Raw genomic sequence first — 57,671 nt, 5'->3', positions numbered from 1 at the left:
GGTAGGAGCCGATTTCCTCGGACTCCGGGACGCCCTCCTCGTGCATGAAGCCGGGTACGCCGGAAACGAGCGCGTTCACCCACCACGCGAGCGCCAGGTTGAACAGGGCGAGGGAGATCCAGTACGCGACCCGCACGCTCCTCGCCGGGCCCGCCACCTCGCCCAGCAGCAGCAGGCGCCGCAGCGAGACGGGACCCGTCCGCTGGTGGCCGCCCGCGTCGTCCTGGGCCCGGCGCACCGACGCGTAGCAGTCGTCCAACCAGCGCCCCGGCGCCGGATCGGGGTCCGGGCCGTCGGCCGGAACCAGTTCCTTGGCCTGGATCCAGCCGGTGATGAACTGGACCTCCAGCTGGGCCTTCTCCAGCCGCTTGCGGTACTTGTGGTCGGCGCTGCGCGCCTCTCGGCGGTCCCGGAGGAGGAGGCTGGCCCCGCCCACCAGGCCGCTGATCACGGGCACGAAGAACGGGGCGAACGACACCAGGGAGTCCATGACAGCCACCGTGCGCGCCTCCTCACTCCCCCAGCGTCGCACCGCAGCGGCCCGCGGCCCCGCCCTGCGGGGCCGATCGGGTGCGCCGCCGCGTCACGGCGTCGGCAGCCAGCCCACCTTGCCCGCGAGCAGGGCGTACCCGCCGAAGGCGACGATGTCGAGCAGCGCGTGGGCCACCACAAGAGGTCCGACCCGTCCCCAGCGGCGGTAGGCCAGCACGAAGACGACGCCCATCACCATGTTGCCGATGAACCCGCCGATGCCCTGGTAGAGGTGGTAGGAGCCGCGCAGCACCGCACTGGCCGCCAGCGCCGCCATCGGCGACCAGCCGAGCTGGTCGAGCCTGCGCAGCAGGTAGGCCAGGACGATGACCTCCTCCACCACGGAGTTCTGGATCGCGGAGAGGATCAGCACGGGGAACTTCCACCACACGTCGGGCAGGGCCTCCGGCACCACCGTGAGGTTGAAGCCGGCGGCCCGTGACCCCAGGTAGAAGGCCAGCCCGGCGCTCCCGATCCCGGCCGCGACGAGGACGCCCCGGCCCAGGTCCTGCAGGGGCCGGGTGAGGTCGAAGCCCAGCACCCGCAGCCCGGGGGCGCCCTCGCGCGTCAGGAAGTGCGCCACCAGCAGTACGGGGACCAGCGCGCTCGCGATGCCGAACAGCTGCCAGGCCAGGTCCAGCCAGGGCCGGCCGGGGGCGTAGGAGCCGTTGAGCGTGGCGGCCTGGTCCTTCAGCCCGCCCGGCTTGGTCAGCGAGCCGATGAAGCTGATCAGCGCCGAGACCCCGCTCGCCCCCAGCGACAAGGCCAGGACGAGCAGGGTCTCGGTGCGCAGGAGGTCCCGACGCCCCTCCTCGCCCAGCTCCACGAACACCGGCTCCGGCTCAGCCCGCACGCCCGACTCCCGTCCTGCCATCCCGTTGCGACCACCCCATACTGCCTCGTCGGCCGGACGGGGGATCACCGAGGGAGGGTCGCAGGAGAGGGCCGGGCCCGGCGCGCCGCCTCAGCGCACGACCGGCACCGCCGCGCCCACCTCCTCCGTCAGCCCCACGGGCCAGGTGTGCACGGGGTCGCCCTTGTGCATGAGCTCGCTGTAGCGCCGGGTGGTCGCGGCCAGCGCCTCGTCCCGCTCCAGCCCCGCCGCCAGGGCCCGGTGGTAGGTGTCCACCTGCCACGTCGCACCGTTCACCCGCCGCCGGCAGCGCTCCTCGATGATGCCGAGGTAGTGGTCCCGGTCCGCGGGCTCGATGCCCCAGGCGTCCAGGCCCGCCGCCGCCATCGGCAGCAGCTCGTCCAGGACCAGCCGTACCGCCGGCACGCTGACGAGGCCGCCGGCCCGGCCCCGGCGCGGCCACCGCAGCCGGGCTTCGATCCCGTACCGGCAGGCGGCGTCGAAGTTCGCCTCCGCCTCGGCGAAGGGCAGCCGGGTCCACACCGGGCGCGGCTCGTCCGCGAGGGTGCGTACGAGTCCGTAGTAGAAGGCGGCGTTGGCGACGACGTCGGTGACCGTCGGCCCGGCCGGCAGCACCCGGTTCTCCACCCTCAGGTGCGGCACCCCGTCCGCCACCCCGTACACGGGCCGGTTCCAGCGGTAGACGGTGCCGTTGTGCAGGACCAGCTCCTGCAGGCTCGGCACCCCGCCCTCGGCCAGCACCCGCAGGGGCTCCTCCTCGTCGCATATCGGCAGCAGGGAGGGGAAGTAGCGGACGTTCTCGGCGAAGAGCTCGTACGCCGAGTCCACCCACCGCTCGCCGAACCAGGTGCGCGGCCGCACTCCCTGCGCCTGGAGTTCCGGCGGCCGGGTGTCGGTGGCCTGCGTGAACAGCGGCGGCCGCGACTCCCGCCACAGCTCCCGCCCGAACAGGAAGGGCGAGTTGGCGCCGACGGCTATCTGCGCCGCGGTCGCCGCCTGCGCCGCGTTCCACACGGCCGAGAACCGGGCCGGCGTCACCTGCAGGTGCAGCTGTACGGAGGTGCAGGCGGCCTCAGGCACGATGGACCCGGAGGTCCAGATCAGCCGCTCGACGCCGTCGATGTCGAGCGTGAAGTCCTCCCCGCGCATCATCAGGATCTGCTCGTTCAGCAGGGAGTAGCGGTCCACCGCCGAGAGGTTCGCGGTGACCAGGTCCGTGCGGGAGATCGTCGGCAGGATGCCGATCATCACGACTCCGGCGTCGATCTCCGCGGCCTGCCGGTGGGCGTATCCCAGCCCCGCGCTGAGTTCCTCGGCGAGTTGGTCGAATACCCGGCCGCCGAGCCGGTGCGGCAGAACGTTCACCTCCAGGTTGAACATTCCCAGTTCGGTCTGGAAATCAGGACTGGCAATCCGCTCCAGCACCTGGGCATTCACCATTCGCGGCAACCCGTCGGTTCCCGCGAGATTCAACTCGATCTCCAGCCCCATCATGTTCTTGGGGCGATCGAACCTCTTCTCCGCCAGAAGTCGCTCCAGTCCCTCCAGACACTCGTGGAGTTTCCTTCGATACCGCTGCCGATCGGACAGGTCGAATCCGCCCGCCACGACCTTCTCCCCCATCGAAGCGTCCCTCCTCGAGTGGGCCTGGCCCGGGGCACCCAGGCGCGCGTTACGGTCGATGATGCCCCGGCATCGTGATCCATAACGCGGAGGGGGCGTGCGTGGCGAGGAGCGCGCGCCGGGTTGGCCGAAGGGCGCTTCGGCACATTCACCTGGCAAGTCGCCTCATGCAAATTCATCTTGACATTTGCCCGCTCCTGAAAACAGGTGCTTTCCAGCCGAGCCCCCTTCCGGTAACCTCCGAGGTCAGCGCGGCACGTTCGCGCGCATCCGGCATGAATGCCATGTCAGCGGGACCGGTAAGCGCCTTGTCGGCAATAGGCGGGACGGCTAGCCGAAACACTGCGTGAACACATGTCGTATAAACTCCGCAAACGAGGCAGAGAGTTGGCGCGCGGCCATTGCCCCTCGGCCCCCCTCTGGCCCCAGAATGCGACAGCGCCGTCCCGCACCTGCCCCCGTTCCACAGGTCTCCCAAGTGAGAGGCGACCCACCATGCCGCTGCATGTCCCCCCGGCTCCCGCACCCGCCCTGCGCAGCGTCCTCGCGGCACTCGGTTCCCCCACCGCCGTCCACGAGGCGCACACTCCGGCCCTGCGCGCCATCCAGGGGCCGCTGACCGCCGAACTCCCCCTTCCGGTCCACGTCCTGGACCGGCTGAACCTCTCGGACCTCGCGTCCGCCGGCCGGCCGCCCCGCACCCGGCTCGTCGGCTGGCGGTTCCTGATCCGCAGCGGGGACCGCCACGTCGCGGCGGCCGACACGCGGCTGACGCCCGACGGCTGGACCTTCTCCCATTTCTTCGAGGGCCCCTACGTCGCGGCCACCGAGCGCGCCCTGCGCCAGGCCGAGCTGCTCGGCACCAGCTACCAGCCCCGGCTGCTCTCCGTACCGGAGCTCTACATGCTGACGCTGTGGCTGCACGGGGCGGTGGGCGCGGACGCCGCCGCCGGACTGCCCGCCGGCGAGGACCTGCTGGTGCCCCTGGCCCCGGCCCCGCCCGGGATCGCCGCGTACCGGCCGCATCCGGTGTCCGAACTCCTGCCCGTGCTGACCCACCGGCTCACCCCCGCGACGGCGCCGGTCCCGCCGTCGCTGGCCGCGCCCGCCGCCTGACCCGATTCGCCCATTCGGCCTAGTCCGCCCGGGCCACCCGCGAACCATCCGAAATGACAGGGGAGTTGGCCTGAACCGCCCGCACGAGTGATGCGTCATCAATCCATGAGGACAGCTGCCGGGAAATCCCTGCGAAGCGGCTGTCGTGGGGGAACACTGATGGCAAGCGCCCCGCGGCTGCGGGGATGACCCAGGGGGACGGCCATGAACCAGGTATCGAGCCGTAGCACACAGACCACACCGCAGCGAAAGAACGCATCCATGTGCCAGCACCAGCCAGCCTGCCCGTCTGCCGAATCCGCCGACCGGGAGGCCGCTCGCCCGGTGGCCAACCACCCGGAACAGGGCTGGAGCCTGCTGTGCAACGGCGTCCTGCTCTTCGAGGACACCGGTGAGCTGCTGCCCGACGGGCAGATCATCGCCCCGCACCGCCCGCTCGCGGCGGCGTAGACGGCGGCGGACGACGAAGGGGCCGGCCGGGAGAGTCTCCCGGGCCGGCCCCTTCGTCATGTCATACGACTGCCGTCAGAGGCGGACGCCTCAGTTGTCGTACTCGTCCAGCGGCGGGCAGGAGCACACCAGGTTCCGGTCGCCGAACGCACCGTCGATGCGGCGCACCGGCGGCCAGTACTTCTCGGCGGCCGTGACCCCGCCCGGGAAGACGGCCTCGTCCCTGGTGTACGCGTGGTCCCACTCGCCGCCCAGCGAAGCCGCCGTGTGCGGGGCGTTGGCCAGCGGGTTGTCGTCCGCCGGCCACTCGCCGCCCGCGACCCGCTCGATCTCGGCGCGGATGGCGATCATCGCGTCGCAGAAGCGGTCGATCTCGGCGAGGTCCTCGGACTCCGTCGGCTCGATCATGAGCGTTCCGGCGACCGGGAAGGACATCGTCGGCGCGTGGAAGCCGTAGTCGATCAGACGCTTGGCGATGTCGTCCACGCTGACGCCCGTGGCCTTCGACAGCGGGCGCAGGTCGATGATGCACTCGTGCGCGACCAGGTTGCCCGGGCCGGTGTAGAGCACCGGGTAGTGCGGCTCCAGGCGCTTGGCGATGTAGTTGGCGCCGAGCACCGCCACCTGGGTGGCGCGCTTGAGGCCCTCGCCGCCCATGAGGCGCACGTACGACCAGGAGATCGGCAGGATGCCGGCCGAGCCCCACGGAGCGGCCGAGATCGGGCCCACGCCCGTCTCCGGGCCGGCCGTCGGCTGCAGCGGGTGGTTCGGCAGGTACGGGGCCAGGTGCGCCCGGACACCGACCGGGCCGACGCCCGGACCGCCGCCGCCGTGCGGGATGCAGAAGGTCTTGTGCAGGTTCAGGTGCGAGACGTCGCCGCCGAAGTGACCCGGCTTGGCCAGGCCCACCAGGGCGTTCAGGTTGGCGCCGTCGACGTAGACCTGGCCGCCGGCCTCGTGCACCTGGGCGCAGATGTCGGCGACGTGCTCCTCGAACACACCGTGCGTGGAGGGGTACGTGATCATCAGCACGGCGAGCTCGTCGCGGTGCTGCTCGATCTTGGCGCGCAGGTCGTCCGCGTCCACCTCGCCGTCGTCGGCGGTCTTGACGACGACGACCTTCATGCCGGCCATCACGGCGCTGGCGGCGTTGGTGCCGTGCGCGGAGGACGGGATGAGGCAGACGGTGCGCTGCTCGTCGCCGTTCGCACGGTGGTAGGCGCGCACGGCCAGCAGACCGGCGAGTTCGCCCTGGGAGCCGGCGTTCGGCTGGATGGAGACCTTGTCGTAGCCGGTGACCTCGCAGAGACGTTCCTCCAGCTCGTTGATGAGCGTGAGGTAGCCCTCGGCCTGCTCCACCGGGGCGAAGGGGTGCAGCTGGCCGAACTCGGGCCAGGTCACCGGCTCCATCTCGGTGGTCGCGTTGAGCTTCATGGTGCAGGAGCCCAGCGGGATCATGCCGCGGTCCAGCGCGTAGTCCTTGTCCGAGAGCTTGCGCAGGTAGCGCAGCATCGCGGTCTCGGAGCGGTGCTGGTGGAAGACCGGGTGGGTCAGGTAGGCGTCCGAGCGCAGCAGGGCCTCGGGCAGGGTGTCGGCCGTGGTCCCGTCGAGCGCCTCGATGTCCGCGGTGACGCCGAAGGCGGCCCAGACGGCCTCGATGTCGGCGCGCAGCGTGGTCTCGTCGCAGCTGATGGAGACGAGGTCGGCGTCGACCCGGTGCAGGTTGACCCCGCCCTCACGGGCGGCTGCGACGACCTCGGCCGCTCGGCCCGGGACGCGGACCGTGATCGTGTCGAAGTAGGAGCCGTGCACGGTCTCGACCCCGCCGGCGCGCAGACCGGCCGCGAGCAGCGTCGCGTAGCGGTGGGTGCGGCCGGCGATCGTCCGCAGGCCGTCCGGGCCGTGGTAGACGGCGTACATGCCGGCCATCACGGCGAGCAGCACCTGCGCGGTGCAGATGTTGCTGGTGGCCTTCTCGCGGCGGATGTGCTGCTCGCGGGTCTGCAGGGCCAGGCGGTACGCCTTGTTGCCGTCCGCGTCCACCGAGACGCCGACGAGGCGGCCGGGCAGCGAGCGGGCGTGCTTGTCCTGGACGGCCATGTAGCCGGCGTGCGGTCCGCCGAAGCCCATCGGGACGCCGAAGCGCTGGGTGGTGCCCACGGCGATGTCCGCGCCGAGGGCGCCCGGGGACGTCAGGAGGGTCAGGGCGAGCAGGTCGGCCGAGACGGTGACGATGGCACCGAGCTCGTGCGCCTGGTCGATGACCGGCTTGATGTCCCGGACGGCGCCGGAGGCACCCGGGTACTGGAGCAGGACGCCGTAGACGCCGCGCTCGGCGATCTCGGCGGGGATGCCGTCGGAGAGGTCGGCGACGACGACCTCGATGCCGATCGGCTCGGCGCGGGTCTCGATGACGGCGACCGTCTGCGGCAGGGCGTCGGCGTCGATGAGGAAGACGTTGCCCTTGACCTTGCCCACGCGGCGGGCCAGGGTCATGGCCTCGGCGGCCGCGGTGCCCTCGTCGAGCAGCGAGGCGCCCGAGGTCGGCAGGCCGGTGAGTTCGGCGACGACGGTCTGGAAGTTCAGGAGGGCCTCGAGGCGGCCCTGCGAGATCTCCGGCTGGTAGGGCGTGTACGCCGTGTACCAGGCCGGGTTCTCCATGACGTTGCGGAGGATCACCGGCGGGGTGAAGGTCCCGTAGTAGCCGAGACCGATCATGGGGGTGAGGACCTGGTTGCGGTCGGCGAGCGAGCGCAGCTCGGCGAGCACCTCGGCCTCGGTCCGCGCCTCGGGCAGGTCGAGCGCGTCGGCGGTCTTGATCACATCCGGGACCGCGGCGGCGGTCAGTTCGTCCAGGGAGCCGTAGCCCACGTGGGCGAGCATCTTCGCCTGCGCCTCGGCATCCGGGCCGATGTGGCGCTGTGCGAAGGGGATGCCTCGCTCCAGCTGGGAGAGCGGAATGCGGTTGGCGGTCATGTACGGAGGCCTCCTGGTCATATGACCTGCGAGGGGCACCACGGCGCGGGCACCCGGACGGCCTCCCCCTCTGTCATCTGCACCTGAGAGTTTCACCGGAGTCACGGGGGTCTCCCGAGAGATCCGGCTTTCACCGTCGGTGAGGAGGGGGACCGGCACTGCGCGCCCGGTACCCGCCCTGCTTTCCAGAGTGGCCTCGTCCGTGCGGTACGTATGCCTGAGAGATTCCGGGGAGGATTTGCTCCTTCGGCGCCTCCGTCTTGCTCACTCGGAGGACTCTCCCGCACAGGGTCGACAGCCGTCACCCAGACTACCAGCGGGGTTCAAGGGGCTCCCCGAGTGGCCTCCTCTGCGGAAATGCACTTCTGTAGTCATTACGGAGCAGTTGCGACCATTTGGAGGGACCGTGCAGACCGACATCGATCCGCGCAGCCTGATCGGCCGCAAGGCGTTCGACCGCAACGGTGCCAAGATCGGCACCATCGACGAGGTCTACCTCGACGATGCGACGGGTGTCCCGGAATGGGCCGCCGTCCGCACGGGCCTGTTCAGCCGGGACGCCTTCGTCCCCCTGGAGCCGAGCGAGATGGTCGGCGAGACCCTGCGGGTGCCCTTCGAACGCTCCCTCATCAAGGACGCACCGGACTTCGGCGTCGGCCGCCACCTCTCTCCCGAACAGGAACTCCAGCTCTACCACCACTACGGCCTGGACACGACCCTTCCGTCCGACTTCCACCGCGACTTCGGCCGCCTGGCGGGCGACGAGGGCTGACCTCCCGCCGCCGGCACCCCTCCTAGTCCGTGTCCCCCACCAGCGGCAGCGGGTCGGACGGCTCCAGCTCGGGGTCGTCCACCCGGAAGGTCCGCACCCGGCCGGGCTCCGATCCGGGCTGCTCGAACCGCACGGTCACCCGTCCGACCCCGCTGCCCTGCACCCACCCCGGCCCGTACAGGACGTGCCGTACGTCGCTCCCGGCCACCCAGCGGCGCCCGGGAGCCCCCTGTGCCTCCGCGGGCGGCTCCGACCCCTCCTGGGCCCCCGCGCCCCCGTCGGCGGCATCCGGCTCGGCTCCCGCGGCCGTACCGCCCGTGCCGTCCGTTCCGGCCCCCTCGTCCGCCGCCTCCGCCTCGGCGGCGAGTGACTGCGCGAAGAGGTCCTCCTGCGTGTAGTCCGCCAGGCCGGTCACGCCCACCCCCAGCAGCCGCACCCCGCCCGTGGTGTCCACCGCCTCCAGCAGCCGCGCGGCGGCCTCGCGCACCACCGCCGCGTCGTCCGTGGGCCCGCGCAGCGTCTCGGACCGCGTCAGCGTGGAGAAGTCGTAGCGCCTCACCTTGAGCACGATCGTGCGCCCCGAGTGCCCGGAGCCCCGCAGCCGCTGCACGCACCGGTCGGCGAGCCGCTGCACCTCGCCCCGGATCCGCACCCGGTCGTGCAGGTCCACGTCGAAGGTGTCCTCGACCGACACCGACTTCGCGTCCCGCTCCGCGACCACCGGCCGGTCGTCCAGCCCCAGCGCCATCCGGTACAGCCCCGTGCCGTGCGCGCGCCCGACCATCCGGACCAGCTCGTCCTCCCCGGCCTCCACCAGCTCCCCCACCGTGGTGATCCCGGCGCGGCGCAGGTGCTCCCCCGTGGCCGGCCCCACCCCGGGCAGGGTCCGTACGGACATCGGAGCGAGCAGCTCCCGCTCGGTCCCGGGCTCGATCAGCAGCAGCCCGGCGGGCTTGGCCTCCTCCGAGGCCACCTTGGCCAGCATCTTCGACCCGGCGAGCCCCACGGACCCGCTGAGCCCGGTGGCGGCCCTGATGTCGGCCCGCAACCGCTCGCCCGTCGCCCGGGCCGAGCCCGCGTCGAAAGCGACCCCGCCCGCCTCCAGGTCCACGAAGGCCTCGTCCAGGCTGAGCGGCTCCACCAGCGGCGACAGCTCTCGCAGCATGGCCATCACCACGTCGCTGACCTGCCGGTAGAGCGTGAACCGCGGGATGAGGTAGGCGCCGTTCGGGCAGAGACGCCTGGCCTGCGCGGTGGGCATCGCCGAGTGCACCCCGAACCGCCTGGCCTCGTACGAGGCCGTGGCGACGACCCCGCGCGGCCCGAGCCCCCCGACGATGACGGCCTTGCCGCGCAGGCTCGGCTTCGACGCCTGCTCGACGGAGGCGTAGAAGGCGTCCATGTCCAGATGCAGGATGGTCGGAGCGGCTCTCACAGCACCGATGCTGCCCTACGCCACTGACATTCCCGCGGCTCGGCCGGCCCGCTCAGACGGCGCGGTTGCGGCGGGCGGCCAGCTCGTCCGTCGGGTTGTGCCCGACCAGGGTCTCGCCGGTGTCCACCCGCTCCCCGTGCAGCTGCGACAGCGCGCTCTGCACGTCGCGCCACACCACGCCCACGGCGATGCCGAAGACGCCCTGCCCGCCCTGGAGGAGGCTGACGACCTGGTCCGGCGAGGTGCACTCGTACACGGTGGCGCCGTCGCTCATCAGCGTCATCCGCTCGAGGTCCGCGAGGTCGCGGTCGTGCAGGTGCCGGACGGCCGTGCGGATGTTCTGCAGCGCCACACCGGTGTCCAGGAAGCGCTTGACGATCTTGAGGACGACGACGTCGCGGAAGCTGTAGAGGCGCTGAGTCCCGGACCCGTAGGCGGGCCGCACGCTGGGCTCCACCAGCCCGGTGCGCGCCCAGTAGTCGAGCTGCCGGTAGGTGATGCCGGCCGCGGCGCACGCCGTCGGCCCGCGGTAGCCGACCTGTTCGGGCGCCGGCTCGCCGTCCACCGGCCCGACCGGCGTCGACTCCGGCTGACGGTGCGCGGATCCGACCGCACCACCGTGCAGCGGGTACGGCCCGGTGCCACTCCGTACGGGGGTGCCCCCGGTCGTACCGTCGCCCGTGATCCTCACGCCGACCCTCCGTCCTTGACCTGCCCACCTCGAAGGTAGGCAGTCACCAGGGGTGCGTCAACGATCGCCACACTCGGCACGCCGAGTGATAATCACCCTGAGAGTGGTTTCCCGTATCCGTTTGCGGGGAAAGGCTACTCGAATGGGCTGGAGCCACACCGTGGACGACGCAGACGGTGCCTCACTGCGGGCCGGTGCCGAAGTCCTCGGGTGAGATCTGGTCGAGGAACTCGCGGAACTTCTCCACCTCGTCCTCCTGCTCGTCCGGGATGGCGATTCCGGCATCGTCCAGGACGCCGTCACTGCCGTAGATCGGCGTCCCCGTCCGCAGGGCGAGGGCTATGGCGTCGGAAGGCCGCGCGCTCACCTCGACCCCGCTGGCGAAGACGAGCTCCGCGTAGAAGACGCCCTCCCGCAGATCCGTGATCCGGACCTCGGTGAGCTCCTGACCGACCGCCTCCAGCACGTCCTTGAAGAGGTCGTGCGTCAGCGGCCGGGCAGGCGCCATCCCCTGCTGGGCGAAGGCAATGGCCGTCGCCTCCCCCGGACCGATCCAGATGGGGAGGTACCGATCGCCTCCCACTTCACGCAGGAGCACGATCGGTTGGTTGGAGGGCATTTCCACCCGGACACCCACAACGTCGAGCTCGTTCACACAGCAACCCTAGGACCTGCTCGGCAGGTTTGGGTAGTCGGGGCTCCACCTCGACCGCCGAGGTCAGCGCAACCGGACGCCGAGAGCCGTCTGCACCAAGGCCTCGTGCAGCCGTACGGAGAGCCCCGCGAGCTCCTTCATCGTGGCCTCCGCATGGGCCCTGGTCTGCGGGTTGCGGTGCCGGCGCAGCGGTGCCACGACCTGTTCCACCAGACCCGCCTCCCGGTCGGCGGCCGCCTTCATGGCGCGCAGGTGCCGCGGCTCCAGGCCGAAACGCCCCAGGTCGGCCACGAGCCGGGCCACCGTGACCGCATCGGCGTCGAACCCGCCGCCCGGCGCCTCGGCGAGCAGCCCGTACGACTCCCACTCGACGAGCTGCTCCTCGTCCACGCCGACGGCCTCCAGCAGCTCCGGCCGCCCCACACGGGCCGCGGGGGGCCGCTCCTGCCCCACCTCGCCGTATACGGCGGCGGAGACGGCCGGGTCGGACGGATCGGCGGTGTCGCCGTGCGCCGTGGGCGCCGGGATGCGGATCTGCTCCCCGCGTGCGAGCGCGTCGAGCTGCTCGCGGATGACCTTCAGCGGCAGGTAGTGGTCACGCTGCAGCCGCAGGATGCGGGCGAGGCGCTCCACGTCCTCCGTGCTGAACTTGCGGTACCCGGAAGGTGTGCGCCGGGGCTCGACCAGCCCCTCCGCCTCCAGAAAACGGATCTTCGAGATCGTGACTTCGGGGAACTCGTCACGCAGCGTGGTGAGCACCGTGCCGATGCTCACCAGCCGCCCGGCCGAGCCGGCGGTGCCGTTTCCGGCGCCGCCTGTCGGATTGCGCAGCATGGGACCTTCCCTCGGGTGCCCCCGGACCGGGTCCGGGGGAGGGTCAGACGCCCCGCAGGCTCGCGTAGAAGACCAACCGGTACTTGCCGATCTGCACCTCGTCGCCGTTGTGAAGGGCGACGGAGTCGATCGGTTCACGGTTGACGTACGTGCCGTTGAGACTGCCTACGTCGGCCACGGTGAAGCCGCCGTCCTGGCTCCTGCGGAATTCGACATGGCGCCGGGAGACGGTGACGTCGTCCAGGAAGATGTCGCTCTGCGGGTGCCGGCCGGCCGTGGTCAGTTCGCCGTCCAGCAGGAAGCGGCTGCCGGAGTTGGGTCCGCGCCGCACGATGAGCAGGGCGGAACCGGGCGGCAGTGCCTCCACCGCGGCCTGGGCCTCGGGGGACAGCGAGGACGACACGTGCGTCTGTCCCGTCACCTCGGCCTCGTAGGCCTCGAGGCCCGAGATCGAGATGGTGGACGTGGTCTCCGAGGCACGCTCCGGCGTCAGACCCGCCCGCAGCGGCGCTCCGCAGTTGGAGCAGAACCGGCTGGCCGCATCGCTACGGTGTCCGCACCTGCTGCAAACCTGCTCGGCCGACATGGACGGCTCCTCGCGCCGCGGCTGCCCCGCGGAGGCATTGGTGGCATACGGGTCGGGGGCAAACCCTCCACCCGCACTTGAGGTTGATGGTTCACCGAAACCTATGCGGCCGGTACCGGCAGGGTCAACAGACGACGCGCCGGGGGCACCCGGAACCTCGCCCGCGCCGGCGACCTCGTCGCGGAAGAGCGGCCGGTCGCCCTGGCCTTCCGCACCCCCGGCGCGGTGCCTCGCCGCGCCGCTCTCCTCGCGGTTCTTCTTGCCGAACAACTTCTCAAACAACTTCACGGGCGATTCCCCTTGACTGAAACAGACCCGCCCGTGGGGCAGGACGAACTCCGAATGCAGACACCTGCCGACCCGGACATTCTCACAACGTCCGTAACCACCAGACAGTTTCCACCACGCACCGCAACTTCGGTGCGGCGACCCCCCGCAGGCATCAGCCCGTGTGAGCCGCTCCACCCTCCACTCCGCTTCATCTTCACCCCGATGACGACCGAGCGTAGTCAGGCTGCTTCGCAGCCCGCAAGGCATCCACAACGATCTTCGCCGACCGTGTGACGGCGACCGTGGCCTGCTCCTTCTCCAGCGTCTGGACGACGCCGCCCGGGATGTTGAGCGCGGGCTCCAGATCCTGGGGCTTGCCGATCACCTTGAACTCATAGGGTTGTGTGATCTTCTTGCCGTCGATCCCGACCCCACCGTTCTCGTCCGAGAAGTACGAGCCCGCCACGATGCGCACCCCGTTGATCTGGATCGCCTCGGCCCCGGCGGCCCGCAGCTCCTGGAGCGTGTCCAGCAGCTGGTCGGACTGCACCTGGCCGGTGGGATCAGTGATCTTGAGCGTGATGCCCGGTCCCTGTGCTGCCACCGTACCGGCCAGGATGCCGAGTTGACGCTCCTTCTCCACGGTCTGCTTGCGGGCCTCCTCGGCCTGGTTGGAGCTGCTCTCCAGCTCCCGGCGCTGGTCCTCCAACCGCTGCTTCTCGTCCTCCAGCCGCTTGGTCCGCCCGTCGAGCTCGTCGAGGATCCGTACGAGGTCCTCCTGACGCGCCCCGCGCAGCGCGCTGGAGTCGCTGTTCGACCGGACCTGGATGGCCAGGCCCAGGCCCAGGACGAACAGCAGCAGGGCGACGATCAGTTGGGCCCGGCTGACCCTCGGCGGCCACAGTCCCGCCGCCAGCCGCTGCCGTCCGGTCTCCTCGGCAACCGGCTCGGCCTGTGTCTTTCCCTGTTCAAGAGGCTGTTCCGGGACGTTCGGTTCCTCGGCAGGGGTGTCGTTCGCGCTCATGGCCATCACGCCCGGAACACGTGCCGGCGGATGGCCGCGGCGTTGGAGAAGATGCGGATGCCGAGGACGACGACCACGCCGGTCGACAGCTGCGAGCCGACGCCCAGCTTGTCGCCGAGGAAGACGATCAGCGCGGCCACGACGACGTTCGACAGGAACGACACCACGAAGACCTTGTCGACGAAGATGCCGTCCAGCATGGCGCGCAGACCGCCGAACACCGCGTCCAGCGCCGCCACCACGGCGATGGGCAGATAAGGCTCCACCACGGCCGGTACCTCGGGCCGGACCAGAAGTCCGACCACCACTCCGGCCAAGAGGCCCAGTACCGCGATCACGATGCACCCTTCTGCTGCTCTGCTGCTGTGGCTGTACGTACGATCAGGCTCGAGGCGGCCGGAAGCCGCAGCTCGTCGGCCGCGGACAGGGTGTAGCGGATCCCGTAGCTCTCCTGCAGAACGTGCAGGTACTGGCCGTCCGCCGAGTCCTGGAAGGCCGGGCCGAGCTTCTTCTTGTCCCCCACCGCCAGCACTTCGTACGGCGGCACCAGAGGCCGGTTGTCGACCAGTATCGCGTCGCCCGCGGCCCTGATCGCCGACAGCTCCGTCAGCCGCTGCCCGTTGATGGAGATCGCCTCCGCGCCGGACTGCCACAGTCCGTTGACGATCTTCTGCATGTCACGGTCGCGGAGCCGGCCGGTGTCCGAGAAGCCGCTGCTCTCGCGCGGTTTTCCGCCGTCGCCCGTGGAGGAGCCCTTCGCGTCGTCCACCACCAGCTTGATCCCCGGCCCGCGGACCTCGGTGGCGCCGGCCAGCAGGGAGACGAGCTCGCCCTGGCTCCCGCCGGGCTGCTTGAGGGCCGCGCGCTGACGTGCGGCGACATCGGTCCTCAGCCGGTCGATGTTCTGCTCCAGGGCGTCCGCGCGCTCGTCGGCCCGCTGGACGCGGTCGATCAGTTCCTGGCGTTCCTTGGCGAGCACCGGCGCGTCCACGCGGGCCTCGGCCGCGCCGAGCGTGACGACCATCGCGGCGACCACGAGTCCGGCGGCGAGCCCCAGCTTGGCCTTGAGCGTGCGGGGCAGGCCGGCCGTGCCATCCGCCCGGCGCCGGGCCGTCGCCTCCGCGTAGCCCTCGTCGAGGCTGTGGTCCATCACGTGCGTCAGCAGCGACATGGAGGCGTCCGGCCGCGGTGGCACAGAAGACGCCGGAGTCCGGTTGTGGGGCGGCTGCGACATGCCGCACATCGTCGCATGTCGGCGCCGCACACTCCCAATGCGTCCATCCGGTGGGCCGGGGCCGGACACCCCGGCCCACCGGACTCACGCGCTATGTCATGGACCGCCCGGCACTCAGTGCCCGGCGCCGTCCACCACGCCCGCCCACTCCTCGAGCAGTGCCTGCGCGGAGGCGTCGTCGGGGCCCTCGGCCCACAGGTGCGTCACGGCCTCCGCCGGGTCCGGCAGGACCAGCGCCCACCGTCCGTCGGCCTCGACCACCCGCACGCCGTCGGTGGTGTCCACCTGCCGGTCTCCGGCCACTTCCACGACCCGCCGCATGACGAGCCCCTTCACCGCCCACGGGGTCGGCACGTCGCGCTTGAGCACGTGCGCCCGCGGGATCCGGGCGTCGATCTGGCTCAGCGTGAGCTGGGTACGCGCCACCAGGCCGAGCAGCTGCACGAACGCCGCCGAGCCGTCGAAGACGCTGCTGAACTCCGGAACGATGAAGCCGCCCCGGCCGTCTCCGCCGAAGATGGTGTTCTCCGCCCGCCCGACCCGGGTCAGGTCGTCCGGCGAGGTCGTCGTCCACTCCACCTGCGTGCCGTGGTACGCCGCCACCTGCTCGGCGACGCGCGTCGTGGTCACCGGCAGCGCCACCTTGCCGCTGCGCTTCTCCGCGGCCACCAGGTCGAGCATGACGAGCAGAGCCCGGTCGTCCTCGATGATCCGCCCGCGCTCGTCGACCAGGGAGATGCGCTCGCCGACCGGGTCGAACCGCACGCCGAAGGCCGCCCGGGCCGAGGCGACGATCTCGCCCAGCCGCACCAGGCCGGCCCGCCGGGACTCGGCGGTCTCCGTCGGCCTGGACTCGTCGAGGCCGGGGTTGATCGTCAGCGCGTCCACCCCGAGCCGGCCCAGCAGGCTCGGCATGACGAGCCCGGCGCTGCCGTTGGTGGCGTCGACGACCACCTTGAGCCCCGCGTCGGCGATCCCCGTGGTGTCCACCCGCCGCAGCAGCGAGCCGGTGTACGCGTCGAAGACGCTGCCCGGGAACTGCAGGTCGCCGATCTCGCCGGGGAACGCGCGCCGGTACTCCTGGCGCGCGTACACGCGGTCCAGCTTGCGCTGCTGCTGGAGCGAGAGGTCCGCTCCTCGTTCGTCGAGGAACATGATGTCGACGGAGTCCGGCACTCCGGGCGAGGTCCGCAGGACGATCCCGCCGGCGCTGCCTCTCGCGGTCTGCTGCCGCGCCACGGGCAGCGGTACGTTCTCCAGGTCGCGCACGTTGATCGCGCTGGCCTGGAGCGCCGAGATCACGGCCCGCTTGAGCGCTCGGGCGCCGCGGGAGTGGTCGCGGGCCGTGGTGACGATCGCACCCTTCTTCAGGGTGGTGGCGTAGGCGCCGGCGAGCCGGACCACCAGCTCGGGGGTGATCTCGACGTTCAGGATCCCGGAGACCCCGCGCGCGCCGAAGAGGTGGGCCTGTCCGCGGGACTCCCAGATGACGGACGTGTTGACGAAGGCACCGGCCTCGATCGTCTTGAAGGGGTAGACGCGCACGTTCCCCTGCACGATCGATTCCTCACCGACGAGGCACTCGTCGCCGATGACGGCTCCGTCCTCGATCCGGGCCGCGCGCATGATGTCGGTGTTCTTGCCGATGACGCAGCCGCGGAGGTTGCTGTGGGGGCCGATGTACACGTTGTCGTGGACGACCGCCCGGTGCAGGAAGGCTCCGGACTTGACGACGACGTTCGACCCGATGACCGTGTGCTCGCGGATCTCCACGCCGGCTTCGATCTTCGCGTAGTCCCCGATGTAGAGCGGTCCGCGCAGTACGGCGTCCGGGCTGACCTCGGCACCTTCGGCGACCCACACGCCGGGCGAGATCTCGAAGCCGTCCATCTCGACCTCGACCTTGCCCTCGAGCACGTCGGCCTGCGCCTTGACGTAGCTCTCGTGCGTGCCCACGTCCTCCCAGTAGCCCTCGGCCACGTAGCCGTAGATCGGCCGGCCTTCCTTCATCAGCCGGGGGAAGACGTCACTGGACCAGTCGACCGAGACGTCGGCGTCGACGTAGTCGAAGACCTCGGGCTCCATGACGTAGATGCCGGTGTTGACGGTGTCCGAGAACACCTGGCCCCAGGTCGGCTTCTCCAGGAAACGCTCGACCTTGCCTTCCTCGTCCACGATCGTGATGCCGAATTCCAGCGGGTTCGGCACCCGGGTCAGGCACACCGTGACGAGTGCGCCCTTCTCCTTGTGGAAGCGGATCAGGTCGGTGAGGTCGAAGTCGGTCAGCGCATCGCCGGAAATGACGACGAAGGCGTCATCCTTCAAGGCCTCCTCGGCGTTCTTCACGCTGCCGGCGGTCCCGAGTGGCTTTTCCTCGTTGGCATAGGTGAGCTCCATCCCGAGCTCTTCGCCGTCCCCGAAGTAGTTCTTGACGAGCGACGCCAGGAACTGCACGGTAACCACGGTCTCGCTGAGACCGTGCCGCTTGAGCAGCCTGAGTACGTGCTCCATGATCGGGCGGTTCGCCACCGGCAGGAGCGGCTTGGGCATGCTCGAGGTCATGGGACGAAGGCGTGTGCCCTCGCCACCGGCCATCACGACGGCCTTCATGTCGGAAGAGTCCTCCTTGAGAGATGACAGTCGTGCCGACTCTCACCCGCCTCGTTCGGTGACTTCGCGACTCCTCCGCGTCATCCGGCGTCGGGCGGGCTCAATCGGCCGTGGCGTCAGCCTTCACCAGGCGGCGGACTTGAACCACGTAAAGGATTCCTGCCCACCAATAGAGGGTTGTACCCCATCCCGCGAACGCCCATCCGAAAACTGAGGCCAACCAGGCCAACCAGCCGCTTCCGTCACTGAGCAGGAGCAACGGGAAGGCGTACATCAGGTTGAAGGTCGCGGCCTTGCCGAGGAAGTTGACCTGTGGCGGCGGATATCCGTGGCGGCGCAGGATCCACACCATGACCAGCAACATCAGCTCACGCGCGAGGAGAGCTCCGGTGAGCCACAGCGGCAGGATCTCGCGATAGGTCAGACCGAACAGCGTCGACAGGATGTAGAGGCGGTCCGCGGCGGGATCCAGCAGCCGGCCGAGCTTGCTGATCTGATTCCAGCGCCGGGCGAGCTTCCCGTCGAGGTAGTCGCTGACCCCGCTGAGCATGAGGACGGCAAGGGCCCACCCGTCGTACTCCGCGAGGATCAGCCACAGGAACAGGGGCACGCCGGCCAGGCGAGCCATGCTCAGGATGTTGGGAATGGTGAAAATTCGGTCAGTCTGAACCCGAGTCTCCTGGACCTCCACCCGGGGGCCTCCACGTGACGGTAGAAATGGTCGTTCGATGCCCCCTGACCCTACAGGAGTGCCCGCGGGTGTCCGGAACGCAGAAAAGCCCCGCACCCAGAGGGTGCGGGGCTTTCCCACAATGATTGTTCGGCGGCGTCCTACTCTCCCACAGGGTCCCCCCTGCAGTACCATCGGCGCTGAAAGGCTTAGCTTCCGGGTTCGGAATGTAACCGGGCGTTTCCCTAACGCTATGACCACCGAAACACTATGAAATTTGAACGCTGGCATAATCACAGCTGTTCGTTATTTCAGAACTAACACAGTGGACGCGAGCAACTGAGGACAAGCCCTCGGCCTATTAGTACCAGTCAGCTTCACCCGTTACCGGGCTTCCACATCTGGCCTATCAACCCAGTCGTCTACTGGGAGCCTTACCCTCTCAAGGAGGTGGGAATACTCATCTTGAAGCAGGCTTCCCGCTTAGATGCTTTCAGCGGTTATCCCTCCCGAACGTAGCCAACCAGCCATGCCCTTGGCAGGACAACTGGCACACCAGAGGTTCGTCCGTCCCGGTCCTCTCGTACTAGGGACAGCCCTTCTCAATATTCCTACGCGCACAGCGGATAGGGACCGAACTGTCTCACGACGTTCTAAACCCAGCTCGCGTACCGCTTTAATGGGCGAACAGCCCAACCCTTGGGACCGACTCCAGCCCCAGGATGCGACGAGCCGACATCGAGGTGCCAAACCATCCCGTCGATATGGACTCTTGGGGAAGATCAGCCTGTTATCCCCGGGGTACCTTTTATCCGTTGAGCGACGGCGCTTCCACAAGCCACCGCCGGATCACTAGTCCCGACTTTCGTCCCTGCTCGACCCGTCGGTCTCACAGTCAAGCTCCCTTGTGCACTTACACTCAACACCTGATTGCCAACCAGGCTGAGGGAACCTTTGGGCGCCTCCGTTACCCTTTGGGAGGCAACCGCCCCAGTTAAACTACCCATCAGACACTGTCCCTGATCCGGATCACGGACCGAGGTTAGACATCCAGCACGACCAGAGTGGTATTTCAACGGCGACTCCACACCAACTGGCGTTGATGCTTCAAAGTCTCCCACCTATCCTACACAAGCCGAACCGAACACCAATATCAAACTGTAGTAAAGGTCCCGGGGTCTTTCCGTCCTGCTGCGCGAAACGAGCATCTTTACTCGTAGTGCAATTTCACCGGGCCTATGGTTGAGACAGTCGAGAAGTCGTTACGCCATTCGTGCAGGTCGGAACTTACCCGACAAGGAATTTCGCTACCTTAGGATGGTTATAGTTACCACCGCCGTTTACTGGCGCTTAAGTTCTCAGCTTCGCACACCCGAAAGTGCACTAACCGGTCCCCTTAACGTTCCAGCACCGGGCAGGCGTCAGTCCGTATACATCGCCTTACGGCTTCGCACGGACCTGTGTTTTTAGTAAACAGTCGCTTCTCGCTGGTCTCTGCGGCCACCCCCAGCTCACGGAGTAAATCCGATCACCAGTGATGGCCCCCTTCTCCCGAAGTTACGGGGGCATTTTGCCGAGTTCCTTAACCATAGTTCACCCGAACGCCTCGGTATTCTCTACCTGACCACCTGAGTCGGTTTAGGGTACGGGCCGCCATGAAACTCGCTAGAGGCTTTTCTCGACAGCATAGGATCATCCACTTCACCACAATCGGCTCGGCATCAGGTCTCAGCCTTAACGAGGGACGGATTTGCCTACCCCTCGGCCTACACCCTTACCCCGGGACAACCACCGCCCGGGCTGGACTACCTTCCTGCGTCACCCCATCGCTTACCTACTACAAGTCTGGTTCGTCGGCTCCACCACTTTCCTTTCCCCGAAGGGTCCGGAACGGCTTCACGGACTTAGCATCGCCTGATTCGATATTGGGCGTTTCAAAGCGGGTACCGGAATATCAACCGGTTGTCCATCGACTACGCCTGTCGGCCTCGCCTTAGGTCCCGACTTACCCTGGGCAGATCAGCTTGACCCAGGAACCCTTAGTCAATCGGCGCACACGTTTCTCACGTGTGTATCGCTACTCATGCCTGCATTCTCACTCGTGAACCGTCCACAACTAGCTTCCGCTGCTGCTTCACCCGGCACACGACGCTCCCCTACCCATCACAGCGGGCGTTGGCCCTATTGCTGCAATGACACGACTTCGGCGGTACGCTTGAGCCCCGCTACATTGTCGGCGCGGAATCACTTGACCAGTGAGCTATTACGCACTCTTTCAAGGGTGGCTGCTTCTAAGCCAACCTCCTGGTTGTCTCTGCGACTCCACATCCTTTCCCACTTAGCGTACGCTTAGGGGCCTTAGTCGATGCTCTGGGCTGTTTCCCTCTCGACCATGGAGCTTATCCCCCACAGTCTCACTGCCGTGCTCTCACTTACCGGCATTCGGAGTTTGGCTAAGGTCAGTAACCCGGTAGGGCCCATCGCCTATCCAGTGCTCTACCTCCGGCAAGAAACACACGACGCTGCACCTAAATGCATTTCGGGGAGAACCAGCTATCACGGAGTTTGATTGGCCTTTCACCCCTAACCACAGGTCATCCCCCAGGTTTTCAACCCTGGTGGGTTCGGTCCTCCACGAAGTCTTACCTCCGCTTCAACCTGCCCATGGCTAGATCACTCCGCTTCGGGTCTAGAGCGTGCAACTCAATCGCCCTATTCGGACTCGCTTTCGCTACGGCTTCCCCACACGGGTTAACCTCGCTACACACCGCTAACTCGCAGGCTCATTCTTCAAAAGGCACGCAGTCACGACTGTATGTGCAAGCACATACAGCGACGCTCCCACGGCTTGTAGGCACACGGTTTCAGGTACTATTTCACTCCGCTCCCGCGGTACTTTTCACCATTCCCTCACGGTACTATCCGCTATCGGTCACCAGGGAATATTTAGGCTTAGCGGGTGGTCCCGCCAGATTCACACGGGATTTCTCGGGCCCCGTGCTACTTGGGAGATGAGCAAGCAAGCCGCTGATGTTTCGTCTACGGGGGTCTTACCCTCTACGCCGGACCTTTCGCATGTCCTTCGACTACATCAACGGTTTCTGACTCGCCGACCGGCCGGCAGACCGATCAAGCTCATTCCCACAACCCCGCATGCGCAACCCCTGCCGGGTATCACACGCATACGGTTTGGCCTCATCCGGTTTCGCTCGCCACTACTCCCGGAATCACGGTTGTTTTCTCTTCCTGAGGGTACTGAGATGTTTCACTTCCCCTCGTTCCCTCCACACTGCCTATGTGTTCAGCAGTGGGTGACAGCCCATGACGACTGCCGGGTTTCCCCATTCGGACACCCCCGGATCAAAGCTCAGTTGGCAGCTCCCCGGGGCCTATCGCGGCCTCTCACGTCCTTCATCGGTTCCTGGTGCCAAGGCATCCACCGTGCGCCCTTAAAAACTTGGCCACAGATGCTCGCGTCCACTGTGTAGTTCTCAAACAACGACCAGCCACCCATCACCCCACCAGACAAGCTAGTGAGTTCACTGGGGCCGGCACTGAAGACATGACCATACGGCCGTACCTTCAGGACCCAACAACGTGCCAAGCACGATCCCGTCGACTCTCACTGTGTTCCACGCCGAAGCAGTACTTACAGGAGGTTTCAGAAACCGTGCCAACTAATCAACGTTCCACCCATGAGCTGACCGTGCAGAACGTTTGTCTGCAATCGGTACTGTGCTCCTTAGAAAGGAGGTGATCCAGCCGCACCTTCCGGTACGGCTACCTTGTTACGACTTCGTCCCAATCGCCAGTCCCACCTTCGACAGCTCCCTCCACAAGGGTTGGGCCACCGGCTTCGGGTGTTACCGACTTTCGTGACGTGACGGGCGGTGTGTACAAGGCCCGGGAACGTATTCACCGCAGCAATGCTGATCTGCGATTACTAGCGACTCCGACTTCATGGGGTCGAGTTGCAGACCCCAATCCGAACTGAGACCGGCTTTTTGAGATTCGCTCCACCTCACGGTATCGCAGCTCATTGTACCGGCCATTGTAGCACGTGTGCAGCCCAAGACATAAGGGGCATGATGACTTGACGTCGTCCCCACCTTCCTCCGAGTTGACCCCGGCGGTCTCCTGTGAGTCCCCATCACCCCGAAGGGCATGCTGGCAACACAGGACAAGGGTTGCGCTCGTTGCGGGACTTAACCCAACATCTCACGACACGAGCTGACGACAGCCATGCACCACCTGTATACCGACCACAAGGGGGGCACTATCTCTAATGCTTTCCGGTATATGTCAAGCCTTGGTAAGGTTCTTCGCGTTGCGTCGAATTAAGCCACATGCTCCGCCGCTTGTGCGGGCCCCCGTCAATTCCTTTGAGTTTTAGCCTTGCGGCCGTACTCCCCAGGCGGGGAACTTAATGCGTTAGCTGCGGCACCGACGACGTGGAATGTCGCCAACACCTAGTTCCCAACGTTTACGGCGTGGACTACCAGGGTATCTAATCCTGTTCGCTCCCCACGCTTTCGCTCCTCAGCGTCAGTAATGGCCCAGAGATCCGCCTTCGCCACCGGTGTTCCTCCTGATATCTGCGCATTTCACCGCTACACCAGGAATTCCGATCTCCCCTACCACACTCTAGCTAGCCCGTATCGAATGCAGACCCGAGGTTAAGCCTCGGGCTTTCACATCCGACGTGACAAGCCGCCTACGAGCTCTTTACGCCCAATAATTCCGGACAACGCTTGCGCCCTACGTATTACCGCGGCTGCTGGCACGTAGTTAGCCGGCGCTTCTTCTGCAGGTACCGTCACTTTCGCTTCTTCCCTGCTGAAAGAGGTTTACAACCCGAAGGCCGTCATCCCTCACGCGGCGTCGCTGCATCAGGCTTTCGCCCATTGTGCAATATTCCCCACTGCTGCCTCCCGTAGGAGTCTGGGCCGTGTCTCAGTCCCAGTGTGGCCGGTCGCCCTCTCAGGCCGGCTACCCGTCGTCGCCTTGGTAGGCCATTACCCCACCAACAAGCTGATAGGCCGCGGGCTCATCCTTCACCGCCGGAGCTTTCCACCGCAGAAGATGCCTTCCGCAGTCGTATCCGGTATTAGACCCCGTTTCCAGGGCTTGTCCCAGAGTGAAGGGCAGATTGCCCACGTGTTACTCACCCGTTCGCCACTAATCCACCCCGAAGGGCTTCATCGTTCGACTTGCATGTGTTAAGCACGCCGCCAGCGTTCGTCCTGAGCCAGGATCAAACTCTCCATGAATGTTTACCCGTAATCGGGTGCACACGCACGAAAGAGCGGGCCAGTCTTGGTCGGAATAAGACCGACTGACCACAACGTCCTCGCTGTGTTTGGTTGCCTGCCAGTGCCCGAAGGCCCGACAGGTCTTTTTCAAAGGAACCTCATCCACCGAAGTGGACGGGGTATCAACTTCTGGCGTTGATTTTTGGCACGCTGTTGAGTTCTCAAGGAACGGACGCTTCCTTTGTACTCACCCTCGCGGGCTTTCCTCCGGGCTTTCGTTCTGCTGTCTTGCGTTTCCGACTCTATCAGACTCTTTCGTGTCCGACTTCCTCGGCGCTTTCCAGGCTTTCGCTTTCGCGTTTCCCTTTCCAGCGGCTCCGACTCTATCAGCGAATTTCCTTCTCCCCGACCACTCCCGCATTCCCGAAAGGGCATGCGAATAAGCGGTGGAGATCGAGATCGAAGCTGAAGAGGAGGATGCCCGTCCATCAGCCGTTCGCGAGATGTTCACGCGGGGCGTCCTGGCGGGAGTCACGACAGTACAGGCCGGGGGGTGCCCAAGCAAATCGATTCAGGCGTATGGTCTAGTCCACCGGTCTAGTCCACTAGTCTCCGTGCCGAAGGGGCCGTCCGGATCTGGACCTACATCGGACGAACCCGAACATCTAGTGACTTATCCTTCAGAAGAGTACGCCGTTCGCAACAGTCAGTGACGGCGACACCCAAAGCCCCACCCCTGGGAGGCCCCTCATGACCAGCGTGACGTCCCCTCTTGCCGGTCGCGCCATCGGACTCGCGGCAGTGCCGGATCCGGTGTTCTCCGGCGCGATGGTGGGACCGGGCACCGCCATCGACCCCGTGCGCGAGCCCTCGGAGGCGGTCTCCCCCGTCGACGGTGTGGTGGTCTCCCTGCACCCGCACGCGTACGTGGTGGTCGACGGTGAAGGTCATGGTGTACTCACGCACCTCGGCATCGACACGGTCCAGCTCAACGGCGAGGGCTTCGAGCTGCTCGTCAACAAGGGCGACACCGTGACCCGCGGCCAGGCGGTCATCCGTTGGAACCCCGCTGCCGTCGAGGCCCTCGGCAAGTCCCCGATCTGCCCCGTCGTGGCGCTCGAGGCGACGGCCGAGTCCCTGTCCGGCGTCGTCGAGTCCGGCGACGTCAAGGCTGACGACGCTCTCTTCAGCTGGCAGTGACCCCTCCGCCCGCACGGGCGTGACGGACATCCACCGCGGCGGCCAGGGCCGCCGCCCAATCGGAGACGGGTGAAATGGAGACAACGCTGCGAGGCGTCGGCGTGAGCCACGGGGTGGCGATCGGCGAGGTGCGGCACATGGGTACGGCGGTCCTCGAACCGCCGGCCAGGCAGATCACCGCCGACGAGGCGGCGCGCGAACAGGGGCGCGCCCGCCAGGCCGTGAGTGCCGTGGCGGCCGACCTGATCGCGCGTGGCCAGCTGGCCGGTGGCGAGGCCCAGCACGTCCTCGAGGCCCAGGCGATGATCGCCGAGGACCCCGAGCTGATGGCGGACGTGGACCGGCGGATCGCCGTCGGCAGCACCGCCGAGCGCGGTGTGTACGACGCCTTCGCCGCCTACCGCGATCTGCTCGCGGGAGCCGGCGAGTACATGGCCGGCCGCGTGGCCGACCTGGACGACGTGCGCAACCGGATCGTGGCGCGGCTGCTCGGCGTACCGATGCCCGGTGTCCCCGACAGCGACGAGCCGTACGTGCTGATCGCGCGGGACCTGGCACCCGCCGACACCGCCCTGCTCGACCCGGCCCTCGTCCTCGGCTTCGTGACCGAGGAGGGCGGGCCGACCAGCCACAGCGCGATCCTCGCCCGTGCGCTGGGCGTGCCGGCGATCGTGGCGCTCCCGGGTGCCGGCGAGATCGCCGAGGGCACCATGATCGCGGTGGACGGCAGCACGGGCGATCTGTTCCTCGACCCGTCCGCGGAGAAGCGGGCCGAGCTGGAGGCGGCGGCCGCCGAGCGCAAGGCGGCTCTGGCCGCTTCGTCCGGGCCCGGTGCGACCTCCGACGGCCACAAGGTGCCGCTGCTGGCCAATGTCGGCGGTCCCGCGGACGTGCCGGCGGCCGTCGAGGCCGGAGCCGAGGGCGTGGGCCTGTTCCGCACGGAGTTCCTCTTCCTGGACGACAGCAAGAAGGCTCCGTCCGAGGAGAAGCAGATCGAGTCCTACCGCAAGGTGCTCGAAGCCTTCCCCGAGGGGCGCGTCGTCGTACGCGTGCTCGATGCGGGCGCCGACAAGCCGCTGGACTTCCTGACCCCGGCCGACGAGCCGAACCCGGCCCTGGGCGTGCGCGGGCTGCGCTCGCTGCTGGACCACCCGGAGGTGCTGCGTACGCAGCTCACCGCGCTGGCGAAGGCGGCGGAGGGCCTGCCGGTCCACCTCGAGGTCATGGCCCCGATGGTGGCCGACCGCGCCGACGCGAAGGCCTTCGCCGACGCCTGCCGCGAGGCTGGTCTCCAGGCGAAGTTCGGCGCGATGGTGGAGATCCCCTCCGCCGCGCTGCGTGCGCGCTCGATCCTGCAGGAGGTCGAGTTCCTCTCGCTGGGGACCAACGACCTCGCGCAGTACGCCTTCGCCGCCGACCGGCAGGTCGGCGCCGTCTCCCGGCTCCAGGACCCGTGGCAGCCCGCGCTGCTCGACCTGATCGCCATGTCGGCCGAGGCCGCCAAGGCGGAGGGCAAGAGCTGCGGCGTCTGCGGCGAGGCCGCCTCCGACCCGCTGCTGGCCTGTGTGCTGGCCGGTCTGGGTGTCACCTCCCTGTCGATGGGTGCTGCGTCGATCCCCTACGTCCGGGCGACGCTCGCCAAGCACACGCTGGCGCAGTGTGAGCGTGCCGCGGCGGCGGCCCGCGCGGCGGACAGCGCCGAGGAGGCCCGCGTGGCCGCCCAGGCGGTGCTCTCCGGCGAGTAGCCGGACGGTGTGTCGTACGGACCGAGGGGCCCTCGCCGGTGGCGGGGGCCCCTCGGCGTTTCAGTGGTGCGGGCCCGGGGCGTCGACCTCGTAGCCGGGGCAGTATTCGACGCCCGGTTCCGGGGAGACGAGGTCTCCTGTGTCGGCGTCGGTGCAGTACGCGTTGAAGACGGCGGCCGCGGAGAGTGCCGTGAGGCGGCCGCGGTCCAGGCGCCAGCCGTGCACCCGGTCCCGTTGGCCCTCGGTGGTGCTGCGCACGACCAGTCCCCCGGGCCCGCCCAGGGCCAGGCCCGCGGCGAGGACCGTCACGAAGTCGAGGCTCTCGCGGCCCTCGATGCGCGGCGGGGTGTCCGAATCGCCGCTGCTGTCGGCGTGCAGGACGGCGACGAGCTGCTCGTCCTCGGTCGGGATGCTGCAGACGAAGTGGTGGTGGCCCGGGCCGGCGCCGGCCACGAGCCGTTCGAGCGCGTCGGCGGCGCGGTCGAAGGAGGCGCGGCCGATGTCCTCGCCGCAGTCCGCGCAGCGGCCCACTCCGGCGAGGACGGCGGTGGCGTACTCCCAGGTGGCGTGGCGGACCGCTTCGTCCAAGAGGAGCGGCACGAGCTCGTCGATGGGCTGGCCGGTGTACGGCAGCACGGTCCCGCTGCCGGCGAGCTCCGCGGTGAAGCGGGTGCGGGTCTCGGAGGTGTCCGGGTCCAGGCCGTTCTCCCCGCAGTACTCGGCGTACTCGTCGGGGTCGAAGAGCGCGACGGTGGTGTGGATGCCCCGGGCCGCGAGGGACCGGAGCAGGCCGTCGACGTGGTGGAGGTAGTCGGTGTAGTCGGCGCGGCGGTCGAAGCCGAAGCTGCGGTAGCCACACATGGCCGCGAAGTCCCCGGCGTCGGCGAGGAGGCCGACGGTACTGGGGACCTCGCGGCGCAGTGCGCGGCGCCGGTGGGTGCTGCGGTTCCGGTCGGTGCTGTGGTTCGGGTGGCTGCCGGTACCGGGACCGGTGTCGTTCTTGCGTGGCATGGCTGGTTCCCCCTGAGTGCGATCACTTGCTCACTCAGCGTAACCAGCGCCACTGACAGTGACCTCAGCTGCGCGTGCGGGCCAGCTCCTCGTAGAAGCCGAGCAGGCCGATGTCGTCGACGGAGCCCGGGTTGACCGCCTTGGCCAGCGGCGTGCCCTGGAGGAGCCGCTTGACCGGGACCTCGATGCGCTTGCCGGTGAGGGTGTGCGGGATGGCCGGCACCTCGATGATCTCGTCGGGGACGTGGCGCGGGGAGAGTTCCTCGCGGATCGTCGCCTTGATCCGGGCGCGCAGGCCGTCGTCCAGGGTGGCGCCGGGGGCGAGGTGGACGAAGAGCGGCATCCAGTAGCCGCCGTTCGCCTCCTCCAGACCGATGACCAGGGACTCCTTGATCTCGGGTAGCCGTTCGACGGCCTCGTAGATGTCTGCGGAGCCCATCCGGACGCCCTGCCGGTTGAGCGTGGAGTCGGAGCGGCCGTGGATGATCACCGAGCCGTGGTCGGTGATCGTGATCCAGTCCCCGTGGCGCCAGACGCCGGGGAACATCTCGAAGTAGCTGTCGCGGTAGCGGCTGCCGTCGGGGTCGTTCCAGAAGTGGATCGGCATGGACGGCATGGGGTTGGTGACGACGAGCTCTCCCACCTCGCCCGTGACCGGCTTGCCCGAGGGGTCCCAGGACTGGAGGTCCGTGCCGAGGCAGGCGGCCTGGAGCTCGCCGATGTGCACGGGGAGGGTGGGGACGGCGCCCGCGAAGCAGCTGCAGACGTCGGTGCCGCCGCTGACGGAGGCGATCCAGAGGTCCTCGGCGACCTCGTCGTGGAGCCAGCGGAAGCCGTCGGGCGGGAGCGGGGAGCCGGTGGTCGCCACGCACTTCACCGCGGAGAGGTCGAAGTCGCGGGACGGGTGGACCTCGGCCTTGCGGCATGCCATGACGTAGGCGGCGGAGGTGCCGTACAGGGTGGCGCGGGTGCGTTCGGCGATGCGCCACTGGGCCCCCGTGTCCGGGTAGCCGGGGCTGCCGTCGTAGAGGACGACCGTCGTGCCGGTGAGGAGTCCGGAGACGAGGAAGTTCCACATCATCCAGCCGGTGGAGGTGTACCAGAAGAACCGGTCCTCCGGGCCGAGGTCGCAGTGCAGGCCGAGCTGCTTGAGGTGTTCGAGGAGGATGCCGCCCTGGGACTGGACGATCGCCTTGGGCAGGCCGGTCGTACCGGAGGAGTAGAGGACCCAGAGGGGGTGGTCGAAGGGGACCGGCTCGAAGACGGGCTCGGTGTCCGCGGCGGTGAGCGCGGACCAGTCGAGGGCGCCGTCGGGCGCGGGCGTGCCGAGGAGCGGGATGTGGACGACGGCGCGCAGGGAGGGCAGCTCCGCGCGGAGCTCGGCGACTGCCTCGCGGCGGTCGTGCTCCTTGCCGCCGTAGCGGTACCCGTCCACGGTGAACAGGACGACGGGCTCGACCTGCTGGAAGCGGTCGAGGACGCTGCGGGCGCCGAAGTCGGGCGCACAGGAGGTCCACACGCCGCCGACCGCGGCAGTGGCGAGGAGGGCCACGGCCGCCTCGGGGATGTTGGGGAGGTAGCCGCTGACGCGGTCGCCGGGGCGTACGCCGAGGGCGCGCAGTTCGGCGGCGAGGGAGCCGACCCGGCGGCGGAGTTCGGCCCAGGTGACGGGGACGGGCTCGTGGGTCTCGTCCACGTACAGCAGGGCGGGGTCGTCGGCTCGGGCCGGGTCCTCCGCGGCGCGCAGCGCGTGCTCGGCGTAGTTGAGGGTGGCTCCGGTGAACCACTGCGCGCCCGGCATGGAGCGGTCGGCGAGGACGGACTCGTACGGGGTGGTGAAGCGGACGTCGAACCATTCGGCGACGGCCTGCCAGAAGATGTCGAGCTCGTCGACGGACCAGCGGTGCAGGGCGGGGTAGCCGCCCTCCGCGGGGGCTCCGAAGCGCGTCGCGGCCCAGGCCTGGAAGGCGGTGATCCGGGCCGCGGCGATCCGGTCGGGGCCCGGCGCCCAGAGGGGTTCCGGCTGGGTGGCTGAGGTCATGGGTCGGCTCCCGGTCAAGTCTGCGGCTCGCGCTTCGTGTGCGTACGGTGCCATCGCGCGGGGGGTGCGCGCGCGGCGGCTCACAGGGACGATGCCATGTGATCGACGGCTGCACCAGGGTCGACCTGGCCGGTCCGGTGAGCGGCGGGGAACGCCGCCGGCGGGTGAACGGCAGTTGAACGCCGTCCCCTCGGCCGGGGGCCGGTGGCAGGGTGAGCGGCATGGACGGTCGTGATCTGGTGCGTGCGGTGAAGGACATCGGTACGGAGCGCGGTCGGCGCGCCTGGCTCTCGGCGTGGCGCCGGCGGCGCGCGGACGCGGTGGGGCTCCCGCGCCGGGGCGCGGAGCGGGCGCGGGTGCCGGGACTGCTGGTGGGTACGGAGCCCCGGCCGGGCGGGGGCGTGCTGCGGTTCGCGCGCTCGGAGCTGGTGGTGCGGGTGATGGCGGGCGGGGTGGTGTTCTGGGCCTGGGACGGGGCAGGGGCGACGCCCTCGTACGCGGTGGTGGGGAGCGGACCCGAACCGGACCTGCGGGCGGTGCTGGAACCGGACACCGGGGGCGGCTGGCGGGTGGTGTCGGAGCGGGTGACGGTGGCGGTGTCCCGGCACGGGGCGCTGGAGGTGCGCACTCCGGGCGGGACGGTGCTGCGGCGGGAGTCGCCGCCGCGGTGGTGGGAGCCGGTGCCCCTCGCCGGGGAGGCCGCGGAGGGGGCCGGTTCCGCCGGGACGCGGCCCGCGGGGGAAGCGGGGCACTCCGGCGGGGCCGACTCCGGCGGGCCGGGGGCCGGTGTCGGAGAGGGCGGGGCGGTGACGGTCGCCGGTGCGGGCGGGGGGCGCGGCGGCGGGCTCGGGACGGCCTCCGGCGGGGCGCGGTGGGTGGTGCGGAGCGAGGTGCCGGCGGACGCGCGGTTCTTCGGGCTGGGCGGGCGGGCGGCGGGCCCGCGGCTGCGCGACGGGGCGTACCGGCTGTGGAACACGGACCCCAAGGGCGGCTTCGGACCGGGCGTCGATCCGCTGTACCTGACGATGCCGGTGCAGATGGTCGTGGCGGACGCGGGGACCCACCTGGTCTTCCACGACAACTGCTGGGACGGCCGGGTGCTGCTGCGCGAGGGCGAGGAGGGCGTCGGTTCGGGACAGGACCGCCCGGGGACGAGCGAACTGCGCATGGAGGGCGGGCCGCTGCGCTGCTGGGTGCTCGTGGGCACGCCGGCGCGGGTGCTCCAGGGCTGGTCGGGGCTGACGGGCGGGGCCGCGGTGCCGCCGGAGTGGGCACTGGGGTACCAGCACGCGCGGTGGGGCTTCGGGAGCGCGTCGGAGGTGCGGCGGGTGGTCGCCGGGTACGCGTCGCGCGGGCTCGTGCTGTCAGCCGTGCACCTGGACATCGACCACTACGACGGGCACCGGGTGTTCACGGTGGACGAGGACCGGTTCCCGGATCTGCCGGGGCTGGCGCGGGAGTTGCGGGAGCAGGGGGTGCGGCTCGTCTCGATCGTGGACCCGGCGGTCAAGGCGGGTGACGCGCTGCACGCGGCCGGGCTGACGGTGGGCTCGGGGGGAGCCTTCGTACGGGATGCGGGCGGCCGGGAGGTGCGCGGGGAGGTCTGGCCCGGCGAGTGCGCCTATCCGGACTTCACGGATCCGGCGGTGCGGGAATGGTGGGGCGGGCTGTACGAGGAACGGCTCGGGCAGGGCTTCTCCGGCTTCTGGCACGACATGAACGAGCCCGTGTCCTTCGCGGCGTTCGGGGACACCACGCTGCCGCGATCGGCGCGCCACGCGATGGACGGAGCGGGCGGCGACCATCGCGAGGGGCACAACGTGTACGCGCTGGGGATGGCGCGGGCGGGGTGGGAGGGCCTCGTCCGGCTGCGGCCGCAGGAGCGGCCGTTCCTGTTCTCCCGGTCGGGGTGGGCGGGCATGCAGCGGTACGGGGGGACCTGGTCGGGCGACGTGGAGACCAGTTGGGAGGGGCTGCGGGCCTCGCTGGCACTGGTGCTGGGGCTGGGCCTGTGCGGGGTGCCGTATTCGGGGCCCGACGTGGGCGGGTTCGGCGGTTCGCCGTCACCGGAGTTGTACGTGCGGTGGCTGCAACTGGGCGCGTACCTGCCGTTGTTCCGCACGCATTCGGCGATCTGGGCGGGGCGGCGCGAGCCGTGGGAGTTCGGGCCGGAGGTGGAGGAGCAGGCGCGCGCGGTGATGGCGGAACGGGAGCGGCTGCGGCCGTACTTCGTGACGCTGGCCCACATGGCGCGGCGGACGGGCGCCCCGTACGTGCGACCGGTGTGGTGGGGGGCTCCGGAGGACCGGCGGCTGCGGGACTGCGAGGACACGTTCCTGCTGGGTGATGCGCTGCTGGTCGCGCCGGTACTGGAGTGCGGGGCGGACCGGCGGGCGGTACGGCTGCCGCGGGGCCGGTGGTACGACACCGCGACCGGGGCGGCGCACGAGGGGCCGGGCCAGGTCCTGCTGGACGCCCCGCGGGGCCGGATCCCGGTGCTGGCGCGGGCGGGTGCGCTCCTGCCGGTGCGGTCCGCGGCGGGTGACGGGGTGGAGCTGGAGGTCTGGGCGCCGGCGCGGGGCCGTACGGGCGGCGGAGTGGTGGTCCGGGACCCGGGTCCGGGCTTCGGGGCGGGCACGGTGGAGCGGTACACCTCGCGGTGGGCCGGGGATGCGGTGGTGGTGGAGGACGAGGCGGGGCTGGCGGTGGAGGGTGTGGTGGTGCGGGGGCTGTAGCGGAGCGGAGCGGGCCGGGGCGGGTGGGTGGGTGCGGAGCGGTGCGGGCGGGTGCGGGCGGGTGCGGGTGGGTGGGTGCGGAGCGGCGCGGGCGGGTGCGGGCGGGTGCGGGTGGGTGGGTGCGGAGCGGCGCGGGCGGGTGCGGGCGGGTGCGGAGCGGTGCGGGCGGGTGCGGCTTCAGGAACGCGGCTGCGCCCCCGGACCCCGCGCCTCGAACGCCGGCGGGGCCGGGAGTGTCGGGCGGGGCCCGGGGCTCAGGCGTAGCGGCCCGCGAACCAGGAGGCCGCTGCCCGGGTGTGGAGGGGGAAGGCCAGTGCCTCGGGGGCGCGCAGGACGTGCCAGCCCGTGGTCTCGTCCGTCGGCTTCGAGGCGGGGAGGGTGTCCGCGGACCGGGGCGGGAGAAGGCCGAAGAGGAGGAGGTGGCCGGCCGGGGAGCTCAGGGCGTCGGCCAGGGTGACGTCCGAGGCGGGGGCGGTGATGCCGGTCTCCTCGCGCAGCTCGCGGACGACGGCGTCGCGCCAGTCCTCGCCGAAGTCGATGAAGCCGCCGGGGAGGGCGATGCCGCCGAGGGCCGGTTCGATCGTCCGGGTGATGACGACGAGGCCGGTGCCGTCAGCGTCCTCGACGGGGAGGAGGGTGACGGCTACGGGGAGGGGGTTGCGGTAGGCGGTGGCGCCGCACGACGGGCAGGTGCGGGGCCAGGCGGTCGTGCCGTACGGCGCTCCGCAGGTGGAGCAGTGCGAGTCCCTCAGGTGTTCCGGCATGCGGTGATGGTATGCCAAGGGGTATGCGGATGACGGTTGTTGTGGGGCTGGTCGGGGTGCTGGCGGGCGGGGCTGCGGCGCCGCCCGGGTTCACTGCGCTGCGGGTGGTGGATCCGAGCATCCGGCAGGACATGCGGTACGCGGGCGAGCGGAACTTCACCGGCGCGGTGGTCGACGGGTACGAGGAGCCGGAGTGCCTGCTGGCCCCGCCCGCGGCGGAGGCGCTGCGGCGGGCGCAGCGGGTGCTGTTGCGGCGGGGTTACTCGCTGCGGGTGTACGACTGCTACCGGCCCCAGCGGGCGGTGGACCTGTTCGTACGGTGGGCGCAGGAGGAGGACGGTCCGGAGGATCTGGCGCGCAAGGCGGAGTTCTATCCGGGGGTGGAGCGCGGCCGGCTGATTCCCGACGGGTACATCGCGGAGAAGTCCGGGCACAGCCGCGGGAGCACGGTCGACCTGACTCTGGTGGAACTTCCCGGCCGGGAGGTCGACATGGGGACCGCCTTCGACTTCTTCGATCCGCTGTCGCACACGGACGATCCGCGGGTGACTGGCGCCGCCCGCGCCAACCGGCAGTTGCTGAAGCGGGTGCTGGGCGAGCAGGGGTTCGTGAACCTTCCCGAGGAGTGGTGGCATTTCACGTACAAGCCCGAGGCCTACCCGGACACGTATTTCGACTTCCCCGTCGCTGTCGCCGAGGTCCGGCCGTGAGTACCTTGCCCGCATGACTTTCAGCTCGTACGAGGAATTCTGGCCGTACTACGTCGCGATGCACTCCCGCGCCGCCACCCGCTGGGTGCATCTCACGGGGACGCTCACCGGCTTGGCGCTGACCGCCTACGGGGTGGCGCGCGGCCGCAAGCGCTGGCTCGCCTCCCTCCCCCTGATCGGGTACGGGACCGCCTGGCCGGCTCACTTCCTGATCGAGGGGAACAATCCGGCCACCTTCGGGCATCCGGCGTGGTCGCTGCGCGGGGACGCACAGATGATCCGGATGATGCTGGCCGGGCGGGACGCGGAGCTGGACGAGATCGCCCGGAAGTGGCTCGCCGAGAACCGGTGACCCGGGCCGGGCGGCCGTGGCAGACTCCTCACTTCTGACGATGCGTCAGCTCTTCGGCATGGGAGGGGTCTTGGCACGCACACGCACACCCGTCGTGAGCGGGTGGTTCACCGAGAACGCGCCGGACGGGGGCGGCTTCCGGCTGCTCGGCACCCGGTGCTCGGCCTGTACCGCGGTGTTCTTCCCCCGCGAGGACGCCTACTGCCGCAACCCGCGGTGCCCCGGCGGCGGGGAGCTCGCCGAGGTGCCGCTCTCGCCCCGGGGCCGCGTCTGGTCCTACACCGACGGGCGCTACCGGCCGCCCGCGCCGTACGTGTCCGACCCGGCCGAGCCCTGGGAGCCGTACACCCTGCTCGCGGTGGAGCTGGAGGCCGAGGGGATGGTCGTGCTGGGGCAGGCCGCGCCCGGGACCGGGGTCGCCGACCTGGCGGTGGGCACGGAGGTCGAGGTGGTGGGCGGCGTGCTGAACGAGGACGCCGAAACCACTTGGGTGACCTGGCAGTTCAAGCCGGTGGGAGGGGCCGCGTGAGCGCCGAGGTCGCCGTCCTGGGGGCCGGCATGCACCCGTGGGGCAAATGGGGCCGCAGCTTCGTCGAGTACGGGCGGACCGCGGCCCGGGCGGCGCTCGCGGACGCCGGACTGGGCTGGGCGGACGTGGGGTCGATCGTCGGCGCCGACACCGTGCGCTCCGGATACCCGGGCTACGTGGCCGGAGCCACCTTCGCCCGGGCCCTCGGCTGGCAGGGCGCCCGGGTGACCAGCGTGTACGCGGCCTGCGCCTCCGGGGCCCAGGCGATCGGGGCGGCCCGGGCACAGATCCTGGCCGGCCTGGCCGACGTGGTCCTCGTGGTCGGCGCGGACGCGGCGCCCAAGGGGTTCTTCGCACCGGCCGGTGGCGAGCGGCCGGACGATCCGGACTGGCTGCGGTTCCGTGTACTGGGGGCTACCAACCCGGCGTACTTCGCGCTCTACGCCCGCCGCCGGATGGCCGTGCACGGGGACACCCTGGAGGACTTCGCCCAGGTCAAGGTGAAGAACGCGGCGGCCGGACGGCTCAACCCGCACGCCCGCTACCGCAAGGCCGTCACCGCGGACGAGGTCGCCGCCTCGGCGGTGGTCGCCGATCCGCTCCGGCTGCTCGACATCTGCGCGACCTCCGACGGGGGCGCGGCGCTGGTGCTCACCAGCATGGACTTCGCGCGCTCGCGCGGGGTGGCCGATCCGGTGCGGATCCGGGCCGTGTCGACGGTGACGCCCACCTATCCGCGGACGGTGCTGGACCTGCCGGACATCGCCACCGACTCGACGACGGCCGCGGACGCGGCGGCCGGATCCTTCCGGTCCTCGATCGCTCGCGCCGCCTACGAGGAGGCGGGGCTCGGGCCGCAGGACCTCTCGCTCGCCGAGGTGTACGACCTGTCCACCGCTCTGGAGCTGGAGTGGTACGAGGACATCGGGCTGTGCGCCGAGGGCGAGGGGGCGAAGCTGGTGCGGGAGGGGGCGACGGCCCTGGGCGGGCGGATTCCCGTCAACACCAGTGGCGGACTGGCCTCGTTCGGGGAGGCGGTACCGGCCCAGGCCATCGCGCAGGTGTGCGAGCTGACGTGGCAGTTGCGCGGTACGGCCGGGGAGCGTCAGGTGCCCGGTGCACGGGCGGGGATCACCGCCAACCAGGGGCTGTTCGGGCACGGGTCGGCAGTCGTCGCCGTGCGTTGATCAGTTCGCGTCGACAGTTCGTGTCGTCCGAACGCTTGACGGCCCCCTGCGGCAGGTTCACACTCGCTCCACAGTCCCGCGCCGCGACCGGGACCGCGATCCCCCCGTGAGAGCTGCGGCCCGTACCCCAGTCGGCGGGGGTACGGGTCGCGCCCATGTCTCGCACCGGTGACGGGCCCCGGCGGGCCGCCGGAGCGGCCCCGCCGGTTCAGGCCCCCGCGGACAGGCTCCGGCGCCGTTCGCGGGCCAGGGACATCGCGTGTTCCACGACCCCCACCAGCACGTCCTTCACGGACTCCCGGTCCCGTGCGTCGCACAGCAGCACCGGCACCCCGGGATCGAGGTCGAGTGCCGTCCGTACGGTCACCACGGGGTGGCGGTCCGCTCCGTCGAAGCAGTTGACCGCGACCACGAACGGGATCGCGCGCCGCTCGAAGTAGTCGATCGCCGCGAAGCAGTCGGCCAGCCGGCGGGTGTCCGCGAGGACCACGGCGCCCAGGGAGCCCTGGGCCAACTCGTCCCACAGGAACCAGAAGCGGTCCTGTCCGGGCGTGCCGAACAGGTACAGCACCAGGTCCTCGCGGAGCGTGATGCGCCCGAAGTCCATGGCCACGGTCGTGGTGCTCTTGCCCTCCACTCCCCCGGTGTCGTCGACGCCGACGCCGGGCTCGGAGAGCCGTTCCTCGGTCCGGAGCGGTCTGATCTCGCTGACCGCGCTGACCAGGGTGGTCTTGCCCACCCCGAAGCCTCCCGCGACCAGGATCTTCAAGGTCAGCGGCTCGACCGGCGACACCGCGTGCATGGCACCGGTGCGGCTAAAGCGCCCGAAGGCCATCGATCACCTCACGCAGAATGGATTCATCGGGCAGTTCTGCCGGGGGTACCGGCCTGGTCACGTGGACCAGTTCCTCATCGACCAGGTCGCCGATGAGGACGCGTACGACCCCGACCGCGAGGTCGAGGTCGGCCGCGAGTTCGGCGACCGACTGGGGCCGGTCCCGGCACAGCCCGAGGATGTGGGCGTGTTCCGGGGAGAGGGTCATGTCCCAGACCGGATCCTCGGCCGCCGGTTCGGCGACGACGAGGGCGATCAGGTCGAGGCGGTGCTGGCCCGCGTGGCTGGTCCGCCCGCGGGTCATGGCGTAGGGGCGTACGACGGGACCCGCGTCGTCGTCGAACCAGTGCGCGTGGTCTGGGGCGGACGGGTCGAAGGGCATGCCGGCGGGAATGTCGGCGAGATGGTCCTGGCCTGGGTCGCTCATGCCTTCCGACTCACCCTCCGGCTGGCAGCCCGGTGCGTGGGGCGGTTGCCAGGTGGTCCCCCACCCGCTTGACCATCAGCGTCATCTCGTACGCGACCTGCCCGACGTCGGAGTCGGCGTCGGCCAGCACGGCCAGGCAGCTGCCGTCGCCCGCGGCCATGACGAAGAGGAAGGCCTCGTCGAGCTCGACCACGGTCTGGCGGACCCGGCCGGAGTCGAAGTGCCGGCCGACGCCCTTGGCCAGGCTGTGGAACCCGGAGGCGACCGCCGCCAGGTGCTCGCTGTCCTCGCGGGTCAGGTCCTTGGAGCTGCCCGTGGGCAGGCCGTCGCCGGAGAGGACCACCGCCTTGCGGATGGATCCGACCCGGTCGACGAGCTCGTCGAGGAGCCAGTTGAGCGGGCCGGAGCCGCGGCCCCTGCTGTCGTTGCCGGTCTGCGGTGCGGTCATCGACCGTCCCCTTCGTTCTCGTTCGCGGGACCGCCGGCGGGGGTTGTGCCCGCCTCGGTCTCGGACTGCTGCTGTGCGTGCCGGTTGCGGCCCGCCGTCCAGCCACGCTGGAGTGCGGACATGCGCGTGCGTACGTCCTCCGCGTCGCGGTCTGCCACCTGGTCGGGGGCGGCTTCGGCGGGCGCGGACGACGCGGACTTCTTGAGCTGCGGTGCCAGGCTGGCCTGACGGATGCGGCGGGGCAGCCCGCCGGTGTCCGGGCCGACGGCGGGTTCCGTGTCGTCGGATCCGGCCGTGGGGGCCTGCTGCGGGACCACGGAGACCGGGCGGGGGTCCACCCGGCGGCCGTGTTCGGCGACCAGGGTCGGGGTGGGACGGCGGCGCGGCAGCGGTACGGCTCCCTGGGAGCGGGGGCCGTCGGGACGCGGGACCTCCAGGCGCTGGGTGTCCAGCCGGACCGGACCGGTGGGGGCGAGCGGCTCTCGGGCGCCGCCCCGCTCGGCGTGCCGGTCGGTGTGCGGCCGGTCCGCCGGGCGCAGGCCGAGCAGGGCGCTGCGCGGGGTGCCGTTCGGCGGGGTCTCGTCGTCGAGGGTCGCCATGGCCGGGCGGGCGCCGCCGGGGCGGCTCGTGACGGCGGCCGGGTCCTCGTCCAGGGCGGCGGCACCGTCGAGGACGTCCATGCCGTCCAGGCCGCGGCCGCCGAGCGGGGCCTCCAGCTCCACCGGGCCGCGCAGTTCGGCGGTGGGCAGCGGGCGGCCGGCGGACGCGCGCTCCACGGTGGAGGTCACGGGCCGCTCGGAGTGCGTCCTGCCGATCTGGCCGGCCTTCGCGGCCCTGCTGCCGGCCTTGCCGGGCCGGGGGCCGTCCAGCCGTACGCCGCTGCCGCTGGTCTCGGGGGCGTCGGTCAGCAGGGCCGAGGGGAGGAAGACCACCGCGGTGGTGCCCCCGTACGGGCTGGGCTGGAGGACGACCTTGACGCTGTGGCGCTGCGCGAGGCGGCTGACGACGAACAGGCCGAGCCGGTCGGTGTCGGAGAGTTCGAACTCGGGGGTCTCGGCGAGCCGGAGGTTCGCGTCGAGCAGCGCCTCCGGGGTCATGCCGAGGCCCCGGTCATGGATCTCGAGGGTGAAGCCGTTGGCCACGCGCTCGCCGTGCACCTGGACCGCGGTGTGCGGCGGGGAGAACACCGTGGCGTTCTCGAGGAGTTCGGCGATGAGGTGGGTGACGTCGGCGACGGCCGGGCCGACGATGCCGAGGCGGGTGAGGCGGCGTACCTCGATGCGCTCGTAGTCCTCGACCTCGGCGACGGCGGCCCGTACGACGTCCATGAGCTGGACGGGCTTGCGCCACTGGCGGGAGGGGGCGGCGCCGGAGAGGATCACCAGGCCCTCGGCGTGGCGGCGCATGCGGGTGGTCATGTGGTCGAGGCGGAAGAGGTCGGCGAGCTCCTCGGTGTCCTCGGTGCGGCGCTCCATCGTGTCGAGGAGGGTCAGCTGGCGGTGGAGCAGCACCTGGTTGCGGCGGGCGAGGTTGACGAACACCTCGGAGACGCCGCGCCGCAGGTCGGCCTGCTTGACGGCGGCCTCGACGGCGGCGCGCTGGAGGGTGTTGAGGGCCTGGCCGACCTGGCCGACCTCGTCCTTCTCGTACTCGAGGTGCGGGGCCTCGGTCTCGACGTCGACGTGTTCGCCGGCGGCGAGGCGGCGCATGACGCTGGGCAGGCGGACGCCGGAGGCCTCGTGGGCCTCCTTGCGCAGCCGGGACAGGTCGCGGACCAGGTCGCGGCCTATGCGCACGGAGAGGACGAGGGACACGATCAGGGCGAGGAAGCCGAGGATGCCGGCGCCGGCGGCCTGGATCATGACGTCCGTGGCCACGGGCTCGATGCGCCGCTGGTAGCGGTCGCCGGCGTCGGTGTTCATGCTCGCCAGGTCGTCGAGGACCTTGGAGGAGGCCTCGTCCCACTGGGCGGCGGTGAGGTTGCGCGGCTTGTTGACCGCGCCGCCGGAGATGAAGCGCTCCTCGGCGTCGCGCAGCGGCTGGGTCTGGGGGTCCTTCCAGTACTGCTCGAAGATCTCCCGGTCGCCGGAGGGGAGGGTCACGAGGTTGAACTCGTAGAGCAGCGTGCGGTTGGCGGCGAAGTCGGAGACGCGCCGGACGTCGCCCGCGGTGATGTTGCGCGCGGCGAGGGTGGAGGCGATCACGGCGTCCTCGCGGGAGAGGAGCTCGCGGGCGCGGCTGATGCCGACGAGGGCGCGTCCCTCCTTGTCGACCTCGACGTTGTCCAGGCCGTGGAGGTTCATGAGGAAGTCGTAGCAGGGGTCGACCAGCCGGTTGTAGAGCTCCAGGGCCTGGCCGGGGTCGAGGGCGTTCTGGTCGACGGAGCGGCGCATGGAGCCGATGCCGTGGAACGCGGTGACGATCGAGCGCAGGCGCTGGGCGCTCTGCGGGCTGAGCTCGTCGACGACCTTCGGGTCGCGGGCGCTGACGCTGATCTTCTCGACGGCCTGATCGGTCTCGGCGCGGCGCTTGGCGAGTTCGGCGGTGGCGGTGGCGGCCCGGGGGTCTCCGAGGACGACGAGGGTCTGGCGCCGCTCCTTCTGGATGACGCGGGCGACGTCCTCGATCGGGTAGCCGACCTTGTCGATGACGTAGGCCACGTCGAAGAGTTGGATGGCCTGACGGCCCGTGATGACCGTGGCGAAGCCCCAGAGGGCGGTCAGGGAGACGAGCGGCACAAGGAGCAACGCCACGATCTTCCGGCGGATGGATTTCCCGCGAAAGCGCATGGCCTCCCCAGCCTCCCCCAGGTCAACCCCGTTGCCGGGGGTCGGTGTTCCGTCATTTAAACGGCGTGAGCCTACTACTGCTGCGGAGTAGGTTCGAAGGCGTGTCCGGACGTTTTCGGCCTGCCCCCTGTGTGAAGATCACCAGTTGTCCGATACTTCCGGTCAAGAGCGGCCCGATATGTGGCAGATGACACTTGGTGGGGCGTCAGTTCCCGCACCCTGATGGATGGCTGGAATTATTCGTTCCGCGATCTTTGCCACCTGAGGAGGCATCCGGGATTCGGGAATCTCCGGGTGCCGTCGGACGTCTGTCTGTACGAGGGGCGCGTCGGGGTAGACGTGTTGGGGTAGGCAAGGCGGACCGCGGTGGGGAGTGAGCGGACCATGAGGAGTGACGAGGGCGGCGGCGCCGGTGCGGCGAGGCGCGGCCTGTGGGTGGAGGAGCCGGCGCGCCGGCGCCGGATGCCGGACCCGGTGCGGGTCTCGGCGGTGCGGGCGGTGCTGGTCGTGGCGGTGACCCTGACCCAGGCGACGATCGCGTTCTTCCTGAGCCTGACCGGCTCCTGGCTGGCCTTCCCGATGGTTCTCGGGGCGGTCGCGGCGACCGTCGTGGCCACCTGGGCCGTGCTGGACGTGTGGATCACCCGGCAGACGTGGAACCAGCGGTACGGGGTCGTGTCCGAGCCGAGCAGTACGGCGCGGCTGCGCCGCCGTGAGGCCCGTCGGGCGGCCAAGGCCTCGCGGACGGCGCGCAAGCTCGCCGGCCCGGCCCGAATAGCCCGCGAGGACGGGCCCCTGGCGGGGTTCGGCAGGCGCTGAGCGGGCGTCCGACGGCCTGACCGGGCCCGTGGGCCCCGGCGCCGGACCGACCCGGGGACCCACCGGCCCGCGGGCCGGTGGGCGCGCTCAGGACGCGTGCGCGGGGGCGCGTCAGGCGGTCGGCGCGGCGCCGCGGCGGAACATCCGGGTGGCCGTGATCTCGCCGTGGATGGTCTCCCCCTCCGTGGACTGCTGCGGCAGGCCCGGGCGCAGGTGCTCCTCGACGCTGATGTACTTCAGGCCCGCCCGCAGGTCCGCGTCGTTGCGCAGGCGGATCACCAGCGGGAACTCGGCCAGGGCGGTCGTGTCGAACAGTCCGGTCGTGTAGAGCAGCTGCACGCCGAGCGCGTCCGACACGGCCCGCTGGAGCTCCAGCAGGTAGGTGGCGTTGGCGCGGCCGATCGGGTTGTCGAGGAACAGCGTGCCGGCGTGCCGGTGCTTGTCGCGGCCCCGGTCGTTGCTGCGCAGCGCGGCCATCGTGCAGTACAGCGCGATCGCGGCGGTCAGCAGCTGCCCGCCGGAGAACACGTCGCCCATCTGCCCCACCGGCACCCGCTCGGCGCGCAGCACGGCGTCCGGCTTGAGGATCTCCACCGAGATCCCCTTGGGTTCGAGGGCCGCCTGGACGCCCCTCAGCAGCAGGGACATGCCGTCGCGGCGGCCCTCTCCGAAGGAGGCGCTGCTGTTCTTCTTCACGGCCGCACGGGTCGCCTCGTCGATGACCTCGCCCAGCCGCTCCGTGAGGGTGGCCTGGTCGGGCTCCTCGAAGCGGATCCGGAGGAACTCCTGCCCGGACCATTCGCCGAGGCCTTCGGGGAGCTGGGAGAGGCGCTGCGCGGAACGGAGGGTGGCCAGGGCTGATTCGACCAGGCCGCGCAGCCGGTCGACGATGCTGTCGCGGTTGCGCTCCAGCTGCGCCAGCTCGTCGGTGAGGACGCGCAGACGGGGGGCGAAGGCGGCCGCCCAGGCCGCTGCGTGCTCGGGCAGGGCGGAGGCGGGCAGCTCCCGGATCTGCTGGCGGGCGGGGGTGCGTACCTGCTCGTAGCGGGTGGCGTTGGCGTGCCGGACCAGGATGTCGCTCGCCTCGCGCACCGCGGACTCGGCGGCCGAGAGGTCGGCGGCGCAGCCGCGCAGGGAGCGGCGGGCCTCGGTGGCCGACTGGCGGGCCTCCTCCAGCGTGCCGGGGTGGGCCACCGGCTCCTGCTCGTCGTCCTGGTGGGTGTGGTCGCGCAGCAGGTCCCGCAGGAGCGCCGCGGTCTCGTCGAAGCCTCCGGCGCCGTCCTCGGCGGTGCGGTGGGCGCGCAGCAGGTCGGTGTGGGCGGCGCGGGCGCCCTCGACGGCCGCGGTGTGGGCGGCGAGCTGGGCGGTGGCCGTGCGCAGCAGGGCCTGCGCCTGGTCGACGTCTCCGGGGACCAGTTCCTCGGGCAGTTCGGTGTGCGCCTCGCCTTCGGCGGGGGCGTGCCGTTCGGCCTCGCCGCGCAGCCGGCCGAGCTGCTCGCTGGCGGTCGACGCCCGGGTCTCCAGCATCTGCACGAGGGACTCGGCGCGGGCGGCCGCGGCCTGGCGGGACGGGCCGTCGGCACCGTCGGTGCCCTCCAGGAGCTGGGCGGCGCGGGTGCGGACCTTGTTCGTGAGGCGGTCGAGTTCGGCGAGGGCGGCGCTCTCGTCGCTCTCGGCGCGGGCCTGCTCGGCGCGCAGGTCGGCGCCGACGCCGACCTTCTCGTAGAGCTGGGAGGCGGCGCGGTAGGCCTCGCGCAGGTCGGGCAGCGGGACGCGCGGGCCGTCGTCGTCGGGCAGCTGGTCGGGGGCGCCGGCGATCTCGGCGCGCTCGGCGCGCAGGGCCCGGGCGGTGCGGCGGGCGTCGTCGGCGGCGCGCTGGGCGGCGCGGCGGTCCTCGTCGGCGGCGCGGGCGCGGTCGAGGCAGACCTCGGCGCGGGCCTCGGACTCGGCGGCCTCGTCGGCGAGTTCGCGCACGCGGGCCTGCCAGCCGGCGCGCTCGCGCAGGCGGAAGGCGAGGCCCGCGAGGGCGTCGGCGGCGCGGCGGGCGCGCTGGGCGGTGTCCTGGCGCTCCTCGCGGACGCGGGCCGCGTCGGCGGCGGCCTCGTCGGCCTCGGCGCGCACCGTACGGGCCTCCGCGAGCTCGGCGTCGGCCTCCTCGGCGAACATCCGGGCGGCGGCGGCGTGTTCTGCGAGCTCGGTGAGGCGGCCGCTCGGGCAGCCGGCGCGCCAGGAGCCGAGCCGGGCGGACAGCTCGCGGTCGCCGGCGAGGCGGGCGGCGAGGTCGCGGATCTCGGTGTCGCGGGCGCCTGCACGGGTGCGCAGCGCCTGGCGCTCCTCGTCGGCGGCGTGCTCGTCGTGCATGGCCGGGTTCGGCGTGACGATGAAGATGCCGGAGACGGCGTCGTCCGGGCCGGCCGGGGGCACGGGGGCGAGCAGGGCCGCGGCCGTGCCCACGGCGACGGTGGAGCGGGGCAGCAGGGCGGCGCCGGAGAGGACCTCGCGGGCCCGGCCGTGGGTGTCGGGGTCGGTGATGACGACGCCGTCGACGAGTTCGGGGCGGGCCGCGAGGACGGCGGCGTGGTCGGCGGGGTCCACGGCCTGGGCGAGGTAGCGCCAGCCGGGGAGCGCGGGGATGCCGTGTTCGCCGAGGTACTCGACGGTGGCGAGGACGTCGGGGCCGGGCGGCAGCAGGCCGCCGTCGCCGAGCGCGCCGAGGATGCGGGAGTCGTCGGCGGCGGCGGTGCGCAGCTCGAACAGCTGGCGCTCGGCGGAGGCGACCCCGTCGGCCAGCAGTTCGCGAAGGTCGTCGGCGCCCCGATCGAGGTCCTCGACGGTGAGCAGGCCGACGGTGGTGGCCAGCGCGGTGCGGCCGGCGCCCGGCGCCTCGCCGTGCGGGCCGCCGGGGGCGCCCGGGCCCGCGGCGGACGGGCCGGTGGAGCCGTCGCCCGTGCGGGGCGAGGGGAGCGACACGTCCGCGGCGTCCGCGGCCGAGGGCAGTCCGAGGAGCTCGGCGAGGCGGGGGGACGCGGCGAGGGAGCCGGCGGCACGGTACTCGGCGTCGTGGGCGGCTTCGGCGGCCTCGGCGGCGTCCGCGGCGCGGGCGGCGGTCAGCTCGGCCCGGGATTCCGCGGCGGCGGCCTCACGGGCGGCTTCGGCGGCGGCGCGGGCGGCCTCGCGGGACTCGTCCCAGGCGGCCACGGCGGCCTTCTCGGCGTCGGCGGCGGCGAGTGCGGCGCGGGCCGGGTCGGCATCGGGCGCGGAGTCGTCGAGCCAGCCGGCGCGGACGGCCTCGGCGGTCTCCTGCTGGACCTCGCTGAGCCTGGCCCTGAGGTGTTCGGCCTCGCTGCGGGCCCGCTGGGCGGCCGTGGCGGCGGCGGTGGCGTCGCGGTGGGAGTCCTCACCCGTGGCCTGGAGGGCGGCGGAGCGCTCCTCCTCCTCGTTGGCGAGCCGCTCCCCCTCCTCGGCGGCGGTGTGCAGGGCCCGTACGAGCTCACCGGCGGCCGTGGCGCGGGCGGCCAGGGCCGGGGCGGCGTCGCGCTCGGCCTCGCGGATCGCTGCGGCGACGCGCGCGGAGCGGTCGGCGGCGGCGCGGTGGCGCAGCACGGTCTCGGCGGCCTGCCAGGCGGAGTGCAGCGTGCGGGCTTCGAGGAGTTCGCGGCGCTGCGCGGCGGCGGCCTTGTCGGCGACGGTGAGGGCCAGGGAGGCGTGCCGGTAGGCGAGTTCGGCGGAGACGGCCGCGCTGCGGGTGCGGGCGGACTCGGCGGCGGTGACGTCGTGGGCGGCGGCGGTGACCCGCTGGGCGAGGTCGGCAGCCCGGCCGCGCTCCTCGGCGGCGCGGGCGGACAGCCGGCGGGCGAGGGTGCGCGTGCGGCGTTCGGCGCCCGCGTGGACGTCGCGCAGCCGGGAGCGGGTCGCGGCGGCTTCGACGATCTTGGTGAGCAGGTCCACCGAGCCGGCGGTGAAGTCGCGTTCGGCCATGAGCTCGGCGCGGCGGCCGAGCTTGTTGCCGAAGCCGTGGACGAGGTCGGCGAGGCCGTCCGTGTCGCGGGTGTCGGTGACCGCGCGCAGCAGCAGGTCGGTGAAGTCGGAGTCCTTCTTGACCGCGAAGAGGCCGGCCGCCTCGCCCTCGTCGGCGTTCATCTCGCGCTGGTAGCGGAAGAGTTCGGGGTCGAGGCCGAGCTCGGTGAGGTGCTCGTTCCAGCGGTCGTGGATCTCCTCGAAGTAGACCTCGAGGTGCGGGTAGGCCTTGCCCGCCTCGGTGAGCGCGTCGCGGAAGCCCTTCATGGTGCGGCGGCGGCCCTGCGCGCCGGAGGCGCCTTCGACGGGCGGGCGCACGGCGGTGGACTCGGCCACGGGCAGGCTGTCGAGGCTCAGCCCCGGCCCGGGACGGAAGGAGTACCAGGCCTCGGCGAACTTGCGGGGGTCGTTGGAGACCTGCCGGCCGCGCCATTCGCTGACCTTGCCGACGACCACGCACTCGCCGGTCTGGGTGTGCTGCCACTCCAGGGCCACGTGGCCGCAGTCGTCGGCGAGCAGGAACTTGCGCAGGACGCCGGAGCTGGCGCCGCCGAGGGTGTTGCGGTGGCCGGGGAGCATCACCGAGAAGATCAGCTTGAGGAGGACGGACTTGCCGCCGCCGTTCTCCAGGAAGAGCACGCCGGCGGGCGCGGGGCGGCGCGGCGGCCCGGTCGGCTCCTCCTCGAAGAACTCCGCCTGGGTCGGCGCCGGGTGGGGCACCGGCTCGCCGACTCCGCGCAGGTCGAGCACGGTGTCGGCGTAGCGCGCGCCGGCGGGCCCGATGGAGTAGAGGCGGATCCGGGACAGCTCGTACATGGCGGCGGACTCTCGTGGTGTCTGGGTGAGGCAGGGTCTACGGGGGATCGGGACTCAGGCGTGGAAGGGCAGCCCGGCGTCGGCGGCCAGCTCCAGGTCGTCGCCCTCGGGCGGCGGCAGGAGGGTGGCGGAGCCGTCGCTGACGGGGACCACGCCGAGTTCCAGGAGTTCGGCCATGGCCGAGCTGCCCGCCATGTCGCGGACCTGGAGCTGGTAGCGGGGGGTGGTGCGGTAGGTGCCTCCGGCCTCGTCGCCGGTGCGCTGGAGGAAGCCGGATTCGGTGAGGAAGGCGGCGGCCTTGCCGACGATGCCGGTGGTGGAGCCGGCGAGGCGGCGGGCGTCCTTGGTGGCACCGGTGGCGCTGCGGCGGGCGTAGACGCGCCAGGCGGCCTCCAGGCCGGGGGCGTCGGAGGCCGGGTCGGTGTTCTCGCCGAGCTCCTCGGCGCGCTCCTCCAGGCGGCGGCAGGTCTGCCGGACGAAGGCGTCGACGCCGTTGACCGTGACGCGGCCGATGTAGCCGTCGTCGGCGAGGTCCTCGGGGCGCGGGAAGGCGAGGGCCGCGACGGCGAGGTGGGCGAGGCCGTGCAGGAACCGGTCGGCGGAGTCCGCGGCGGTGCGGCGGGCGTAGTCGCCCATCCGGACGGCGAAGACGGAGTCCTCGTCGGCGGCCACGGCCATGCCGGCGCGCGGGGACACCTCCAGGACGACGAGGCCGAGGCCGGTCGCGACGGCGTCGGCGAGGCGTCCGAAGGCGGGCTCCTCGCGGTAGCGGCGGAGCAGTTCGGCGTACTCGGCGTCACGGGCGGGGGCCAGCTTGGGCTGGAGCCCGAAGGCGACGAGCCGGGCCGCGTCGGCGGCGTCCGCCGGGGTCACGGACCCTCCGGTGGCGGGCGCGACGGGAGCCGACGGGGTGTCGGGCTCGCTCCACGCGGGGTGCTCGGCGTGGTGGTCGCTCACGGGTGCGTCTCCTCGGCGGTGCGGGTCGTACGGGGCGTACGGGCGGTACGGGGCGTACGGGCGGTACGGGTGATGCGGGCGGTACGGGTGATGCGGTCCGGCACCGCCGGCGTCCGAGCCGGGGGTACTGCCCGGCGGCAGCCGGGGGAGGTTCCGGGCGGAGCCCGGTGCCCGGCGGGGCCGGGTTCCCCGGGGCTCCGCCCCGGCCCCCGCGCCGCACACGCCGGCGGAGCCGGCTTCGGCACGGGCGGGGCGGCAGCCGCCACTCGTCCGGCCGGAGCGAGGACACGGCAGGTCACGACGCCTCCGCGCGGTCGGCGGCCATGCCGGCGGCGTCGAGGAGGGCGGTGCCGACGATGAGGTCGGCGCCGCCGAACTCGGGGTCGTCGAGCTGCGTGCCGTCGTCCACGGCGAAGAGCAGCCGCTCCTCGCCCTGGCGGTACGCGGTGCCGACGGCCGGGCTCGCGGCGTGGACGGCCAGCAGGGCCACCAGGTACGGCAGTTCGGCGTCGCTGCGGCGGGCCTCCGCGAGGAGCCCGGACAGCCGGCGCGGAGCGTCGTGCGGCAGGTCCAGGAGCTGCATCGCGGCGGCGAGCTGCTCCTCGCTGAAGCGGCTGTCGTCCGGGGTGGCGATCAGGTCCGGCTCCGGCATCTCCGCGCCGAGGTGCTCGCGCTCCACCGGCGGCGTGAGCAGGATCTCGACGAGGTCGGCCACCCGCACCGATACGGGCGTGCGCAGTCCGGCGCCCGCGGCGAAGAAGGCGTCGGTGACCCGGCGCGCCTGCTCCACGGGCAGCGGCAGGATCGGGGCGACCAGCTGGCCGTACAGGTCGATGCCGGTGCGCGGCGCCGGGGCGGCGAAGGCCTGGCGGTCCTGCTCGGCGCGGAACAGCGGGCCCGCGTCCAGCAGCCGGGACTGCAGCTGGGTGTGGCGGCGGATGCAGTCCTTGACGATGTCGACGAGCTCGGCGGCGCGGCGCTTGTTCTCCGGCTCCTCGGCCTCGTCGCGCGCCTTGCGGATGTTGGTCAGGATCGCGTTCTCGTGGCGGTAGCGGTCGGCGACGTGCTCCAGGGCCTCGGCGATCATGTCCGGGACGGCCTGGAGCCAGTCCACCGCCCGGACGTTGCGCCGGGTCGCGTCCAGGGTCCGGCGCAGGGTCTCGGCGTACTGCACGGTCCGGTAGCGGGCCTGCTCGGCGGCCAGCTGGGCGTCCGCCAGCCGCCCGCGGCTGATCAGCACCTCCAGCTTGACCTCGGCGGCGATCTGGGCGCTGGTGACGTCCGTGTCGAGGGCGCCGACCAGGACGTTGACGGCCTCGTCGGTGGTGCGCAGGTAGACCGCGCCGCCGTAGGGGACCTCTTCGACCAGCTTGAAGTCGTAGTCGCGGCGCACGTACACGCCGTCGGGACCGAAGGTGCCGTAGATCGCGCGGAAGCCCCGGTCCACGCTGCCGACGTTGATCAGGTTCTCCAGCACCCAGCGGGCCACCCGCTCGTGCTCGGCCGCCGGCCGCGACGGAGCCTGGGCCGCGACGCGCGGCAGCAGCCTGGCCACTATCTGCTCGTGGTCGGCGCCGGTGTCGAAGTCCATGTTGAGCGTGACCAGGTCGATCGCGGCCAGCGCGACCTCCGCCATCGCGTAGACGCCGTACTCGCCCGCCAGATTGGCCTTGCGTACGTCGAGGTCGTGCAGCGGGGCGGTGCAGGCGAGGGCGCGCAGCCGCCGGGCCAGGCCCTCGTCGGCGGCCGGGCCCGGCGCCGGGGACGGAAGGGTCTTCGCCGGGGCAGGGAGAGTCACGGACAAAGACTAGGTCCTGTTACTGACAACATCCCAAACGGCATGGTTCGGCCGGATCGTCCCCCGGCCCCCCTGCTCTACGCTCGGCGCATGGCTTCCATGATCGCATCCACTGCGGTGATCGACCTCAACGCCGATCTCGGCGAGGGATTCGGGCGCTGGACGCTCACCGACGACGAGGCCCTGCTCTCCGTGGTGACGAGCGCCAACGTCGCCTGCGGCTTCCACGCCGGGGACCCGTCCATCATGCGCCGGGTCTGCGAACTGGCCGCCGAGCGCGGCGTGCGGATCGGCGCCCAGGTCTCCTACCGCGACCTGGCGGGCTTCGGCCGGCGCGCCATGGACGTGCCGCCCGGCGAGCTCGCCGACGAGGTGGCCTACCAGATCGGCGCGCTGGAGGTGTTCGCGCGGGCGGCCGGCTCCCGGGTGTCCTACGTGAAACCGCACGGCGCCCTCTACAACCGGACCGTTCACGACGCCGGCCAGGCCGCCGCCGTCGTCGCGGGCGTCCGGCTGGCGGCGGGCGCCGGTGCGACCGGTGGCCTGCCCGTCCTGGGGCTGCCCGGCTCGCTCCTGCTCGCCGCCGCCGCGGAGGCGGGGCTGGCTCCGGTTCCGGAGGCGTTCGCCGACCGCGCCTACACCCCGGCCGGGACGCTGGTGCCGCGCGGCGAGCCCGGATCGGTGCTGCACGACCCGGACGCGGTGGTGGCACGGGCCGTGGGGATGGCCGCCGGGGGCACGGTGGAGGCCGCCGACGGCTCCGCGGTCCCGGTGGCCGCGCGCTCGCTCTGCCTGCACGGGGACACCCCCGGTGCGGCCGGTCTCGCGCTGCGCGTCCGGGAGGCGCTGGGCGCCGCCGGGGTGCGGGTGGAGGCGTTCACGTGAGGACGCTGGTGGTGGGCGCGCAGGCGCTGCTCGTCGAAGTGGACTCGGCCGACGAGGTCGCCGCGCTCCATGCCGAGCTGCTGCGCCGCCGGGACGCGGGCGCGCTCGGCCCCGTACGGGACCTCGTGCCCGCGGCACGGACCGTACTGCTGGACGGCGTACGGGATCCGGCCGCGCTCGGGGCCCTGATCGCGCGCTGGGAGGTACCGCCGCTCACCCGCGAGGAGGGCCCGCTGGTCACGGTCCCGGTGCGCTACGACGGGCCGGACCTGGCGGAGGTGGCCCGGCTGTGGGGGGTGGCCCCCGGGGAGGTGCCGGGCATCGTCGGCGCCACCGGGTTCCGGGTGGCGTTCTGCGGGTTCGCTCCGGGCTTCGGCTATCTGACGGGACTGCCGGAGCGCCTCCACGTGCCGCGCCGGGAGACTCCGCGCACGGCCGTTCCGGCGGGCTCGCTGGCGCTGGCGGGCGAGTACGCCGGGGTGTACCCGCGCTCCTCCCCCGGCGGCTGGCAGCTGATCGGCTCCACCGACGCGGTGCTCTGGGATCCGGAGCGGGAACCGGCGGCGCTGTTCGCACCGGGGGTCCGGGTGCGGTTCACGGAGGCGGGCCGTGACTGAGCTGCTGGTGGTGGTACGGCCGGGGGCGCTGACCACGGTCCAGGACGGGGGCCGCCCCGGATACGCGCACCTCGGGGTCCCCCGGTCGGGAGCGCTGGACACGGCGGCGTACGCGCTGGCGAACCGGCTGGTCGGCAACCCGCCCGACGCGGCGGCGCTGGAGACGACCCTCGACGGGGTGTCGCTGCGCGCCCCGGCTGCGACGGTCGTGGCGGTCACGGGCGCGCCCTGTCCGGTACGGATCTCCGGGCGCCCGGTGGCCTGGGGAGCGCCGGTCCGGCTGCCGGCCGGGGCGGAGCTGGAGGTGGGCCGGGCGGAGTCCGGGCTGCGCGGCTACGTCGCGGTGCGGGGAGGCCTGGCCGTCCCGCCGGTCCTGGGCAGTCGCTCCACGGACCTGCTGTCGGGCCTCGGGCCGCCGGTCCTGTCGGCCGGGATGACGCTGCCGGTGGGCCCCGCGGGGCCGGACCCGGTGCCCGGGGCGGACGCGTACGGGCTGCCCGCGGCGCCGTCGGAGCTGCTGCTCCCGCTGCGGCTCGGGCCGCGGGCGGACTGGTTCACAAAGGCTTCGCTGGCCGGGCTGTGGCGCGCCGAGTTCCGGGTCTCGGCGGAGTCGAACCGGATCGGCCTGCGCACCGAGGCGGGCACCCCCCTGGTCCGCGCCCGGGCGGGCGAGCTGCCGAGCGAGGGCATGGTGCTGGGCGCGGTCCAGGTGCCGCCGGACGGCCTGCCGGTGGTGTTCCTGGCCGACCACCCGGTGACGGGCGGCTATCCCGTGGTGGGCGTCGTCGCACCGGGCCCGGCCCTGGATGCGGCGGCGCAGGCCCGGCCGGGCACTCCCGTCAGGTTCCTCCGGGCCGCGTGAAACGTTTTCGGGGGCTGCGGCCAAGTACGGGGTGAGGGGGCCGACCGGGTCCCCCGCGCAGGGGAGGAACCGGGTGCAGAGCCCACGACACGAGACCGGGCCACCGGATCTCACCACTCCCGAGGGTTTCGGGGCGTTCTACGAGGACCACATCGACGCCGTACTCGGCTTCGTCACCCGCCGGGTGGCCGATCCGCACCTGGCGGCGGACCTGACGGCGGACATCTTCCTCGCGGCGATGGGATCGGCCGGCACGTACCGGGGTCACAGGGGAGCCCCGGTCGCCTGGCTGTTCGGCATCGCCCGCAACATCCTGTCGGGCCATGCACGCGGCCGGGCCCGCGAGAGCGGCGCCCTGGCCCGGCTGAGCGGCCGTCGCCTCCTCGACGACGAGGACGTCGCGGCGCTGGAGGAGCGGATCGACGCCCAGCGGGCCTTCCGCGACCTGGCCGAGCGCCACGCCGCGCTGTCCGAGCCGCTGCGGGCCGCGCTCGACCTGGTCGTGCTCGACCAGCTCACCCCGGCCGAGGCCGCCCAAGCCCTCGGCGTCACCCAGGCGACGGTCCGCGTCCGCCTGCACCGGGCCCGCCGCGCCCTGCGCGCCCCTGGCTCCGTGAACGAAAGCCAGTTGGAGGCAGCCCGATGAGCACTCGGCCCACCGGCTTCGAGGAGCGGCTGAAGGCCGCGCTCCTGGCCCGTCTCCCGGAGGCCCCGCCCCCGGCCCCCGCCCGGCCCTTCGCCCGGCGGTACGGCATCCCGCTCGCGGTGGGCGTCGCCACGGCCGCCGTGGTCGCCGTCATGACCACGACGGGCAGCACCCACACCGGCTCGCTGCCCGCCGGCACGCCGAGCCCTTCGGCCACGGACGCGCCCAGGATCACGAAGGAGCGGGACGGGTCGCTGCGGTTCGATCTGCCCCAGCGGGCGCAGGTCCCGGCACTGGCCGACCGGCTGAAGGAACTGGGGGTCGAGGCCGTCTGGGTCCAGCCGGTGCCGGAACGCGAGTGCATTGGCAAGGCGGCGACTTTCCTCGGCGGGGGCCGCGCCCCGCAGCCCGATCCCGCCGCCGGTGTGTCGCGCGGCTATGACGGACGCACCCTCAAGGTCAACCCGAAGGCGGTCCTCCCAGGACACACCCTCGTGCTCAGTTGGACGTACTACCAGCCGTGGTGGGAGGGGCGGGAGGGACTCAGCTTCGCCATCGTGCGGAACGAGTACGCCCCGTACTGCACGGGCGACTACACGGAGGCCGTCCGGGAAGCCCAGCGGTTGGGGCCCCCCACCCACACACCGCCCCCGCTCCCCGGCGCCACCATGGCGCCCTGATCGCGCTCCGCCGCCGCACGCGGTCACAGCACTCGGCCCGGCCCCCTCTTCCATGGGGCCGGGCCGAGTGGTGTCAGTGGGGCTGCCGGCGGCGCTACACGGCCGACTCCGGGGTGATGCGGCTGCGGACGGCGGACTGCACGTCCTCCTCCTCCGCCGGGTCCGACGCCAGGCGGCGCAGGCGGGGGGCCACTCGGGCGTCGGCCGTCTCGGCGTGGCGGGCGGCGACCTCGCGGGTGGTCTCCTCGCAGTCCCAGAGGCACTCGACGGCGAAGCCTGCCGCGAAGGAGGGGTCCGTGCTGGCGAGGGCCCGTGCGGCGCGGCCGCGCAGGTGGGACGAGGACGTCTCGCGGTAGATGTGGCGCAGCACGGGGGCGGCGCAGCCGATGGCGAGCCGGCCCGCTCCGTCCACCAGGGCGAAGAGCCGCTGGGTGTCGGGGCCCGAACCGCGGACGGTGGAGCGCAGCGCGCTCAGGACCAGGGGTGCGTCCTCGGCTCCGCCCCGGGCGGCCAGGACGGCCGCGGCGGCCTCGCCGAGGGCGTCGGGGCGGTGCACCCAGCGGCGGGCCCGCTCGACGGCGTCGGGGCCGCACATGCGCTCGTACGCGGCCACGGCGGGCTCGTCGGCGGCGGCTTCGATGAGGTCCAGCACGGCCGGGTTGTCCGGTTCGGCGAGGACCAGGTGGTGCAGGGCGGTGGCCCGGGCGGCCTCGCCGTCGGCGCCGGCGGCTGCCGCGAGGATCGCGGAGCGGTCCTCGGGCTGGGCCACGGCGGCCAGGCAGCGGGCGGCGGGCACGTGCAGCGGGGTGCCGCGGCGCAGGCCGTCGGCGGCCCAGTCGAAGACGGCCTGGACGCCCCAGCCGGGCCGGGGGCCGCTCGGGGTCAGCTGGCGCTGCCAGCGGTCGAAGGAGCCCTGGCGGCGGGCTGCGCTCAAGCGCTCCCCGTACAGCGGGGACTCCTCCCACAGGCACCACGGCCGGGGCTCGTAGGCGTCGCGGACGGCGGCGGCCAGCCGCGCCTCGCCCTCCGCCGTGGCGGGGAAGCGGGCGAGGACGGGTGCGGCCAGTGACCGCAGCCCCTCGTCGTCGTCGCGCAGGGCGAGCTCGTCGAGGGCCCAGGCCCAGTTGGCTCCGGACGCGGCGTAGCGGCGCAGCAGCATGAGCGCGTCGTCGCGGCCGTACGAGGCCAGGTGGCCCAGGACGGACAGGGCGAGGCCCGTGCGGTGGTCGGTGTCGTCGACGAGGTCGTCGGCGCTGAAGAGGTGGCTCTCGATCTCGCCGAGGGGGCCGTCGAGATCCAGGTACAGCCTGGCGTAGTACAGCGAGCGGTTCTCGACCTGCCAGTCCTGGCGCGGATCACGGAGCACGCACTGGTGGAGGGCCGCGAGGGCCTCCGCCCTGGGCGCCGCGAGTGCGTGCAGCGTGCCGTCGCCACGGCCCCGCTGGAGGAGGCCGAGCAGGGTACCGCTCGGCGCTATGACTGGTTCGAACATGGGAGTGGCCTCAAATCAAGCTGGGGACGCAACCGGGAATCGGGATTCACAGGGCCGCGTAACAGCATGTGAGGACGTCCGCCGTCTTGTTCCGCTCGATGTAGACCATTGCCTTCTCGCTTTCGTCGGTGGTTCGTGATCAAGGGGTGGCCGGACCGGGCCCGGACACTTTTCGCGTCCTGGCCGTCTGCCCGTCCCCCGTGCTCGCGAATCGAATCCGACGCCATGATGACCCAGCCGGTTTGTGCACCGCGACCACATTTACGGCCGCCGTGACCAACCTGTGAGCTCCGTGCCGGTCCCGGCCCGGCAAAAAGCGGACTACTGGGCTCCGAAGAGTTCCAGCAGGTCGGCCTTGGCGAACATGCGCGCCGTGTCCACCGCGGAGGGGGTTCCGGCGTTCGGGTCGGCCCCTCCGGCGAGCAGCGCGCGGATCACCGCCTCCTCGCCCTTGAAGACCGCGCCGGCGAGCGGGGTCTGGCCGCGGTCGTTGGCACGGTCCGCCTCGGCGCCGCGGGCCAGCAGGGCGGTGACGGTGTCGGCGTGGCCATGGTAGGCCGCGAGCATGACGAGGGTGTCGCCGCGGTCGTTGGTGAGGTTCGCCGGGACCCCGGCGTCGAGGCACGCGGCGAGCCGGGCTCTGTCACCCTGGCGGGCGAGATCGAAGATCTTGGTCGCCAGCTCGATGACGTCCTCGTCGGGGCCTTCCGGAGAGGTGCCTTCGGGGTGCTCGCTCATCGTGCGTACCGCCTTTCACTCGCTGCTGGCATGAAGCTTCCCCAGGCCGTGCGGGCAGGGGGGTGCACGGCACTGCGTCCGTACGGGTGAATCGTCAGAGTAGCGCCCTGGCCTGCGCATGTCCGGGCCGGTCCGAGGGATGGATCACCCCGGACCCCTGTCCGGCGGGCGCGCCAGCCGGACTGAGCCGGTCAAGTGAAAAACCCACAGATTCACCCGTATGCACCTTTTTTCGCATTGATACTTCCTGTGAGCCTGGAACAACTGATGGTGACTGTCCCCACCAACCAGGAGAACCTCTCATGGTCCTGTCCATCTCAGGCGTGGTCCTGCTCGGCATCATCTGCTTCCTGTTCTTCAAGAAGGACGGGATGAAGCTGACGCACGCGTTCGTCTGCTCGCTGTTCGGCTTCTTCCTCGCCGGCTCCGCCATCGCCCCGAGCATCACGGCGAGCACCGCGAGCCTCGCGAGCCTGCTCGGCGGGATCAAGCTCTAGCGGCCCCCCGAGCAGGAATTCCAGCCCCACCCGGAACACCTCTCACGACCACAACTCCAGGAGACGCCCGTGGCCCGGCGCCCACTTCCCCGCATTCTCAGCAGCGGCACCGCGTCGCTGGCCCGGGGCCGCGACTTCGCTCGCACGGCCGCCGACAGTGCCACGGACGTCCTCCATCCGCTCCTCGTCATCGGCCGCGGCCTGCGCATCCTGGCCGCGGCCGGGCGGCGCAGATGGTCCGAGACCCCCAAGGACAAGCGCGGTCCCGCCCTGTTCCTGGGCGCCGCCTGCGTCCTCGTGGTCGCACTCGTCCCCTACGGCCCGCTCCTCGCCCTGATGACCATCATGGCGGCGGCGGCCTGGCACGGGCGCGACCGCACCCCGGTGAAGACCGGACCCAGCGAGGCGGAGGCCGAACGGCTCGGCTCCCTCTACGAAGCCCTCGTGCCGTACTTCTCCATCCCGGAGGACCCCAGTCCGCTCTTCGCCCACGGCGGGGAGTGGGACAAGGCCTTCAGCGGCTACGAGTTCGACGAGGCGGGCCGGCTCACCCGGCTCCACATCCGCTACCCGGCCTACTTCACCGACGGCGAGGCCGCCTCACGGGCCCGGATCGAGGCACTGCTGCACGCCAAGTCCGGGCGCGGACGGGAGTACCTCTTCGACTGGGACGAGGAGGGCAACCAGCTCGACCTGAGTGTGCTGGCGGCGCTGCCGACGGGCATCGCCGCCCAGCCGTTCGTCACCTCCCCCGGCGAGAGCGTGCTCGGCTTCACCGACTCCGTAAGCGTGCAGCGGACCCTGCCCGTGCTGGAGGGCGAGCAGCCCCGCGACGTCCCGCCGGTCGTCTGGCGCACCGGCCCCCGCTCCACCGAACCCCACCTGCTCGCCGTCGGCCAGCCCGGCAGCGGCACCTCCACCCTGCTCCGCTCCCTCGCCCTGCAGGCCCTGCGGCACGGCGGCGACGTCCTGATCGTCGACGGCGGCGGCAGCGGCGAGTACGCCTGCCTGTCCGGCCGGGCGGGCGTCCTCGCCGTGGAGTGCGGGCCGGTCGGCGCGGTGGCCACCCTGGAGTGGGCCGCGCAGGAGACCGAACGCCGGCTCATCGCCACCCACCGGGCCCGCGAGGCCGGCCGGCCCGCGCCGGAGGACACCCGGCGCCCGCTGTGGATCCTGCTGGACCAGCCGAGCGTGCTCGCGCACCTCGCGGTGGCCGAGGGCGGACCGGACCCCATGACCCACCTCCAGGTGCCGCTGCGGCACGGGCGGCCCGCGCACGTCACGGTCGTCGTGGCCGAACAGTTCGACCACCTGGAGGTGCTGCACGACGCCGTGTGGCAGCACACGCGCGCGCGGATCGTGCTCGGGCCCGCCTCGATCCAGCAGATCTCCGACGTGCTGGGGCTGCCGCCGCACACCACGCCCACGACCCTGGTGCCGCCGGGGCGGGGGTACGCGCGGCTCGGCACGGGGCCGGTGCACCGGCTCCAGGTGCCGGCGACCCCGGACCCGTACGACGAGGCCACGCACCCGGCCCACCGGCAGGCCGTGCTGGAGCTCCTGCCGGAGCGGCAGCAGGGGCCGGGGCCGGCCATGGCCAAGGCGGTGGGGGCGGCGGCGCTGGACGCACCGGAGCGGCCGTAGCGGTGGCCCTGGCCGGGCGGTGCCGTGCCGTGACACCTGGCCCCTGGCCCCTGGCGGTATGCCGGGGCCCTGGCCCCTGGCGGTATGCCGGGGCCCTGGCCGGGTCGGCGGGGTGGCGGCGGGGCCAGGGCGGGGTGTGGTCCGGTACTCACGCCTGATGGCACCCTGGCCCTCGACTCGGGGGCGCGAGGCGACGCCGCGCCAACACCTCACGTTCTACGTCCCTGACCACACCCCGCCCTGTCCCCGGCCCCGCCGCCGCTCTGCTTCCGCCGAGCGCCGCAGGCCTACGCCACGAACGTGCGCGGGGGTTCTGCGCCGCTGTCGCCCGCACCCCTGCCGACCAGGCTCGCGGCCGCCGCCAGGCGGCTGGCGGCCTCGTCGGCCACGGGTCCGCCCACCGTGAACGGCAGCCGGACGTAGCCCTCGAAGGCCCCGTCCACGCCGAACCTCGGGCCCGAGGGGACCCGGACGCCGACCCGCTCGCCCACCTCGGCCAGCCGGGAGCCGGACAGGCCGCCCGCACGGGCCCACAGCGTCAGGCCGCCTGCCGGGACCTCGAACTCCCACCCCGGGAGTTCCCGCCGGACCGCCGCGACCAGTGCGTCGCGGTTCTCCCGGGCCTGCTGCCTGCGGATCTCCACCGCCTCCTGCCAGCCGCCGGTCCGCATCAGCCAGTTCACCGCGAGCTGTTCCAGCACCGGCGTGCCGAGGTCGGCGTAGGCGCGGGCCGCGACCAGGCTGCGGATCACGTCGGGGGCCGCGCGGACCCAGCCGATCCGCATGCCCGCCCAGAAGGCCTTGCTGGCGGAGCCCACGGTGATCAC

45 protein-coding genes, 3 rRNA genes and 1 riboswitch (2 of these 49 cut by a window edge) are annotated in these 57,671 nt (G+C 71.6%); of the genes, 18 read left to right on the top strand and 30 right to left on the bottom strand.

The window, feature by feature from the left end; all coding sequences use genetic code 11:
• The 3 genes from OHA91_RS31210 to OHA91_RS31200 form a co-directional block, all read right to left on the bottom strand.
• Positions 1-499, bottom strand: partial view of a hypothetical protein gene (locus tag OHA91_RS31210; protein ID WP_158714764.1) — the 5' portion only. The gene continues 218 nt to the left of window position 1, outside the view; the window shows 499 of its 717 coding nt (coding positions 1-499); the start codon lies at positions 497-499; the stop codon falls past the left edge of the window.
• A gap of 84 nt (positions 500-583) precedes the next feature.
• Positions 584-1,405, bottom strand: a complete 822-nt coding sequence (locus OHA91_RS31205) for a CPBP family intramembrane glutamic endopeptidase (protein ID WP_078959240.1) — start codon at positions 1,403-1,405, stop codon at positions 584-586.
• A 90-nt stretch (positions 1,406-1,495) separates the two neighbouring features.
• The gene (locus tag OHA91_RS31200) at positions 1,496-3,028 is read right to left on the bottom strand and encodes a glutamate-cysteine ligase family protein (RefSeq protein WP_031149871.1); all 1,533 of its coding nucleotides are present in this window, start codon (positions 3,026-3,028) and stop codon (positions 1,496-1,498) included.
• Between the two features lie 495 nt (positions 3,029-3,523).
• Here OHA91_RS31200 and OHA91_RS31195 point away from each other — a divergent pair, with 495 nt between their 5' ends.
• Both OHA91_RS31195 and OHA91_RS31190 read left to right on the top strand, forming a co-directional pair.
• Positions 3,524-4,144: a hypothetical protein gene (locus tag OHA91_RS31195; RefSeq protein ID WP_031149869.1), complete on the top strand. Its 621-nt coding sequence runs from the start codon at positions 3,524-3,526 to the stop codon at positions 4,142-4,144.
• 261 nt (positions 4,145-4,405) lie between these two features.
• Positions 4,406-4,594, top strand: coding sequence for a DUF5999 family protein (locus OHA91_RS31190; protein WP_030009772.1), 189 nt, complete (start codon positions 4,406-4,408; stop codon positions 4,592-4,594).
• 90 nt (positions 4,595-4,684) lie between these two features.
• Here OHA91_RS31190 and gcvP read toward each other — a convergent pair whose 3' ends face one another.
• Positions 4,685-7,570, bottom strand: coding sequence for an aminomethyl-transferring glycine dehydrogenase (gcvP, locus tag OHA91_RS31185; protein ID WP_328740444.1), 2,886 nt, complete (start codon positions 7,568-7,570; stop codon positions 4,685-4,687).
• 195 nt (positions 7,571-7,765) lie between these two features.
• Positions 7,766-7,864: riboswitch (glycine riboswitch) on the bottom strand.
• 112 nt (positions 7,865-7,976) lie between these two features.
• Between gcvP and OHA91_RS31180 the strand changes: the two genes are divergently transcribed.
• Positions 7,977-8,342: a PRC-barrel domain-containing protein gene (locus OHA91_RS31180; protein WP_030658278.1), complete on the top strand. Its 366-nt coding sequence runs from the start codon at positions 7,977-7,979 to the stop codon at positions 8,340-8,342.
• 22 nt (positions 8,343-8,364) lie between these two features.
• Here OHA91_RS31180 and OHA91_RS31175 read toward each other — a convergent pair whose 3' ends face one another.
• The 13 genes from OHA91_RS31175 to OHA91_RS31115 all read right to left on the bottom strand — a co-directional run bounded on the left by OHA91_RS31175 (position 8,365) and on the right by OHA91_RS31115 (position 23,621).
• Positions 8,365-9,777 carry a DNA polymerase IV gene (locus OHA91_RS31175; protein WP_328740442.1) on the bottom strand — a complete coding sequence of 471 codons (1,413 nt, stop codon included), beginning with the start codon at positions 9,775-9,777 and terminating at the stop codon, positions 8,365-8,367.
• 52 nt (positions 9,778-9,829) lie between these two features.
• Positions 9,830-10,468, bottom strand: coding sequence for a MerR family transcriptional regulator (locus OHA91_RS31170; RefSeq protein ID WP_328740440.1), 639 nt, complete (start codon positions 10,466-10,468; stop codon positions 9,830-9,832).
• A 181-nt stretch (positions 10,469-10,649) separates the two neighbouring features.
• Positions 10,650-11,123, bottom strand: coding sequence for a bifunctional nuclease family protein (locus tag OHA91_RS31165; protein ID WP_031149860.1), 474 nt, complete (start codon positions 11,121-11,123; stop codon positions 10,650-10,652).
• A gap of 63 nt (positions 11,124-11,186) precedes the next feature.
• A complete protein-coding gene (ftsR, locus tag OHA91_RS31160) occupies positions 11,187-11,957 on the bottom strand; it encodes a transcriptional regulator FtsR (RefSeq protein WP_328740437.1) in 771 nt (256 codons plus the stop codon).
• Positions 11,958-12,000: 43 nt separating this feature from the next.
• Positions 12,001-12,939, bottom strand: coding sequence for an FHA domain-containing protein (locus tag OHA91_RS31155; protein ID WP_209441493.1), 939 nt, complete (start codon positions 12,937-12,939; stop codon positions 12,001-12,003).
• 88 nt (positions 12,940-13,027) lie between these two features.
• Positions 13,028-13,837: a DUF881 domain-containing protein gene (locus OHA91_RS31150; protein ID WP_328740435.1), complete on the bottom strand. Its 810-nt coding sequence runs from the start codon at positions 13,835-13,837 to the stop codon at positions 13,028-13,030.
• A 5-nt stretch (positions 13,838-13,842) separates the two neighbouring features.
• On the bottom strand, positions 13,843-14,175 hold the full coding sequence (locus tag OHA91_RS31145; RefSeq protein WP_007262894.1) for a small basic family protein: 333 nt from the start codon (positions 14,173-14,175) through the stop codon (positions 13,843-13,845).
• A complete protein-coding gene (locus OHA91_RS31140; protein WP_078959239.1) occupies positions 14,172-15,080 on the bottom strand; it encodes a DUF881 domain-containing protein in 909 nt (302 codons plus the stop codon). Before OHA91_RS31140 ends, OHA91_RS31145 begins: the two co-directional genes overlap by 4 nt.
• A gap of 105 nt (positions 15,081-15,185) precedes the next feature.
• Complete coding sequence (locus OHA91_RS31135; protein WP_031149851.1) at positions 15,186-17,681, bottom strand: mannose-1-phosphate guanyltransferase; 2,496 nt, start codon at positions 17,679-17,681, stop codon at positions 15,186-15,188.
• Between the two features lie 100 nt (positions 17,682-17,781).
• On the bottom strand, positions 17,782-18,372 hold the full coding sequence (locus tag OHA91_RS31130; protein ID WP_031149849.1) for a CDP-alcohol phosphatidyltransferase family protein: 591 nt from the start codon (positions 18,370-18,372) through the stop codon (positions 17,782-17,784).
• Between the two features lie 127 nt (positions 18,373-18,499).
• Positions 18,500-18,616 (bottom strand): 5S ribosomal RNA (rrf, locus tag OHA91_RS31125).
• A gap of 76 nt (positions 18,617-18,692) precedes the next feature.
• Positions 18,693-21,814, bottom strand: a 23S ribosomal RNA gene (locus OHA91_RS31120).
• Between the two features lie 283 nt (positions 21,815-22,097).
• Positions 22,098-23,621, bottom strand: a 16S ribosomal RNA gene (locus tag OHA91_RS31115).
• The 16S, 23S and 5S rRNA genes sit together here, the layout of an rRNA operon.
• Before the next feature lie 732 nt (positions 23,622-24,353).
• On the opposite strand from OHA91_RS31115, the gene OHA91_RS31110 reads away from it, so the two are divergent.
• Together OHA91_RS31110 and ptsP are read left to right on the top strand one after the other, a co-directional pair.
• Complete coding sequence (locus OHA91_RS31110; RefSeq protein ID WP_031155435.1) at positions 24,354-24,803, top strand: PTS sugar transporter subunit IIA; 450 nt, start codon at positions 24,354-24,356, stop codon at positions 24,801-24,803.
• Positions 24,804-24,877: 74 nt separating this feature from the next.
• A complete protein-coding gene (gene ptsP / locus OHA91_RS31105) occupies positions 24,878-26,548 on the top strand; it encodes a phosphoenolpyruvate--protein phosphotransferase (RefSeq protein ID WP_328740428.1) in 1,671 nt (556 codons plus the stop codon).
• Positions 26,549-26,608: 60 nt separating this feature from the next.
• Here ptsP and OHA91_RS31100 read toward each other — a convergent pair whose 3' ends face one another.
• Complete coding sequence (locus OHA91_RS31100; RefSeq protein ID WP_328740427.1) at positions 26,609-27,559, bottom strand: hypothetical protein; 951 nt, start codon at positions 27,557-27,559, stop codon at positions 26,609-26,611.
• Positions 27,560-27,623: 64 nt separating this feature from the next.
• On the bottom strand, positions 27,624-29,600 hold the full coding sequence (locus OHA91_RS31095; RefSeq protein WP_031155442.1) for an acetoacetate--CoA ligase: 1,977 nt from the start codon (positions 29,598-29,600) through the stop codon (positions 27,624-27,626).
• Between the two features lie 221 nt (positions 29,601-29,821).
• Here OHA91_RS31095 and OHA91_RS31090 point away from each other — a divergent pair, with 221 nt between their 5' ends.
• Complete coding sequence (locus OHA91_RS31090) at positions 29,822-32,335, top strand: glycoside hydrolase family 31 protein (protein WP_328740425.1); 2,514 nt, start codon at positions 29,822-29,824, stop codon at positions 32,333-32,335.
• Positions 32,336-32,589: 254 nt separating this feature from the next.
• Here the strand turns inward: OHA91_RS31090 and OHA91_RS31085 are convergent, their stop codons facing one another.
• The gene (locus tag OHA91_RS31085) at positions 32,590-33,099 is read right to left on the bottom strand and encodes an NUDIX domain-containing protein (protein ID WP_031154919.1); all 510 of its coding nucleotides are present in this window, start codon (positions 33,097-33,099) and stop codon (positions 32,590-32,592) included.
• 29 nt (positions 33,100-33,128) lie between these two features.
• Between OHA91_RS31085 and OHA91_RS31080 the strand changes: the two genes are divergently transcribed.
• From OHA91_RS31080 to OHA91_RS31065, 4 genes are all read left to right on the top strand, one after another.
• On the top strand, positions 33,129-33,809 hold the full coding sequence (locus OHA91_RS31080) for a M15 family metallopeptidase (RefSeq protein ID WP_328740423.1): 681 nt from the start codon (positions 33,129-33,131) through the stop codon (positions 33,807-33,809).
• A gap of 13 nt (positions 33,810-33,822) precedes the next feature.
• A complete protein-coding gene (locus OHA91_RS31075) occupies positions 33,823-34,161 on the top strand; it encodes a DUF962 domain-containing protein (RefSeq protein ID WP_031154915.1) in 339 nt (112 codons plus the stop codon).
• Between the two features lie 70 nt (positions 34,162-34,231).
• A complete protein-coding gene (locus tag OHA91_RS31070) occupies positions 34,232-34,690 on the top strand; it encodes a Zn-ribbon domain-containing OB-fold protein (RefSeq protein ID WP_245240212.1) in 459 nt (152 codons plus the stop codon).
• Positions 34,687-35,877, top strand: coding sequence for a lipid-transfer protein (locus OHA91_RS31065; protein ID WP_328740420.1), 1,191 nt, complete (start codon positions 34,687-34,689; stop codon positions 35,875-35,877). Before OHA91_RS31070 ends, OHA91_RS31065 begins: the two co-directional genes overlap by 4 nt.
• A 208-nt stretch (positions 35,878-36,085) precedes the next feature.
• On the opposite strand, the gene OHA91_RS31060 is transcribed toward OHA91_RS31065, so the two are convergent.
• The 4 genes from OHA91_RS31060 to OHA91_RS31045 are packed head-to-tail and all read right to left on the bottom strand — an operon-like array spanning position 36,086 to position 40,340.
• A complete protein-coding gene (locus tag OHA91_RS31060; protein WP_030016310.1) occupies positions 36,086-36,712 on the bottom strand; it encodes a GTP-binding protein in 627 nt (208 codons plus the stop codon).
• Positions 36,693-37,094, bottom strand: a complete 402-nt coding sequence (locus tag OHA91_RS31055; RefSeq protein WP_031154907.1) for a DUF742 domain-containing protein — start codon at positions 37,092-37,094, stop codon at positions 36,693-36,695. Before OHA91_RS31055 ends, OHA91_RS31060 begins: the two co-directional genes overlap by 20 nt.
• A 55-nt stretch (positions 37,095-37,149) precedes the next feature.
• Positions 37,150-37,587, bottom strand: coding sequence for a roadblock/LC7 domain-containing protein (locus OHA91_RS31050; protein ID WP_030964627.1), 438 nt, complete (start codon positions 37,585-37,587; stop codon positions 37,150-37,152).
• The gene (locus OHA91_RS31045) at positions 37,584-40,340 is read right to left on the bottom strand and encodes a sensor histidine kinase (RefSeq protein ID WP_408059195.1); all 2,757 of its coding nucleotides are present in this window, start codon (positions 40,338-40,340) and stop codon (positions 37,584-37,586) included. Before OHA91_RS31045 ends, OHA91_RS31050 begins: the two co-directional genes overlap by 4 nt.
• Before the next feature lie 420 nt (positions 40,341-40,760).
• Between OHA91_RS31045 and OHA91_RS31040 the strand changes: the two genes are divergently transcribed.
• A complete protein-coding gene (locus OHA91_RS31040) occupies positions 40,761-41,195 on the top strand; it encodes a hypothetical protein (protein ID WP_051893439.1) in 435 nt (144 codons plus the stop codon).
• A gap of 111 nt (positions 41,196-41,306) precedes the next feature.
• Here the strand turns inward: OHA91_RS31040 and OHA91_RS31035 are convergent, their stop codons facing one another.
• From OHA91_RS31035 to OHA91_RS31025, 3 genes are all read right to left on the bottom strand, one after another.
• Entirely contained in the window at positions 41,307-46,028 is a 4,722-nt protein-coding gene (locus tag OHA91_RS31035; protein ID WP_031154903.1) for a hypothetical protein, read from the bottom strand.
• 54 nt (positions 46,029-46,082) lie between these two features.
• Positions 46,083-46,985, bottom strand: a complete 903-nt coding sequence (locus OHA91_RS31030; protein ID WP_031154902.1) for a hypothetical protein — start codon at positions 46,983-46,985, stop codon at positions 46,083-46,085.
• A gap of 295 nt (positions 46,986-47,280) precedes the next feature.
• Positions 47,281-48,783, bottom strand: a complete 1,503-nt coding sequence (locus OHA91_RS31025; protein WP_031154901.1) for a hypothetical protein — start codon at positions 48,781-48,783, stop codon at positions 47,281-47,283.
• Between the two features lie 117 nt (positions 48,784-48,900).
• Here OHA91_RS31025 and OHA91_RS31020 point away from each other — a divergent pair, with 117 nt between their 5' ends.
• The 5 genes from OHA91_RS31020 (at position 48,901) to OHA91_RS31000 (ending at position 52,473) form a co-directional block, all read left to right on the top strand.
• The gene (locus OHA91_RS31020) at positions 48,901-49,668 is read left to right on the top strand and encodes a LamB/YcsF family protein (protein WP_031154900.1); all 768 of its coding nucleotides are present in this window, start codon (positions 48,901-48,903) and stop codon (positions 49,666-49,668) included.
• Entirely contained in the window at positions 49,665-50,285 is a 621-nt protein-coding gene (locus OHA91_RS31015; protein WP_031154898.1) for a 5-oxoprolinase subunit B family protein, read from the top strand. Before OHA91_RS31020 ends, OHA91_RS31015 begins: the two co-directional genes overlap by 4 nt.
• Positions 50,278-51,147, top strand: a complete 870-nt coding sequence (locus OHA91_RS31010; RefSeq protein ID WP_328740408.1) for a 5-oxoprolinase subunit C family protein — start codon at positions 50,278-50,280, stop codon at positions 51,145-51,147. The genes OHA91_RS31015 and OHA91_RS31010 overlap by 8 nt, the downstream gene beginning before the upstream one ends.
• A 73-nt stretch (positions 51,148-51,220) precedes the next feature.
• Positions 51,221-51,793 carry an RNA polymerase sigma factor gene (locus OHA91_RS31005; protein ID WP_051893435.1) on the top strand — a complete coding sequence of 191 codons (573 nt, stop codon included), beginning with the start codon at positions 51,221-51,223 and terminating at the stop codon, positions 51,791-51,793.
• Positions 51,790-52,473 carry a hypothetical protein gene (locus tag OHA91_RS31000; RefSeq protein ID WP_037633294.1) on the top strand — a complete coding sequence of 228 codons (684 nt, stop codon included), beginning with the start codon at positions 51,790-51,792 and terminating at the stop codon, positions 52,471-52,473. The genes OHA91_RS31005 and OHA91_RS31000 overlap by 4 nt, the downstream gene beginning before the upstream one ends.
• Before the next feature lie 94 nt (positions 52,474-52,567).
• Here OHA91_RS31000 and OHA91_RS30995 read toward each other — a convergent pair whose 3' ends face one another.
• Together OHA91_RS30995 and OHA91_RS30990 are read right to left on the bottom strand one after the other, a co-directional pair.
• The gene (locus OHA91_RS30995; RefSeq protein ID WP_328740406.1) at positions 52,568-53,965 is read right to left on the bottom strand and encodes a HEAT repeat domain-containing protein; all 1,398 of its coding nucleotides are present in this window, start codon (positions 53,963-53,965) and stop codon (positions 52,568-52,570) included.
• 321 nt (positions 53,966-54,286) lie between these two features.
• Entirely contained in the window at positions 54,287-54,703 is a 417-nt protein-coding gene (locus OHA91_RS30990) for an ankyrin repeat domain-containing protein (protein WP_328740405.1), read from the bottom strand.
• A 302-nt stretch (positions 54,704-55,005) separates the two neighbouring features.
• On the opposite strand from OHA91_RS30990, the gene OHA91_RS30985 reads away from it, so the two are divergent.
• On the top strand, positions 55,006-55,200 hold the full coding sequence (locus tag OHA91_RS30985) for a hypothetical protein (protein ID WP_030031218.1): 195 nt from the start codon (positions 55,006-55,008) through the stop codon (positions 55,198-55,200).
• A gap of 69 nt (positions 55,201-55,269) precedes the next feature.
• Positions 55,270-56,844 carry a P-loop NTPase family protein gene (locus tag OHA91_RS30980; protein WP_266503188.1) on the top strand — a complete coding sequence of 525 codons (1,575 nt, stop codon included), beginning with the start codon at positions 55,270-55,272 and terminating at the stop codon, positions 56,842-56,844.
• Positions 56,845-57,131: 287 nt separating this feature from the next.
• On the opposite strand, the gene OHA91_RS30975 is transcribed toward OHA91_RS30980, so the two are convergent.
• Positions 57,132-57,671, bottom strand: partial view of an SCO1417 family PLP biosynthesis transcription factor gene (locus tag OHA91_RS30975; protein WP_328740404.1) — the 3' portion only. Its footprint extends 963 nt past the window's final position; the window shows 540 of its 1,503 coding nt (coding positions 964-1,503); its start codon lies off the right edge, out of view; it ends in the stop codon at positions 57,132-57,134.

The sequence above is a fragment of the Streptomyces erythrochromogenes genome (assembly GCF_036170895.1).
Taxonomy (GTDB): Bacteria; Actinomycetota; Actinomycetes; order Streptomycetales; family Streptomycetaceae; genus Streptomyces; species Streptomyces erythrochromogenes.
This window is presented reverse-complemented; position numbering and strand designations above follow the sequence as displayed.

Coding starts and splice junctions, on each gene's coding strand:
- OHA91_RS31205 (WP_078959240.1), bottom strand. CDS start 1,405: ATGGCAGGACGGGAGTCGGGCGTGCGGGCTGAGCCGGAGCCGGTGTTC.
- OHA91_RS31200 (WP_031149871.1), bottom strand. CDS start 3,028: ATGGGGGAGAAGGTCGTGGCGGGCGGATTCGACCTGTCCGATCGGCAG.
- OHA91_RS31195 (WP_031149869.1), top strand. CDS start 3,524: ATGCCGCTGCATGTCCCCCCGGCTCCCGCACCCGCCCTGCGCAGCGTC.
- OHA91_RS31190 (WP_030009772.1), top strand. CDS start 4,406: ATGTGCCAGCACCAGCCAGCCTGCCCGTCTGCCGAATCCGCCGACCGG.
- gcvP (WP_328740444.1), bottom strand. CDS start 7,570: ATGACCGCCAACCGCATTCCGCTCTCCCAGCTGGAGCGAGGCATCCCC.
- ftsR (WP_328740437.1), bottom strand. CDS start 11,957: ATGCTGCGCAATCCGACAGGCGGCGCCGGAAACGGCACCGCCGGCTCG.
- OHA91_RS31150 (WP_328740435.1), bottom strand. CDS start 13,837: ATGAGCGCGAACGACACCCCTGCCGAGGAACCGAACGTCCCGGAACAG.
- OHA91_RS31140 (WP_078959239.1), bottom strand. CDS start 15,080: ATGTGCGGCATGTCGCAGCCGCCCCACAACCGGACTCCGGCGTCTTCT.
- OHA91_RS31135 (WP_031149851.1), bottom strand. CDS start 17,681: ATGAAGGCCGTCGTGATGGCCGGTGGCGAGGGCACACGCCTTCGTCCC.
- OHA91_RS31110 (WP_031155435.1), top strand. CDS start 24,354: ATGACCAGCGTGACGTCCCCTCTTGCCGGTCGCGCCATCGGACTCGCG.
- ptsP (WP_328740428.1), top strand. CDS start 24,878: ATGGAGACAACGCTGCGAGGCGTCGGCGTGAGCCACGGGGTGGCGATC.
- OHA91_RS31100 (WP_328740427.1), bottom strand. CDS start 27,559: ATGCCACGCAAGAACGACACCGGTCCCGGTACCGGCAGCCACCCGAAC.
- OHA91_RS31095 (WP_031155442.1), bottom strand. CDS start 29,600: ATGACCTCAGCCACCCAGCCGGAACCCCTCTGGGCGCCGGGCCCCGAC.
- OHA91_RS31090 (WP_328740425.1), top strand. CDS start 29,822: ATGGACGGTCGTGATCTGGTGCGTGCGGTGAAGGACATCGGTACGGAG.
- OHA91_RS31085 (WP_031154919.1), bottom strand. CDS start 33,099: ATGCCGGAACACCTGAGGGACTCGCACTGCTCCACCTGCGGAGCGCCG.
- OHA91_RS31080 (WP_328740423.1), top strand. CDS start 33,129: ATGACGGTTGTTGTGGGGCTGGTCGGGGTGCTGGCGGGCGGGGCTGCG.
- OHA91_RS31075 (WP_031154915.1), top strand. CDS start 33,823: ATGACTTTCAGCTCGTACGAGGAATTCTGGCCGTACTACGTCGCGATG.
- OHA91_RS31060 (WP_030016310.1), bottom strand. CDS start 36,712: ATGGCCTTCGGGCGCTTTAGCCGCACCGGTGCCATGCACGCGGTGTCG.
- OHA91_RS31055 (WP_031154907.1), bottom strand. CDS start 37,094: ATGCCCTTCGACCCGTCCGCCCCAGACCACGCGCACTGGTTCGACGAC.
- OHA91_RS31050 (WP_030964627.1), bottom strand. CDS start 37,587: ATGACCGCACCGCAGACCGGCAACGACAGCAGGGGCCGCGGCTCCGGC.
- OHA91_RS31040 (WP_051893439.1), top strand. CDS start 40,761: ATGAGGAGTGACGAGGGCGGCGGCGCCGGTGCGGCGAGGCGCGGCCTG.
- OHA91_RS31035 (WP_031154903.1), bottom strand. CDS start 46,028: ATGTACGAGCTGTCCCGGATCCGCCTCTACTCCATCGGGCCCGCCGGC.
- OHA91_RS31000 (WP_037633294.1), top strand. CDS start 51,790: ATGAGCACTCGGCCCACCGGCTTCGAGGAGCGGCTGAAGGCCGCGCTC.
- OHA91_RS30995 (WP_328740406.1), bottom strand. CDS start 53,965: ATGTTCGAACCAGTCATAGCGCCGAGCGGTACCCTGCTCGGCCTCCTC.
- OHA91_RS30990 (WP_328740405.1), bottom strand. CDS start 54,703: ATGAGCGAGCACCCCGAAGGCACCTCTCCGGAAGGCCCCGACGAGGAC.
- OHA91_RS30985 (WP_030031218.1), top strand. CDS start 55,006: ATGGTCCTGTCCATCTCAGGCGTGGTCCTGCTCGGCATCATCTGCTTC.